This is a genomic window from Vibrio harveyi NBRC 15634 = ATCC 14126 = KCTC 12724, from assembly GCF_001591145.1.
Classification (GTDB): domain Bacteria; phylum Pseudomonadota; class Gammaproteobacteria; order Enterobacterales; family Vibrionaceae; genus Vibrio; species Vibrio harveyi.
The window spans coordinates 1-57,671 of the sequence record NZ_BCUF01000016.1 but is presented as its reverse complement, the minus strand read 5'-3'; the positions used below and the strand labels follow the sequence as shown (position 1 = coordinate 57,671).

Genomic DNA, 57,671 nt, shown 5'->3' with positions numbered 1-57,671 from the left:
TTGTCATGCTGCTTTCTCTGATGGCAACCAGCGACAAAGCGGGCAAAACATCATTGTTTTTTGTTATCAGTAATGTGTTAGGAGGACTACTCGCTTTCGCCGCTTTCGTTACCATTTCTCTGGTGCCAAATATGTACATCTACATGCTAGTGATGTTGGTGGTTATTACGTTACTTGGGACCAAGATTTACACCGAGCCCGCCAAAGCCCCAGTCTACGCCACTGCATTTACGGGCTTTATGGTGTTAATGGGTACCTCCATGAGCAGCGGTGCGCTAGACGATAAGTTTTACGTTCGGATATGGCAGTTAGTGTTGGTCGTTGCCTACATGGTATTTGTGACCTATTTCTTCGAATCTCGCGACAAGAAGACCGCGTAGTCGCATTAAGCTTGAGCACTTTATGCTGCTCAAGCTTTCATCACTATTGTCGCTAACTGGCAATGAATATTTCATCAAATTGGTAATCTCATACCTTCCATATTGTTATTCACTGAAGGATGGGAAATACGCCATGCTCGATTCACTCGCTCAAAAATTCATCCCACCAAAGCCTTACCTTGTGCTAGGCAACCGCATGTTTTTGCTTTCTATCGTGCTGCTTATCATCAGTGCGTATTTTTATGATGTCGGAGAAGCTTTTGTGGCGGTGGAAGTGGGAATCATCCACTACCTATACAATCTCAAATTCAGTACGACAAAAGACACCCTGCTAGGTAGCCTTCATCCTTTGGTCATGACATTAATTGCGGTACCACTTTCCATGGTGCCTATCACTTATGCGCCTTTTACTAGTGCGCTGTTTGCCTTCTTACTCGTCATAACAGAGCGCGATAAACACCACCAAGGAGTACCAAAGTACATTCTGCCGCTGACGTTTATGTTGTTATCGATGATGATGCCAGTAGATATCCCAGCCACAGAACTCATACTCCAACGCTCAGTATCGGTTGTACTTGGCATCACTGTGGCGATCATTGCTAGTACGCTGGTTTGGAAAAACGCCAACGCCCAGAATGGCTCGATGAACACGACACATAAAATTGGTCGTGTTGATCTCAAGTACTCCAGCCGCAAAGCGCTAGGAATCGGCTTGGTGCTGTCGTTAGGTATATGGGGTGGCACAGGAGCCGTTTTAGGTGCTTACCTATTTATGATGATCCACAGCCCGTTCAGCAAAGATTTAGCACCGAAAGCTTGGCAACGTTTGAACGGAACCTTGCTTGGCGCATTAGTTTATTTACCTGTGGGGTTGCTATTGGGCTCGTTCAACTCCGACATGGCAATGACAATAGCCATGTGGGTTTCGATCATCGCTTCGCTTTACGGCATCCTTGTGTATCTCGAACACAACTACACCATTGCCACGGCTTGTATCATGCTGCTTATTCTTACTGTATCGGTAGGTCCTTTTAATCCGGAAATGGCTGAATTGATCTTTTCGCAGCGAGTATTGTTCACCGTAATCGGTGGCGCTGCCATGGTGGCTCTTGGGGTTTTGATACCACTTAATGAGAAAGAGATAACTGCATAAAAAAGAAAAGCCTCCCAATTAAAGGGAGGCTTTCCATTGAATAGTTTGGTTTTAATTGGATGCAAATCAAACATACCGCTTCACAAAGTCAATAAAAGTTCGGTCGGCGATAGATAGATAGCCTTGTTTACGCCACGCAAGTGCAAGGTCGAGCTTAACGCTAGGTTCAAATGGAATACCCACTACACCTTGCTCATGTTGTGTCACCAATTCTAGGAGCGCAGTAATAGCAAATTCTTGTTTAACGATACTCAGAATGAGCGGCAGCAAGTTGGTTTCGAATGAGGACTTCATCGTAAAGCCATGCTCTTCACTGACGTGGTCTAAGAATTCTCGGTGGAAGTAGCCATGTTGGAACATCACCAAATCATGCTCGAAAAACTGATCAAATGTGATGGCATTACGCTGAGCTAAATCATGTTCCGGAGCCACAACGGCAACCATTTGGCTAGTAAACAGATGGTCAGTTTCTAAGTCCTCTGGTACATCGTCACAGCTGATCACGCCAATATCGAGCTGACCATTAAGTAACATTCGACGGATAGACTGAGTGCCCGCCTCCACCAGCGTCAGCTTTAAATCTGGATACTGGCTCTTAAACGCCATGACAATTCGAGGGAAAAAATAGCTGCCCATCATTGAAGGCGTACCAAGGCGCACCTCCCCTTTGGCTAAACCTTTGAGCTCATCAATCGCTAGCTGCGCATCGTGTAACTGCTGAATCACTCGCTTAGCGTGAACCAACAAGGTTTCCCCTTCTTTGGTTAAGCTGATTTTCTTTTCTTCTCGGCGAAACAGCATCACGCCAAGAGACTGTTCGAACTTCTTAATTGAAATGCTTAACGCTGGCTGAGCAATGTGCAAAGCCTTAGCTGCATGAGTAATGTTGCCGTGTTCCGCGACCGCCAAAAAGTGTTTGAGTTGTTTCGATTCCATTAGATCAAAAATATATACCAACCATATTTTTAATATATTTTTTCAATCCACAACTAACTGATAGATTGATCACAGTTTCTTTATATTTGCTCGCTCGCATTAGGCAGGACTCATGGTCAGTTTCGGCACTCCGGAATACAAACGCATTACGCTATCTCTGGCGCTCGGCTCATTTTTGGTTTTCTCGAACCTTTATCTCCTTCAGCCGATGCTGCCAAGCTTTGCGGCGCACTTCCAGATCTCGGAAACTCAGGTCAACTGGCTATTCGCCGCTACCACACTGGCTCTCTCCTTTAGCTTGGTCCCGATGGCTGTGCTCTCTGAATCGATTGGGCGCAAACCTGTAATGATGTTTGGTCTGTTTTCGATCCCTGCTATCTCCGCATTAATGCTGCTTGGCGATTCGTTTTTGTTCTTAGTCGTGTGCCGCGCTTTGATCGGTGTTGCGCTTGCAGCGTTTGCTGCTGTTGCCGTTGCTTATATGGCGGAAGAGCTAGATAAACACGCATTTTCAATGGCGATCGGTACTTATATCGCAGCCAATTCATTGGGAGGGATCGCAGGGCGTATCAGCGGAGGTTTGTTGGCAGACAACTTTAGCATCGATGTCGCCATCGAAGTTATGATGCTATTCACCCTTATCGGCGTGGTCAGCGTGCATTACTTGCTGCCAAAACAGAAAAACTTCACCCCTTCTTCGAGCAGTTTAAGGCATCACAATCGAGCTATTATCGGACACTTCAAAAATCAACGTGTGTGGTTTGCCATGCTGATTGGCGGGTTGAACTTTGCGTTGTTCGTTAATCTTTATTCGGTAATGGGATTCCGCTTAGTCAGTGCGCCACATAATGTGCCTGTCGGGTTAGCTTCTCTCATCTTTGTTTGCTACCTGGGTGGTACGTTTTCTTCCCGTTGTGCCGGACATTGGAGTAAACGCTTTTCACCGATACTTGGCATGTTTTTAGGCTCTATCGTCAGTATGGCTGGCATGTGGATTGCGGTGATTGAAAGCATACCTGCGATGCTGACAGGCTTGCTGTTGATCAGCTTCGGCGCCTTCTTCACTCACACACTTGCTTACGGCTGGGTTGGACAAAACGCGACACAAGCAAAAGCAACGGCGACCGCATTGTATCTCGTGCATTACTATATTGGCGGCAGTTTAGGTGGATTCCTATTGCTCTATTGCTGGCAAAACGGCGGTTGGTCGAGTGTACTCATCGGCGGTAGCACACTGTACATTGCCATGTTCGCTGCTATCGCATTCTTAAAACACATTACAGAGCGAATTGATGCTGGCGATAACGCAGATATAACTGCTTAGCAAGGCGTTAAGCCCTATTGATTTTATGTTGTGGCGTTGGTCTGCTATGCTTGCGCCACATTCATAAAAGCAAGAAAGTCGTATGCCAACGCGCTCAACACAAGAATCACCAAACACCGATATCAATACGATCACAGAGCAAGTCAATCAATGGCTCAATGATGTCGTGATCGGGTTAAATCTCTGCCCGTTCGCTGCTAAGCCACAGCGCAATAAACAAATCAAAATCTTCGTTAGTGAAGCCTCGCAAGAAGAAGCTCTACTTGAAGACATTTTGCTGCAACTGATCGAGCTCAGTAATACCGAGCCAGAAAAACTGGAGACAACCTTGGTTGTGGTTCCAAACATGCTGCAAGATTTCTGGGATTACAACTTCTTCATTGATTGGGTTGAAGGTTTGATCAAACAGCAAGATTGGGAAGGCATTTTCCAAGTTGCCACCTTCCATCCTGATTACTGCTTTGGCGGTGCAGAACCAGAAGATGATGAAAACCTGACGAATCGCTCTCCATACCCAGTGTTTCATTTGATCCGTGAGGAGAGCATGGAAAAGGTACTTAAGCACTACCCTGATCCAGAGTCCATTCCAGATACCAATATTGCACGTGTTTCAGCGCTTTCAGAGGAAGAACGTAAGAAGCTCTTCCCTTACCTATTTCGCTAAGACTCACTCCCCAAGAGACAGAATTCTAACCAGTTAGAATGGGATCGCTTGGGGATTAAAGTTCGGTTTGATATGATTGCGACTTCAATCGATTCAATGGACATTAGAATGCAACTGTCAAAGCTAACCCAAGAGATTTTTGATCACCTATACCGTGACATCACCGAGTTCCGTAGCACTTTCGACCTACCAGTGGCGGATGTTGCAAGCCTAGATGCACAAGCAGATACACTACACACTTCTCTTGCGATCGAAGAGCTTACTGAACTAGCGGAAGCGGATTGCAAAACCGAGCAAGCAGACGCAATCATTGACAGCGTTTACGTTCTAATGGGTCGTCTAGTACACCTTGGTGACAGCAAAGTTGAAGATAACCTAGCGATCAGCTACCTGATCGATCTACTGCTTAACGTAGCGGTGAACCGTGGTATCGACTTTATCCCTTGCTGGGACGAAGTGCACTCAAGCAACATGAGCAAAGTGTGCCGTAACGAGCAAGAATATGCAGAAACAGAAGCGTTCTACGCTGAACAAGGCATCAAGCTGATGGCGGTTCAAAAAGGCGAATACATCATTGCGAAATGCGCAGAAGATTTTGTATCTGAAGGCAAAACGGTACGTAAAGGTAAGGTTCTAAAATCGGTTTACTACCGCCCTGCAGACCTTAAGCCACTTACACAGTAAGTCGTCGATTAGGCACTACAGATAAAATTCAGCGCCCACAATACTCGATATTGTGGGCGCTTTTTATTCTGAGCGTTCTTGATAAACAATCAACTTTGCAAAGCCCTAGCATTGATGTGTTGACTCAACCGCTGATAAAGTGCGATGGCATCTATTTTGGACGCTATGTTGCCTATTGCACATTGGTAAGCAAGATCAATATCTTGATGTTGATTTGGGTAGTATTTTCTCGCTACTTCGACACATTCAGGCAAGTTGATGTACCAACTGCCGTCCTTCTCAGCGACAAAATAGTAGGCAGCTCTTATCAACTTCTTACCAATCACTTTTGCTACCGCTTTGTCACTCATTTGCGCAAAACGACCACTCATTTGCTCCAAAAAAACCGCGAGGTCACCATTGAGAGCTTCAGCGATTTCAAAGCTTGGTTTATGTGACACAAGCTCTTTTGATAAATCATTTCCCCAAATGCAGCAGCAACAGTGTTTGAGCCAAAATTGCCAATGGTATTTTTCTTTTGGGTCTAGAACACGATGACGCTCACCTGGGTCAATATCAAGTTTGCTTATTTGCGGATAAGCTTTGGGGATGCTTGAAGACAGTTTGTTGAATATGCCCAGTTCATTTTGACTCACCGGTGCGGTCAGTATTACGGAAACATCGAGATCTGAGTGCCCCAGCATTGCTGTGCCTCTGGGAACGCTGCCGTACAAGTAGATACCATCTATTTGTTTTGGAAGTTGCGTTATCAACTCACCAACAACGACCTCAACAACTGGTTGGAACTCTATTTGAATATTTTCTGGTGAACAGTCATTGCGGATAAAGCCCTGGGCATCGAGACCATTATCTCGCTTGTGCATGGCGAATCTCCATCATAAAAGGAATGCTAAATTCAAATACCAAGCTTTTCGACCAATTTGGCAAACGACGTTTCGATACTGTCTGCTGCCGTATCAATCTTGACGACTTCCGTCTTCCAAGCCTCGTAGTGACGAGCTTTTACTTGTTGCCAATTCGGTAGCTGCAGGTTCTCAACTTCATTCTTACGAGAATCAACACGTTGTTTATGCTCATTCTCATCCGAGCAACTTATCTCTATGTTAACAAAGTGAGCGGACATGCTTGTTGCCACTTGCTGCCATTCATGCCGTGTAAGCTCTATGGGGTTACAAGAGTCAGCGATACAACTCAACCCAAGTTCAAGGTTATCTCGGATGATCCGATAACTTAGCCGATAACCCTCACCTTCAACCTTGAAATGACACAAATCACGTAGACCTTGCTCTATAGTGTCGACGCGTACATACATCGCGCCAACTCTTGCGGCTAATAGCTTTGCTAACGTCGACTTACCAGACGCAGGAAGACCAGAAAAAATGTACAAGGTAGGAATCGTCAAATGAACTCCTTCTCTATTAAATGCCATAAGCTTGAAATACATGATTCAAAAGAATGATGCTAAAGAACATCAAAGCGACATGCCAAACATTCGTCACCATCAATGTACTCTGCGAACCAATAATGCCCATCTTCCAATTCTCGATAATTGACCAAAGTATATGATTTGGCAAACCGATATTGCAATACAATGAGCTTATTGCATTTTGGCGGCCAACTCGTTGTTTCAACAATTAAATTGTTGTTTTTCAGCTCAGATGTAAGGATCTCAGTTAGAAGGAGACTTTGGAACATACTATCGGTCCTCAAAAGAAGTGCTAGCTCTCCAACAAGAGAAGAAACTTACAGCTAAATTTACCCGCAAAATGCCCTACGATCAGGCTCTGAATCACATTTGCCCTCTTTGGCATAAAACACTTCCCATTTACTGCCTGAGTGGGCTAAACAGTATCTCTCATCCGCTATACCGTTTAGCGTGATAGAAGCCGTGTTGAGGTTAAGTACGTTGACGCGTTTTAAAAAACGAAGCTATCCGCGTTTAAGTAACACTACTCAACATTTGGTTCGGGTAAAACCGGTGGCGTACTATCCATGTAGGTTAAGAAGTTTTGCCAAATTTCGTGAGTTCTTTGTTGAGTTAATTGAGTTTCGCAGGAAATAGCCATCACGCCACGAATTGTCCCTTCACGCCACTGCGTATATACCGAATCACAATGCGACGTCACATACGCTTGCCAATCTTTTTGTGCAACTTGAATCGCTTTAATCAGCTCAGGATCATAAGAATTATGTTCGAAACTCGTTTCCAAATACTTATTTAGTTGCTTTTGAGCAGCCTCTAACTCAATGGCTGCACACTGATTAATCTCGAGGGTACTGACCGCGTTATTACAATCAATCGCTTCTTCTTGAGCAAATGCCATAGACGACAAACTCGTTAGAGCCACAATCACGTATTTTTTCATTCCTTTCTCCAAAAAAGAGCTCAAGCCGACGCCATTTGGGGTCATGGTTAAACGTTAGTGTCTTGAAGCGTCGCTTTAATATACGCCTCAATCAAAAATCAAATAGGGTCTATCTTCCAATACGACTTTACGAACTTGAGTTTGGAAAACTTCTGCCAAGCCCTCTTCCGTGAGTACTTCATCGGCATGACCTAATGAATGCAATACGCCGTTATTGAGCAGCAGTACCTTGTCAGCATGCCTTAACGTTCGATTTAAATCGTGGTTTGCGACCAACACCCCGATGCCTTGCGCTGCGACTGCATTAATGAGCTGATATAGCAGCCCTTCTTGGGCAATATCGAGCGGCGCTGCGGGTTCATCCAAAATCAATAGCTGAGAGTAAGGGTTAATTGTTCGCCACACTTGCAAGCACACCCCGGCTAGACGGACACGTTGCCATTCACCGCCGGATAATGTCTGAATGCTTCGATGAAGCTTGTCTTGCAGTTGCACCAGCGCAATAACGATATTGACTGCGTCTCGTACTTTCTCATCACCGATATTGGCACCCGTAGGCAATGAAAGTGCTAAGTATTGAAAGACATCGACATTGAATGCGGGCCTTGATTGCTGACACAGATACCCACGAATATGCGCTTGTTCTGAAAGTGGCATTGCTAGTAAGTTTTTATTGTCGACAAGTACTTCCCCACTCACGCCTTCACGCTGAGTTAAGGTACCAGATATCGCACCAAGTAATGTGCTTTTCCCGGAGCCGTTTGGACCCACGACATGGACAACCTCACCCGGCTTACATTCAAAGGAGAGCGGTAGCAGTCGACTTCCCACTGCGATGTGCTTAACGTGCATCATGACTTTTCACCAGCATCCAAATGAAGATAGGAGCACCGATAGAAGTGGTCATCACTCCAAGCGGCAACTCAGCGGAATCAAGTAACAAACGCGCGCCGATATCAGCAAACACCAATAAGGCTGCGCCAGATATTGCCGACAGAGGCAGCAGGTAGCGGTTTTCTGTACCAAACGCCAATCGAAGCAGATGCGGTACGACTAAGCCCACAAAGCTAATGATCCCCCCCAATGCAACGGAGCCACCAACGAGAATGGAAATTGCCAAAATGAGTTTCCAGCGCATCTGATGAACATCAATACCCAATTGAGTGGCATGGATTTCCCCTAACATCAACTTATCAAGCGGTTTGCCCTTGCAGCAGAGCCAAATCAGCACCGGTAGCATGACCAAAGTAACGGTGTGCTGATACCAACTTGCCCCACCAATGCTGCCCATTAGCCAGTACATTAACTGACGTAGGCTTAAGTCATCGCTAAAGTAGAATGCCCACGTCACAATGGCGCTCGACAAAATACCCAGTGCAACGCCGACGAGCAGCAGCCTTGCAGTAGTGAGATGCATTGCCCTTGCGATACCAACCAATATGACGGTAAACAGCATCGAACCGGCAATGGCAGCCAACATAAAGATCATCGGAGAAGGTAAAACTGGCAAGGCAAACATGACTAGCACCATTGCCAAGCTCGCGCCACCGGAGATCCCGAGAACGCCGGGTTCGGCTAATACGTTGCCAAGCAGAACTTGTAAGGTAGCACCAGAGACCGCCAGAGCAGCACCAATAATAGCGGCAGAAACCAAACGTGGCAGACGTAAATCCAACAAGAGTTTTTGTTCAAATGCAGAGAGAGACTGAAAAGGAGAAAGGAATACCTCTCCGACCATCAAGTGGATAGCAGAGAGCAGCACGAGAATCACTGACATGATCAAAAGATTGCGTTGCCAGCGTCGTTCCTTGTTCAGGATAAGTTGTTGAAAATCCATAGTAGCCGATAAATACAAACGAGGCTTAACCTTACAGTTAAGCCTCGGTAAATTGCAAATGTGTTCGCACGCTTTATTCGCCGAAATTAAAGCGATATGGCATTAATCGTAGACTAACTCGCCATCTTCGTAGCGCGTTTTCACTTCACACACCATTAATGCTGCGCGTTGACCAATCGCGACGTGGCGATTTGGGAAAACAACGGCTTCGTTATCGTTCTTCGCCATCAACGGTTTGTCACCATCGTGACCAAACACTTCGCCGTGAACGAATGATGTAAAGTTCTCGACGTTGTCATCAAACATGAAATCGAAATCTTCGTGCAAGCGCACAATCGTACGACTCACACGGTACTTGATACATGGCTTAGACAAGTGCTCAGCTTTCGCCTCTGCAATTAGGTTACGCAGTGACAAATCGAACGCAGTCAGTTTGTCTAAGTCGTTTTCACCAATGCGAGCCACACGACCCAGTTCCATCGTCAAAGCTTGAGCGCCATAGTTCTCTGCACTGAACCAACTGAATGTGCTGGTTGGTGAGTTAGACAGTAGCACGGCTTCAATATGTGCACTGTCGAGAAAATCAATCAAAGCTTTGCTACGAACAGGATGACGCGTTTTCGGACTCACCGCAAAGGTGTAGTGCTTTGAATCACGGATCGCACAGTGCAAATCTAAGTGCCAGCGTGTTTCCGCTGCCGTATCTTGATAGAAATCTCTGACTAACAATTTGAGAGTGTCAGCAATCGCAAGCTCTTTGGTTGGCTCGTGCTCTTTCTCATCAAACAGTCGATTAAGGTTTTCTTCTAAAAATCGCGTGTGCGCCAGAGTCGATTCTGGGTGAGCGATAATGAACAAGCATCGAGACTCGACTTTCTGGAAGCCGGATTCGATGTCTTTGATAATTGAATCCACCAGCTCCATCGGTGCGGTTTCATCCCCGTGGACACCACAAGAGATGATGACGTTCTTGGTTTCCTGAGTGTATTCGTCAGGAATCACTTCTAGCACACCACGCTGATAGAGTTTAAGTTTTACACCATTAGACAGCACCTGCTCCGCTGGCGCGACATCAATATGAACATCTAACGTGTCAGTTAAAAACGATTGGCGAAAGAGAGACTTCGTCATGCGTTACTCCTTAATAGCACGGCGGGTATGTTAATAAATTGTACAAAGGATTTTTGTTGTTGCGATCCCACTTATGAGTAGAAGCCACCAAATTTATTTAAAATCCCATACCTTTTCGCGCCATGCACTCAAATCAAGCATTGAGGCGTTTATTTTTTAAACAATTACAAAGTGTTAGGGCTGTGAACTTTACCACAGCCCTAAAGAAGATCATTATGATTTGATCAACTTTTAGCGTTTATTCACCACGTTGTGCGAGTAAACGTTCAAATTCGTCTACTTTGTCACGAACTAGCTCCACACTCTGCTGCCAGAATTCGGGTTGCGTTAGATCCATTGAAAGATGCTTCTCGACAACCTCTTCAGCCATCATGTTGCCAGTGTCACGTAATAGATCTACGTAATCGTCGTAGAAACGCTCCCCTTTAGCTTCACGTTGAGCGTAGATACCTTTACTGAACAAGAAGCCGAACAAATATGGGTAGTTGTAGAAGCTCACCCCAGAGATTGAGAAGTGCAGTTTGCTCGCCCAGAAATAAGGGTCAGCCTCGCTCATCACATCGCCATACCAATCTTTCCACGTTTCTGACATCAGCTCACAGAAGTCATCTGCTGTCAGTTCGCCCTCTTGGCGACGCTCGTAGAAGGCTTTTTCGAATTCGTAACGAACTGGAATATTGATCATCAGCGCTAACGCCGAAGAGAGCTCTTCCCACAGCATTTCGAGCTTGTCATCCACACTTTCTGCTTTTGAAATCAGATGATCGCGAACGATGTTTTCAGCGAAAATTGAAGCGGTTTCTGCCAACGTCATCGGGTAGTACGTTTGGCAAAGCGGCAAGTCACGAATCACCCAGTTGTGGAAGGCATGACCAAGCTCATGAGCAAGCGTCATCAGGTCTGAGCGGCTACCACTCCAAGTCATAAACACAAGCGGCGTACGCGTCGCCGGCAGCTTAGTACAGTATGCACCAAGGCGTTTATTGGCATTAGGCGCGGCATCAATCCAGCCGTTTTGTACCATCATGCGGACAAACTCCGACATATCTGGATTCACGGTTTCGAACGCTTCACAAATGACGTCGATTGCTTCATCAAATGGATAAACTTTCGCTTCGCCACTCAAAGCAGGCATCGCAGCAAGATGATTCCATGGTTTCATCTCATCCAGACCGTGGACCTTCGCCATTAGCAAACCGGCTTTTTGACCAATCTCACGGCTGTCTTTAGCGACTTTCATCATGGCATCCAACGTTTCCGCTTTAATTCGGCTGCCATGCAAGCTTGGATCAAGGAAATGAACATCACGTTTGGTAGAACGCTTTTTGTTCTCTGTTAAACGCCAACCTGAAAGCGCGTTAAGGATAGAAGCAAAAGACTCTTGATGTGTCGCCATCGCCCTCTGAACACCACGCCATGCAGCTTCTTGGCGATCAAATTCAGAGCCGTAAAGAATGCTTGCTGCTTGCGAGAAGCCAAGCTCTTCACTTTCACCATCAGCGTAGTCAAGCTTCACTTTCAAAGAGCCCGTGAGGTTGTTGTATAACTTACCCCACGCAGATTTTCCATCCACGCTCATTGCCGCTAATAGCTTTTCTTCCTCGGTGCTTAAGCGTGTGTCAGCCAGTTTGCGAGAGTTTAGGATTGAAAACGCCTGACCACTGATGTCTGGATTTTCATGCTCCAAAACGCGAGTAATGAACTCTTCATCAGCGTGAGTCAATTTAAGCTCAAACGCACTGTAAGCTTGAGAAAGCTCAGAGAAAATACGCGTCATACGACCCAGCAGTGCTTTCGCCTCTGCATTTGTCGCATCCACTGACGCGTAACAGTTTGCGAAGTTCGCAATCGTGCCAGCCAAACGGCTTGCCGCCTCACTGGTTAAGATTGCGTTTTGCATCACTTCAACAGAGTTACAATCGGCAGACTGTTTATTGAGTAGGTCAATGCATTGCTCTACAAGGGCAATGTCATCTTGAATTCGTGGGTCAGCGAGATCGTTATAAACGATGGATAAATCCCAGCTAGGAGCGGTCATTTATGGTTCCTTTTGATGTAATCGAGCCAGCCCTTTTCTCTCTTAAACTCGGTAGAGATCCAAGCGTTGGCTACTTCCGTGACTAATTTTCAAATAGTGGTACGCCTATCGAACGAACTGAGGCGTAAATCTGATCATCGATGGTAATTGTTATATGTGTTACTGACGCATTTCCTATCGCTAATGCCGAATACCATCGCGGATTGCGCCAATCTACACCCAATACATGGGCAAGAATCATTCTAATTACGCCACCATGCGTGACAATTAGCAAGTTGTCATTGATATCATTAATGATTTGAGACCAAGCACAAGTTACACGATGAGAGAAATCATCCAAGCTCTCAGCATTCGGTAAGGTGTGTTGTGCTGGTGCTTTCCAAAACGTATCGAGCTTATTCCAGTGCTCAGAAAGCATGTCAAATGGGATGCCGTCGAAATCACCAAAATCCAATTCTTGAAGTTGTGGCTCCATACTTAAAGGCAAAAGTTGCTGCTCAGCAAGTATCTCAGCAAGGTCGTGACAACGTGACAAAGGAGAGCTGATGATCCCTTCTACTTCTCGACCCGTTTGTTGCCAGGCTTGCGCAATTTTGTATTGCTCAGCTTCATCGACTTTTAAATCGGCTTGTCCGTGTAAACCTGGGGCTGCGTTCACTTTCCCGTGTCGCAGTAAGTAGATATTCAACGTTTTCATTTCTTCCCGTCCTATGGTTTGAGCTCAAGCGGCAAACCCGCAGCGACAAACGTGACTCGCTCACACACGGTCGCCAGTTTTTGATTCATCCGTCCCGCATTATCTACAAAGTAGCGACTGACAGCGCCGAGCGGCACAATGCCCATACCGACTTCGTTAGAGACAAAAATCAGCGTCGCTTCCGATTGTGCTATCGCATTTACCAACCGCTCAATTTTTTCTTCTAACCGCTCATTACAGCAGTCATCACCGAGTTCAAAGATCCAGTTGTTGAGCCAAAGCGTAAGGCAATCAACTAACACGACATCTTGAGACGAAAATTCACAAATGAGCTCAGGCAAGTTAAGCGGACATTCATGTTCAATCCACCCAGCCCCTCGTTGCTGTTTATGGTGAGCAATGCGTTGCTTCATTTCTTCATCAAAAGGCAATGCCGTCGCCACATAGTGAAGCGTTCCGTTTTTGTTTTGTGACGACTGTTGCGCCCTGCTCTCTGCTAAGCTCGATTTTCCCGAGCGTGCACCACCTAGAATAAGTTGCTTCATAATGAATGACTAAATGCGATAAGAGTGAGATAAACAAGCAACTCTGCAAGCTGCTGCGCGGCACCAAGGCAATCGCCAGTAAATCCGCCGATACGTTTGGTCAGCCAGCGTTTAAAGCTCACACGAAACAGTGCCAATACCAATACAATCACAGCTGCCTGAGTCATACCCAGTAACAACGCTACAACCCCACCAGTTAAGAGCAGTATCGCGACTTCTAAGCTCGATTGTTTGTTCGCTAACGGTTTACTTTTCGAGGTATCCGCGTCACTAACGTAGGGCATGTCATATATGAGAGTGGCAGCCAACGCTCGGCTCACGGTATACGCCACGACGATCATCAGCCAAAACTGAGGTTCATTGGCTAACTCGCTCCAAAATACAAACTTCGCCAGCAGCGCCATCATTAACGTTGCCGCTCCGTAAGTCCCGATGCGGCTGTCTTTCATGATGGTTAAGCGGCGCTCTAACGTCATACCACCGCCAATGCCATCCGCCATATCCGTTAAACCGTCCTCATGGAACGCGCCGGTAAGCAGCAAGCTAAAAGCCATGGTTAACACGATGGCAACTGAGTTTGGGAACAATAAACTTGCCAGTGAAAACACAGCTGCGCACAGTAGCCCAAGCAACACACCGACCAAAGCAAAGTATCGCCCTGCTTGGTTCATGCGCGTTTCACTATAAGGTAAATCTGCGGGCACAGGTATACGGCTAAAAAAGCTTATTGCGAGCAAGAAAAGCTCACTCTGATAGCGCAAAGAACGAGTCTCTGAAGTGTGGGTATTCTCAGATGCAGACACTAAACCGTCACTCCCGCACTCTCAAAGCTCGCCATGTTGTTGTAAAACTGAGCCGCCGCTTTTACCAGTGGCAAAGCAAGCGCCGCTCCGGTTCCTTCACCTAAACGCAAACCAAGATCCAAGAGAGGCTCCGCTTGTAGGCATTCCAACACAAACTTATGCCCATTCTCTTCTGAGTTATGAGCAAACAGCATGTAATCTCGCGTCTCTTCATCCAATAAAGTCGCGACATAAGCGGCTACAGAGACGATAAATCCGTCGACTAAAATAGGCGTTTTGTGGCGTTTCGCTTCTAAGAATGCGCCAACCATTTGCACGATTTCAAACCCACCGACTTGAGCCAACGCGCCTTTGGTATCAAGCTCACGGCAGCGATTCACACCTTGTGCGACTAGCTTGATTTTACGGTTGAGTTGCTCTTGAGTAATGCCAGTACCATAGCCAACACAATGGTCGACTTCCAATGGACTCAACGCTGTTAACAATGCCGATGCCGAACTGGTATTGCCAATCCCCATTTCACCAAACATCAACAAGTTCGAGCCATTAAGAATCGCCTGCTGCGCGACCTTTGCACCATATTCCAAACCTAGCGCGACTTGTTCTAGGGACATCGCCGTTTGTTTAGCAAAGTTTGCCGTACCATTTCCGAGACGTTTCTCAATCAAGTTGGGATGATTTTTAAAGTCAGGAACTAAGGTATCGATCGGTGACAACATGCCACAGTCAACAACCTTAAAGTCAATTTGGTTGAGATCGCAGAAACAATTAATAGCGGCGCCACCGGCGAGAAAATTCGCCACCATTTGTTGAGTCACAGCGCTGGGCGCAATACTCACCCCTTCTTCGGCGATGCCGTGATCACCAGCGAATACCAACATGGTTGGTTTGCGAATTTCTATTTTTTCAACCGCTTGAGGCTTATCTTGGCTTTGAATTAACGCCAGTTCTAGCGCCACTTTTTCGAGCAAACCAAGAGCGCCTAATGGTTTGGTTTTGTTATCAATGCGAGCTTGAATTTCTGAGGCAAAAGAGCGATCCATGATGATGATTCCTTATTCTTTATTTTGGACGAGCGACAGAAAAAGTTTTTTCTAACGTGGCGTATTCATTACCGCCTAACCGAGCTAATGGGTCTACAGCTAAGGCATCAACTTTTAAACGGTCACCCTCCATGGATATGACCCGCTCATCGACATAAATGTGTTCAATCTCTGCAAAGATTAAACTTTGCGGTGTCTCCCCCATCTCTATCACTTCATGCAACTTACAGCCGAATGCAATTGGCGCGCCCTCTAAGCGTGGTAATTCGAAACCTTGGAAATCAACCGTCTCAAGTTGAGTCGTCTCCAGTTCAGATTCCCCATGTTCTAATGTGGCAGAAGATAAAGTGACTTTATCCGCGAGATCGCTGGGTGCAATATGGATAACCAACTTACCAGTTTCTAATGCATTTCGCGTGGTGTCCTTGATGTCTCCATTGGGCTTTTTTCCCACAGAAATCATCAATAAAGGTGGACGGCTAGAAACCGCAGTAAAGTAGGAAAATGGCGCTAAGTTGAAGTTTTGCTCACCTGAGTCTGTGAGCACCCAAGCGATTGGGCGAGGAATGACAGTTTGAGTCATCAAATGGTACACCTGCGTTGGCGCAAGCGTACTGAGATCTATGTTCATACGACGTCCTTGGTCTTAGAAAACCGCGAGAGAGATAAGACTCCCGACAAATTGAGAGAACAAGTGTACCCCTCTCCCGTGCAATTTCATCTGATTTTCTCTTTTTGACAGCGCTTTTTGTCAATTCGACAGTCATATTGATAAAAATGTTATTTCAACAAGCTTGTTCCACTAAAGAAAGAATTCAACTTAAACCAACTCAGTCTCAGTCATTTATTTTTCAGCGCTCTAATTGATAACGTCTGATGGTCAATATCAGTCTAACCAAACAACTTAAGGCATTGATAAATAAAAACTATACAATAGCACGTCTAACAAAGATTAGGCGTAAATGAAACGAGAGCTGATTTCCTCATCGCCTGTATTCTGAAAGTTGGCACGTGTGATGCTTTAAAGAAATCGTCCCTAACACAAAAAGCGAGAAATTATGTTTGCCAATCAAAGTCGTCGCCCCGCTAAGAGAGGCAAGCCAAACCCACCACGCCAATCTCGGCGATCCATACCCTTATCATTCTCCTAGGAAAAAAGACCCGTTCGTCCCGCGGGTCTTTTTATTTGCGGGTATTTTATTTGCTTAGCTTTCTATACCTAAGTAACCTCGAGATGCTAGGTTCACTGAGTTCGATTGATTAAATGTCATACATTAGCTACCTGACTGCAGCTTCGTGGAAGAAATGCGCTACAATAGCCTAAGCACTTGTTCTTAAACAGGAAGGATACAATGGGCAACGATTCAAACGCATGTGTGATTATTGCAGGTGGTACAGGTCTTGTAGGGAAAGAAGTCATGGCTAAACTTGTCTCACAGCCTAGCATCGAAACGCTATATTCTCTCTCCCGCCGAACGATCACTGGTATCGAGGATCCAAATAACAAAATTGTCCCATTGTTAGACGCGGCGCTCACAATCCACGATTGGGACGATCAGCAACCGATTCCACGCGTCGGTTTTATTTGTCTCGGCACCACATTAAAACAAGCTGGCAGCAAAGATGCTCTGCGAAAAATCGACGCCGAATTGGTATGTAAAGTTGCTCAACAAATGAAGATGATCGGTGTAAAACGCATCGCTGTGGTTTCAAGTCTAGGCGCAAAAGCGTCTTCTTCATCCCATTATCTAGCTTGCAAAGGACATATGGAAAAAAATATCGAGAGGATGGGCTTTGAAGAAGTGGTGTTCGCAAGGCCCGGACCTCTGGTCGGACAGCGAGAAAATCCTCGTACGGATGAAAAGGTTGTTCAGACACTTTCTAAGGTAATTCGTCCGCTTATGCTTGGTAAATTGGCGAACTTTATACCCGTTCATGCTCAAGACGTAGCCAAAGCGATGATTTATCAAGTTTTCAGCTATCAAGAAGAAAAAGTCATTTATTTGCATAGAAAGGATATGCTTGATCTCATTAGGCACTATGATTGAAAAATTTCGCCTAAATATTACGCTAAATCAGTCATCAACGAGAGTCGAGTCGCATTTTTATATTCATTTTAGATCTATCTAATACCTGTTTATCATTTTTAAAGTTATATCCCACTCGGTATCTTACCCAACCAGTATATAGCTCCGTATAAAATTTAATCAGCACTTCTTATGCCGATTACTAAGGTAAGATTATGAATTTCGCAGTGGTTGCTTCTCTGGCGGTGTTTATCGCCATATTAATGTTCCTTTTTAACCAACAACAAAAACAAAACACACTCTCGCGTTTGGTTTTAATTGGCTTGGTTACGGGCTCTCTTTTCGGTCTTGGACTGCAACTTATTTATGGCGAAGGCAGCGATGTCATTGGACAAACACTTGAATGGGTCGGCATAGTCGGCAGCGGTTATGTTGGTCTGCTTAAAATGGTGATTATGCCTTTGGTATTGATTTCCATGATTTCCGCCGTTGTAAAGCTAGAGAAAGGCGGTTCGCTGGGTAAGATCTCTGGTCTAACGATTTCTGTTTTGCTGGTAACAACAGCCATTGCTGCCATGATCGGTATTCTTGTTACGACTACATTTGGTTTGTCTGCCGCTGGATTAACTGAAGGTGCACGTGAAACGGCTCGTATTGCCGTATTAGAGAGTCGAGTAGGATCAGTAAGCGACCTAACGATTCCTCAGATGTTAGTAAGCTTTATTCCAACTAACCCGTTTGCCGATCTTACAGGGGCTCGTTCTACATCGATCATTGCTGTGGTTATCTTTGGTGTTTTAGTAGGTATCGCTGCACGTAAAGTGATGGCAGAAAAAGAAGAGTTGGAATCTCCAATTCGTACTTTTGTGGAAGCGGCACAATCCGTGGTTATGCGCCTGGTTAAGATGATCATGGCATTAACGCCTTATGGTATTGCTGCCCTTATGGCGAAAGTGGTCGCAACATCAAGTGCTGCCGACATTTTTAATTTGCTTGGCTTTATTGTTGCATCTTACGTTGCAATTGCACTGATGTTCCTTGTCCATGGTCTACTTGTTTCTTTTGTCGGCGTTAGCCCTGCTGAGTACTTTAAAAAGATTTGGCCAGTACTGACATTTGCATTCACATCACGCAGTTCAGCGGCAACGATTCCACTTAACGTTGAAGCACAAATCACCAAGCTAAACGTACCACCAGCGATTGCGAACTTGTCAGCGTCTTTCGGTGCCACTATCGGTCAGAACGGCTGTGCAGGTATCTACCCAGCAATGCTTGCGGTAATGGTAGCGCCAACAATGGGTATCGATCCTCTAGACATCAACTTTATTCTGTCACTGATTGCCATCATCACGATTAGCTCATTTGGTATTGCCGGTGTCGGCGGCGGCGCAACCTTTGCAGCCCTGATTGTACTGCCTGCGATGGGCTTGCCTGTGACAATCGCAGCGCTACTGATCTCTATCGAGCCACTAATTGATATGGCGCGAACTGCACTTAATGTCTCTGGTGCAATGACTGCAGGTACCATTACCAGCCGATTGTTGAAATCCACCAACGACAATGGACAGTTAGAAGAACAAAAAGCGTAGCTGTTCTCAAAAAATAACTCTCAGTTTGAGCCGATGGTTTCTCCATCGGCTTTTTTGTATTTAAGCGCACCAAAGTGAAGAGTCATCCCCTTCCTATCTTCTCCAATTAATGCCTTACTCCCTACTCGCTAACTGTCTAAACTGATTTATTGAACAGTATTGTTATGATATAACATTTCACAAATATCAAAATGAACACAGATAACATCGGAGGTAATGTCATGAGTTCAACTTTAATCGAGTCCACTTCAACTGAGGCTCTTGAATGCACACTTCGAGCGCCGTGTTTCAGTTCAGGCGAAGAGCCAACTGTGTTAGCGAACATCTATCAAGAAGACATCAATATCGCAATCTGGCGGCGACAATTCGATCAACCGCTTGCCGATGCCACGAATCGGTTCATCACCTCCCACCCTAACTTCAATAAATCGCTGAATGTATCTCCTGAAAATGCTTATGAAGTACTGCAATACGCAACCGATGGGCAGGCGCCGGATGTATTGTTGAGAAATATCGTGGAGTTAGTCGACATGTTTTGCTATTTGTTTGAGTTAGAAGACGCAGGACTGCGCCTAGCGACACTCAATAGCGCGATGTGTCCCCGTTTTCACGTTGATCAAGTCCCCTGCCGCCTAGTCACTACCTACCAAGGCATTGCGACTCAATGGATTGCTAATGACGTACTTGATCGCTCAAAGCTCGGTCGCGGTAGTCATGGGCTTTCGGATGCAGAATCCGGCTTATACAGAGCAGAATCAGATATCAGGCACCTTTCTGTTGGTGACGTTGCACTGCTAAAAGGTGAGCGTTGGATCGGAAATGAAAACAAAGGGCTGGTTCATCGCTCGCCTAGTATCCAATCGAATCAAGCTCGTTTGTTGCTCACCCTTGATTTTGGCTAATAAAAATCAGCGATTGTCCAAGCATTAACCAAATAAAAAACTTCAAGCCGGAAGTGACACTTCGGCTTTTTCATTTTCACAACGTCACATTGCATCTTTCGTTGCGAGTCAAGGCGTTGAATGGTCTAATACTCCTATCGGTTCCGTAAACGGTAAGCAGAATGCACCAAGACAATCAGCCCACTTTTTTCTTTTTCGATTACGAGACTTGGGGAACAAGTCCAGCCAAAGACCGCCCAAGCCAGTTTGCAGGCGTTCGCACTGATGAAAACTTCAATATCATTGGTGAACCTTTGGTGATGTACTGTCGTCCACCTGCTGATTACCTTCCTTCGCCAGAAGCAGCTTTGATCACTGGTATTACACCACAAAAAGCAATGCAAGAAGGCTTACCTGAACCTGAGTTTATTGCCAAAATTCATGCTGAATTGTCTAAACCAAAGACGACTAGCCTTGGCTACAACAGCATACGTTTTGATGATGAAGTCACTCGTTACACTTGCTACCGAAACTTCATCGACCCATACGCATGGAGCTGGCAAAACGGCAACTCACGATGGGATTTGCTTGACGTGATGCGAGCATGTCACGCCCTGCGTCCTGAAGGCGTAGAATGGCCAGAGAACGATGAAGGCTTTACAAGCTTCAAGCTAGAGCATTTATCCGTAGCGAATGGCATTGAACACAGCAATGCTCACGATGCGATGGCCGACGTGATTGCCACGATTGAAATGGCGAAGAAAGTTAAAGCCGCCCAACCTAAGCTATTTGACTACTTTTTCTCGATGCGTAACAAGCGCAAACTCAATGAGCTGGTTGATATTGTCAATATGACTCCGTTGATGCATGTATCAGGCATGCTTGGGCGTGAATGCCAATACACAAGCTGGATTGTGCCTGTGGCTTGGCACCCAACCAACAACAACGCTGTTATCACGATTGATTTAGCCAAAGATCCTCAGCCGATCCTTGAACTTTCAGCGGAAGAACTGAAAGAACGCTTGTACACCAAGCGTGACGAATTGGGCGACTTACTGCCCGTACCAGTGAAGCTAGTGCATCTGAACAAGTGCCCTATTCTCGCTCCAGCAAAAACATTAACCGCGGAAAATGCGGAAGTCATTGGTATTGACCGCCAACAATGTTTAAACAATTTAGCGTTGTTGCGCCAACACCCAGAGATCCGAGAGAAGCTGATTAGTCTATTCTCTATAGAACGTGAATTCGAAAAGAGTAATGACGTTGATACGCAGCTTTACGATGGCTTTTTCTCGCCTGCTGATCGCGCTGCTATGGACATCATTCGTGAAACCGATCCGAATAACTTAGCCGCACTGGACATTGAATTCGATGATAAACGAATCAAGCCATTGCTTTTCCGTTACCGTGCTCGCCATTATGCAGGCACATTAGATGAACAAGAACAAAGACGCTGGGCACAACATTGTCGTGAAGTTTTCGAAAGTCAGATTGAAGAGTACATGATGAATTTAGAAAACTTAGTTCACGAACATGAAAGTGACGAAAAGAAGATAGCAATATTAAAATCCGTCTATCGTTATGTAGAGAGCCTAGCCTCCTAATTTCTTACCTTGTTCAAGCGCACCTTCGGGTGTGCTTGTTGTTTTATATGCTGTCAAAATGATAAAAGATCGATTACTACAGCTGATCCATTTGCTCATCTCCCTCGCACTCATCATGGGAGCACTTGGTATCGGCAACACCATTCAAAAATTCATTGGCATTTCTGTTCCAGGAAGTGTCATCGGGATGCTTGTGCTGTTTTTCTCAATGACCCTTGGCTTAGTCAAAGTGGAATGGGTTAAGCCAGGTGCAACCCTATTCATCCGCTATATGATCCTGCTATTCGTGCCTATCAGCGTGGGTCTGATGCAACACTTCGATATGCTACTGGCTAACGCACTGCCAATTATTGCGAGTGCAGTAGGCGGCTCACTGATCGTATTGGTCAGCTTGGCATGGTTCTTAGATTACTTACTGAAGGAGAAGCACTAGTATGTGGTTACTTGTCACTATTGTGGTTTTCCTTGCCGCACGCCAAATTGCAATCAAGGTGAACAATCCGATTGCTAACCCGCTTTTGATCAGTATCGCGGTATTAATCCCGTTGCTAACCTTTTTGAAAGTGCCATTTGAAACATACTACGCTGACAACGAATACATCAGCTTTTTACTTCAACCCGCCGTTGTTGCGCTGGCATATCCACTTTATGAACAACTGCCTCAAATCAAAGCCAATTGGCGCATTATCACTCTGGCTTGCACGTTAGGTAGTGTTATGTCCATGCTTACCGCTACGCTCATTGCGGTGGCATTTAAAGCTGACATTAGCTTAATAGCCAGCTTGGTTGGTAAGTCTGTGACGACCCCTATCGCGATGGAAATCTCTAGCCACTTAGGCGGAGAAGCAGCTGTTGCGGCAATCTTAGTGCTTATTGTGGGTTTGTTTGGTGCCATCCTCGCGTACCCGATCTTCAATATCATTGGTATTAAGCATCCAATTGCGCGCGGTCTAACAATGGGTACTGTTTCTCACGCTCTCGGCACCGCAACATGTGCTGAGAAACAACCGGGGGACGCGGCGTTCTCATCTCTTGCATTGGTGCTTTGTGGCATCATCACCTCGATTCTCGCGCCAAGCTTCTTTGCTTTGGCGGTTTGGTTATACCAATAATAACCTCAATGACCTGCTTTGCTATCAAGTGAGCAGGTCATAATCTCCTCTAGAAAATTCGCAGTATGAATATACGTTGATATAGTTATTAGTGGGACAGAGATAACGTTAAATCTTAGTGAAATCGAATACATGTGTGAGCTCACTCTAATTATGTAACGTAAATTATCATTACACACATTAACGTGATCTAAAGCACAGAACATTTCCACCTTTCACATAGAATAACTGTCCATGCAATAACAAGGATTCAACATGAAAAGTCGCATTGAACAGGCGCTAGCAAGCGCTCCTGAAGCACTTTCAACACCTCTTGCTCCTATCGTCCTTTCTGACGATTTTGATGCCACTATTTCTGAGCAACAGTTTGAAGCGCTACTGAACGCTACCAATCTTTCTGATAAAGAGCTTCGTGTTGCTCTACTTCCTTTTGCCGCTGCGTTTTCTTACGCACCGATTTCTGAATTCTATGTAGGCGCGATTGTTCGTGGTCTATCTGGTCGCCTTTACTTCGGTGCGAACATGGAGTTTTTTGGTGTTCAGTTAGGTCAAACTGTTCATGCTGAACAATGCGCGATTAGCCATGCTTGGATGAAAGGCGAACGTGGTGTTAAAGATATCACCATTAACTACAGCCCTTGTGGTCACTGTCGTCAGTTCATGAATGAGCTAACTACGGCGAAAGAATTAAAGATCCAATTGCCAGAGCGTGAAGAAAAATCGCTACACGACTATCTTCCTGAAGCATTCGGTCCTGCTGATCTTGGTATCCAATCAGGTCTAATGGCAGAAGTGAAACACGAGTTTGCTTGCGATGACAACGACACTCTGATCCAAAAAGCAGTTACTGCGATGAACATCAGTCACGCTCCATACACTAACAACTTAAGTGGCATCGCTCTTGAGATGAATAGTGGTCGTGTATTCCAAGGTGCTTACGCAGAAAACGCAGCGTTCAACCCTAGCCTTCCACCACTTCAGGTTGCCTTAATTCAAATCCTGATGGCAGGCGAGCAGTTTGAAGACATCAAAGCCGCAGCACTAGTCGAAAACTCACAGGGTAAGATCAGCCACCTAGCCGATACTCAATCAACACTAGAGGCACTGAACCCAGATATTCCAGTGAGTTTTGTTAACATTTAACTCACAATGCTCTTATGAGAGAGGCTCTGCATGACGCAGGGCCTTTTTTTATTGTTTAAAATCACACGCAAACGTTTGCTTCGTTCGCAAAAATCAGTATGATCCCCTGAAAATTCGCTTCCACCACTTTATTTTGTAAGGGAACACTATGTTTGGTACTGCTACTAGCACTCATGCTACCCGTGTATTACTTCTGGGCTCTGGCGAGCTTGGTAAAGAAGTAGCAATTGAATGTCAACGTCTTGGTTTAGAAGTGATCGCGTGTGACCGTTATGCTGACGCACCAGCAATGCAAGTCGCTCATCGCAGCTACGTCATCGATATGCTTGATGGCAAAGCATTAGAAGAAATCATCAAGAAAGAGCAACCTGCTTATGTGGTTCCGGAAATTGAAGCTATCGCAACAGACAAATTAGTTGAGCTAGAAGAAAAAGGCGTGAACGTCGTTCCGACAGCGAAAGCAACTAAGTTGACTATGAACCGCGAGGGCATCCGTCGTCTTGCAGCTGAAGAGCTAAACTTAACGACTTCTCCTTATCAGTTTGCAGATAACTTTGATAACTTTAAAGCGGCAGTTGAGCACGTTGGTATCCCTTGTGTAGTAAAACCTGTGATGAGTTCGTCTGGTAAAGGACAAAGCGTCATCAAAACAGAACAAGATGTGCAAGCAGCGTGGGAGTACGCGCAAGAAGGCGGTCGTACTGGTGCTGGTCGTGTGATCGTCGAAGGCTTTATTGACTTCGACTATGAAATTACGCTGCTGACAGTACGAGCGAAAGATGGCGTCCATTTCTGCGCACCAATTGGACATCGTCAAGAAGATGGTGACTACCGAGAGTCGTGGCAACCACAAGCAATGTCAGATACTGCGATTAAAGCAGCAGAATACACAGCGGAGAAAGTCGTAAATGCGCTCGGTGGTTACGGCATCTTCGGTGTAGAGCTGTTCGTGAAAGGTGATAAAGTAATTTTCAACGAAGTTTCACCTCGTCCACACGACACTGGCATGGTAACTATGATTTCTCAGGAAATGTCTGAGTTTGCTCTGCATGTTCGTGCGTTCACTGGCATGCCAATCAACAGTATCATTCAATACGGCCCGTCCGCGTCAGCTGTCATCCTAGGGCAAGGTACATCAACAGATATTCGCTTTGATAATCTTGCCAATGCTCTGGCTCAACCACAAACTCAAGTTCGTTTGTTTGGTAAGCCTGAAATCGATGGTCGCCGTCGTTTAGGCGTTGTTCTAACGCGTCGTAAGACTATCGAAGATTCGATTGAAGATGCAGTGAGCAGCGCTTCTAAAGTACAGATCGTTTACTGATTTCGCTAGTTCACTCAGAGAAACAAAAAGCGCAGCCCAATTGGCTGCGCTTTTTAATTTGTATAAACTCGATTACCCTATTCACTTTCAATTAAATACACTTCTTCAGAGAGGTGACTCAGACCCTTTTTGGCAATTTTAGGGTGATTATCATCGGCTTGATCTACGTTTAAGCATGTGATCTTATAACCGGAAAATAACTGTTCAATCTCTTCTACAGGAACACTAAAAGGAGGTCCTGCCATCTCTTCTTGCGGGTAGTTCAACGTGACCAACAAGATACGACCGCCAGGATTTAGCAATTGCTTAACACGAGCAGCATATTCTGCTCGCATCTCTTTAGGAAGAGCCACTAACGCAGCGCGATCGTAAATGATATCGGCTTTAGATACTGGGGCGGTAAAGAAATCACCCGTATAAATCGACAGCTCATCAAACTGATATAACTCGTGCATACCATTAACAGGCGTTACCGTTGGTGTGTAAAAATGCTCAGCAAAAAACGCTCTTACCGCAATTTGGCTTAGCTCAACGCCCTGAACTTCGTCGTGTTTGGTCGCTAACCAAATCAAATCCTCTGACTTACCACACAGAGGCACCAAAACTTTATCATCACGCTTTGCAGCCGTATGTTGCCAAAATGCAGGCAATAGTGGGTTCACGTCTTCTAGATGAAAACCAATTTGGTTACTGGCCCATTTATTGTGCCAAAATTCTTGATCTCTCATGATTCTTCTACTTGTCGGCTGATAGTGGATTCGAGCTTTGCGCTTCACTTTTGTGGGCTAAGACTAATGATTTTTTCAAATTTGTCTATGCCGTTCATCTTTGGTTAATACTGCAATGTTAGTATGGCTAACGTTCAAGAAGGAACCCTTCCTTGTTCTGATGGTCAGAATAAAGGAAAGCAAAATGGTGATCTAGAACACGATTCCACCATAAGGTTGAAAATCAACCTTGGAATCTATCGTAGAGACCCCATTAACTAGGTAGTACCTGATTTGCGAATCTTAGTGACCTTTTCGTTACCCATTTTCTAAGTGCAAGCAAGTTAAGGAGAGTGAATGAGCTTATTTCTACGTACTACGGCATTGATGCTATTAGTACTAAGCCGTGCGCCGGCTTTCGCCGCACTTCCAAATGTCCCGAGTAACGAGCAAGACCGTTCTGCTAGCCAAAACGAAGTTTGCTCAAAATTGTTTAAACATAGCCTTAGTGGTTTGTATGGCATTCAGTCAATCGACTCCAAACCAACACAGCCTTATTCAGATTTCGACGTACTTTACAGCAAAGCGCACCAAGCGCAGTTTGAGCTAGAAACCATCTGTAAGAGTACTGCCCTTCTCACTGACGCACAGCCTTATTTTGCTGGCGTTAAATCTCAGCACCGCGCCGAAGAGAAAATCGCCCACGAACTTGACGGTCAAGTAGAACGTATCACCGACTTAGCCCGTGCAACTATCGTTGCAAATGACGTAGCAAGCTTGGTGTCGGTATATGAAACGTTAGAGCGCGAAACAACCATTGTTAAAGTAAAAAACCGCTTTAAAAAACCAACGGCTTCTGGTTATCGTGATCTCAACTTGTTGGTCCGTTTACCAAAAACCAACCTAATTGCTGAAGTCCAATTGCATCTAAAAGCGATTGCTGATGTAAAAAGTGGTCCGGAGCATGATTTGTACGAGCAAATTCAGAAACTGGAACGTCAAGCTCTGGTTGAAGGTCGTAACCTAAATGATATCGAGATGGCATCAATTCGTAACATGCGTACTCAATCTAAAAACTTGTATCAAGAGGCTTGGCATCCTTACCTAACGACGCACCTAGAAGCAGCCTAAGCAAACAGTATTTTAGAAACTGATTCCCTGAATACTGAAAAACCACCGCAATTGCGGTGGTTTTTATTTGTTCTTTAGTCAGTAATGAAAGCCACAAACAAAAAGACCACGACAAAGCGTGGTCTCATTCCATGTTACATGGCTTACTGGTCGGTCTTTAGGTTCTCTACGCGAGCTTTCAACTTCTGACCCGGGCGGAACGTAACGACACGTCGAGCAGTAATAGGAATATCTTCGCCAGTTTTCGGGTTACGACCAGGTCGTTCATTCTTGTCACGAAGGTCAAAGTTACCAAAACCTGACAGTTTTACCTGTTCGCCACTTTCTAGTGCCTTACGAATCTCTTCAAAGAACACTTCCACCGTTTCCTTGGCGTCCCGTTTACTAAATCCCAATTTATCAAACAGGTTTTCTGCAAGTTCGGCTTTTGTGAGCGCCATAAAACTTTCCTCAAAGCTATGTTAAACAATGCTACCTTAGTGTAGCGCCAGAGCAGTTTTACCCTACCAATTCAACAACATATCGGGGTTACATCAGGAAGTGTATGCCAAGCTTATGATTTTCGCCAACTTTTTTCTTTGCTAATATACGGAATGTTGCACCACGCAGATAGTTTACCCACCACCATTTCCAGATTTTCCTTTAATTCCCTCTCCAACGGCAAAAATATCCAGTTCAAATTACTAGATTTAAAACTCAAAACAACATTAATCACTATTTAATAAAAATGTCAGATACTGGCTACTTTACAAACAATTGACACAAAACTTCTTACCTTTTCAGTAAGTTGAGTACGTTTGAAAATAGATCTGGTCGGTCCTATTTAGCAGACTTGTTATTCAGATATAGCGTGACACTAGGAGCATGAAAGCTTGAACAGCGACAAAATTCTATTGATTGCTCCATGACGGTTAACTGAAAGGTTGTTACTGTTTATCCCTGTTTTCACCACGCGAAAGAGCCGCCATGTTGCACCAAGTCATCAGTATCTTATTTCCCGTCTTTGTCTTGGTTTGCGTAGGTTACTTAGTTGGTCGATGCCTCAAGCCCGATTTTCGCCCAATCAATCGCATCAATATGGATGTGTTTACTCCGGCACTGGTATTTTCTTCTCTTGTCGGTATGCCACTCAGCATGGGGCAAGTCCCCTTGCTACTAGCCGCGCTTATTGCTGTCGTAGTACCTGGCATTGTGATGGTTCCCATCGCGAAGTTTTGCGGATTATCATTCAAAGCATGGGCTCCACCACACATGTTTCGAAACAGCGGTAACTTAGCGATACCGCTGTTTACTTACACCTTTGGGGAAATCGCCCTTCCCTCCGCAGTATTGCTTTTTGTCGTTTCAGCATGCCTACATATAAGCCTTGGCGTTATGCTACTGAGTAATGGCAATCCGCTTAAACAAATCGTCAAAATGCCGATCTTCTTATCCGCTTTGCTCGCGTTGCTTATCAACATTTCTGGTATTGGTATTTGGTCTCCTCTTTTTGAAGCGACCACATTACTTGGGCAGGCCGCCGTCCCAGTTATGTTGTTATCATTGGGAGCACAAATGCGCCATTTAAGATGGGATGGTCTTCGAGTGGGTCTTTGGTGCACACTTCAATCACTCGGTACCGGAGCACTCGCCTTTGCCTTAATCTATACCTTGATACCATTGCCAATCATGCAATTACAGATGATGGTGTTGTTTACCATGTTGCCACCAGCTGTAATGAACTACTTGTTTGCTGAACGACTCAATATCGAACCTCTGAACGTTGCTTCTATGGTCTTGTTTGGCAACTTTTTAAGCATTATTACTCTACCGCTGCTACTAACGTTCGCTTTATCACTTGCTTGAACCATGCCTCCACATAATCCATCAACATCAAGCAACGTTTAACAAATCACAACGTAACGCTTCAAATTTGAAATCTAATTTTTAACAATAAATTCACCTTATCTAGCCTTTATACCTCGCTTTTTGAGTGTTTTATCTATTAGCCTGAACCCTCCGCAAATTTACAAAGGAGTTGTAATTTTATGGATAAGACATGCCGTGTGATTTTTCTCGGTGGTGCTCATCACTTAGAGGAAATCACAACAACACTCAACACAATCAAATTTACACCAACAGTGTGCTTTGGCGATGACGAATACGTTCTACTCCCAAAAGGACTTGGTAATTCACCTAGAAACTTCATTTATGTGCACTCCACTTTGACAGATGAAGAACAAAATGAACTGATTCAATTAGTCGAAATTCCGATGAAAAATAAATAGAGGCTTAATGGAGGACAGATAATGTACGAAGTTATTTTTATTGGCGGTGAGAGCCATGGTGAAAATATTTCCCTCAACTCTCTACCCTTAACGGTAGATAAAAATGGAGATAAATATTCTTTATTTGGCTTAACAGACCCTAACTATGACAAACCTTACAAAATATACTGTACGAAGTATTCAATCGCAGAACGGTATATCCCTCAAATTGTTAAAGTCGAATTTATTGGTGGTCATTGGGATCGAGAATTTGAACACAGAATTCTGGGGTGGATACCTACAAGGGTGAACCGAACTCGTGAGGTCCTCGATAATCTAATAACCAATTCCTATGAATTAGTCACTCAGTTTTCCGACGGGAAGACCGTCCACGCATACGCCTCTGAAGATGTACCAGAAGTATTTTTAAATGAAAGAATGCAAGCATTGCTCAAAGGAGATTGAAGCAAACTTTATCGCTGACATTGTTTATTTAACAAATTCGCAATCTAAATTTTACGGCTAAATTAACCATGTCTCTTTTTTGAGTCTCGCTTTTTGAGCAATTTATCGATTAGCCTAAAATCTCTCAACACTTGCAACGGAGTTGTAATTATATGGATAAAGAGTGCCTTGTAATTTTTCTAGGTGGCTATGAACACTTAGCAAAAGTTGTAACTACGCTTGATGCCATCAAATTCTCTTCAACAATAAAATTTGGCAATGATGAATATACCCTCATGCCAAATGGATATGGAAATACACCTCGAATCTTCTTTTATGTACACACTGAACTGAGTGAAGACATCATTAGAGAAATGAAAAATATGGTGAAACTTTCTATTGATAAAAAATGGTTTGAAATTGGTGGCGAATAATGGCGTTAGAAGTATTTATTGATATTTGTGGAGTCTCAGCAACAACACGAGAGATAGACAGGGAATGGGTAACCGGACTCGTTAACAGAGCAAAAGACCGCAAATCTAAGGTATGGGTGTCTGTGATTGTCCGAGATTTGAAGCAAGATATTAACATTCGGCTTGCATGCGGTAATGCACCAAGAATAGCAACAACCACAAACAGCCCAAGACGAAAACCGCTAACCCAGCTCGAAAGTAAGCTGGCGGATCTCTGGTCTATGTTCCGGTGCGAAGGTGGGAACGTTAACGTTCAGGGCGTATGTGATTTTATCCGCTACCTCGAAGGGTGTCAGAGACGTGAGAGTGATGAAAAGCTAAAAAAGGATAAGCAGTGGCATTAATTATTTCCATTGATTGCTGTGGAGTAGTCATTGATTCATTAGAGAGCAACTCGAAAACCATAAACGCTATTGTGACGAAAGCTCAAGAACAAGGACAAAAAGTGTGGCTACGTATATGCCTAAAAGATGTATCGCAGAACATCGATATTGAACTTTGCTGTGGAGAACCGCCGTCTAACTCTGTGCCACCAGCAGCTAAAAGGGGCTCACTCATAGAGAAGAATATTAAAAAACTTTGGTTAGAACTTGGTTGCGCGGGTGAACAAGTGAATGCACAGAAGATCTCTGCATTTTTACTGTATTTTCAAAGCTATATTAATCAGTCCTAGAGAGTAGAACCTGCAAGCACGAACTACCTATCAAGTTAACGTTTAAGAAAGGCGCTGGTGTTCTTCAGTTATCGATTAAGCTGTGGCACTGCGCTTTTAAACAGATGACCTAGAGAAACCTTTTAATGGTAGAGGCATATCAAAAACAAAAGATTGAATGATAGACTAACGTCAAACAACTAACGTTTTTGCTTTGCAACTCTATGACATCAATTATTCAAATCAGCGACTGCCATTTAAGTGACGATTCAAGCTTTGAGAATCTACGTAGCGCGCTTCTTTATGCTCAAAAAGATTCATCATGCGATACCCTTTTGCTCACAGGCGATCTTTGTTGCAACCCCAAACCGGGTGATTACCGTGTACTACTAAGTTTCCTAGAAAAGCACATTCGCGATAAGAAAATATTCGCAATTGCAGGCAACCATGATGACACCAAATTGATGAAGCGGGAACTGGTCGGTAGCTCTATTAACGTAGTGAATAAAGCCAAAATTCATAACCGTGACATGCTGTTCTTAGATTCGAGTGCTAAACCTTTGGATAAGCACCACCCTTTAGGCTCTGGTCGTGTCGATAACCGTGGGCTAGCACGCTTCAATAAACAACTTCGCCATGCGATCAATCCGATTGTTGTTATCCATCACCCTATTATTCCCGTAGGCTCGGATTGGATACAAGCCATTTGCTTGGAAAACGATGCAAGCTTACATGCGCTTTTGGCTAAGTACCGGGTTCAAGATGTTATTTGCGGGCATGGTCATGATGCACTGACTGTAACGCGTCAAGAAGTCACTCAACATATGGCACCCGCTACTGCTTACGGTTTTGACCACAGTATTGACGAATACAACCGCAATACAAAGATTGGCGTGAATAAGATTCACCTCGAAGATGAGAGGATGAAGGTAGAGACAGTTTGGCTCTAGTTATTCCCTATTTCCTATCTCCTATCTCCTATCTCCTATCTCCTATCTCCTATCTCTCAAGATATAAAAAAACCCTGCCAAACTGGCAGGGTTTCCATTTCTTAAGAAGATACGTTACATGAGATTAGTCACGTAGAGACGCACCAAACTTCTCAGAAACGTGAGCAACGATAGCATCAACCGCACCAGCGATATCTGCATCTTCTAGAGTACGCTCAAGTGACTGTAGAGTCAGAGCGATTGCTAGGCTCTTCTTACCTTCTTCAACGCCTTTACCTACGTAAACGTCGAACAGCTTCGCATCTTTAAGGAACTCGCCACCTTGCTCTAGACAAGCGTTAACGATATCACCAGATGCAACAGCTTCATCCACGACTACCGCGATATCACGACGGTTTGAAGGGAATTTAGAAAGTGCTACCGCTTCTGGGATCACTTTACTGTTGATTGCAGCCCATTCGATTTCGAATACGATAGTACGACCATTTAGACCGAACTTACGCTCAAGTTCTGGGTGAACAGTACCGATCACACCCACTTCTTTACCATCTACGATGATTGCCGCAGATTGACCTGGGTGAAGTGCTGGGTGCTTAGCTGCAGCGAAAGAGTACGCTTTTTCGTTAGCAGATAGCTCTAGAATTGCTTCTAGATCGCCTTTAAGGTCGAAGAAATCAACAGTGTTAGTTTCGATATCCCAATGCTCTTCACCGCGAGTACCTGCGATAACACCGGCAAGCATTGGCTCTTGGCGCATACCGTTTTCTGCAGATTCACATGGGATGAAACGTAGACCATATTCAAATAGACGAACGCGTGGCTGTTGACGCTTTTGGTTGTGAACAACCGTGTTCAGCAGACCTTGGATAAGGCCAAGACGCATTGCTGACATGTCTGCAGAAATTGGGTTTGGAAGCACTAGAGGCTCAACACCAGGTACAACTAGCTCTTGTTGCTCAGGCTCAACGAAGCTGTATGTGATTGCTTCGTGGTAACCACGGTCAACAAGAAGATCACGAACGCGTTTCAGTGGAAGATCCGCTTCAACGTGGTTGTGCATCTTAAGTGCTGCTGCTGGGTGTTGGTTAGGAATGTTGTCGTAACCGTAGATACGACCAACTTCTTCAATCAAGTCTTGCTCGATAGCGATATCGAAACGCCATGTTGGTGCTACTGCCACCCAACCTTCTTCAGAAGCTTCAACTGTCAAACCTAGGCGCTCTAGGATTTCTACCACGTCAGCATCAGCGATGTGGTGACCTAATAGGTTGTCTAGCTTAGTACGACGTAGAGCAACTTTGTTTGGCTTAGGTAGGTCTGCTTCAGACTCTACAGCAACAACAGGTGCTACTTCACCGCCACAGATCTCAACAAGAAGCTGAGTTGCGCGCTCCATTGCGCTCACTTGTAGTGCGTAATCCACACCACGTTCAAAACGCATTGAAGAATCAGTGTGAAGACCGTAACTACGTGCGCGACCACGGATGTGGTCAGGTGCAAAGAATGCACACTCTAGTAGAACGTCTTTAGTTTCCGTTGTTACACCAGACTCTTCACCACCAAAGATACCTGCGATTGCAAGTGCTTTGTTGTGGTCAGCAACAACTAGTGTATCTGCGTTTAGTTCTGCTTCGCTACCGTCAAGAAGTGTTAGCTTCTCACCTTGCTCAGCCATACGAACTACGATGCCACCTTCGATCTTCGCTAGATCGAATGCGTGCATTGGTTGACCTTGCTCTAAAAGAACGTAGTTAGTGATGTCTACTACAGGGTCGATAGAACGAATACCACAACGACGCAGTTTCTCTTGCATCCATAGTGGCGTTTCTGCTTGAACGTTTACGTTCTTAACAACGCGACCTAGGTAACGTGGACACGCAGCTGGCGCTTTCACTTCGATAGACACTTTATCTTCGATTGAAGCTGCTACTGCTTCTACTGATGGCTCAGTTACGTCAGCGCGGTTTAGTACGCCAACTTCACGAGCTAGACCACGAATGCTGAAACAGTCAGCGCGGTTTGCCGTTAGGTCTACGTCTACTGTTACGTCATCTAGACCTAGGAATTCACGGAAATCGGTACCGATTACTGCGTCTTCTGCTAACTCCATGATGCCATCTGACTCAACATCGATACCTAGTTCAGTGAACGAACAAAGCATGCCGTGAGATGGTTGACCACGTAGTTTTGCTTTTTTGATTTTAAAATCGCCTGGAAGAACAGCACCAACCGTTGCTACTGCTACTTTCAGACCTTGGCGACAGTTGTGTGCGCCACAAACGATGTCTAGAAGCTCTTCTTCACCCACGTCTACTTTAGTAACGCGCAGTTTGTCTGCATCTGGGTGTTGACCACATTCAACAACGTGACCAACTTTAACGCCGTTGAACGAACCTGCTACAGGTAGCACGTCATCAACTTCTAGACCCGCCATTGTAATTTGGTGAGTTAGTTCGTCAGTGGTAATCGAAGGACTAACCCACTCACGAAGCCATGATTCGCTGAATTTCATAGTGATTTATCCCCTGGATTACTTGAACTGTTTTAGGAAACGAAGATCGTTCTCGAAGAACGCACGTAGGTCGTTTACGCCGTAACGAAGCATTGTTAGACGCTCAACACCCATACCGAATGCGAAACCAGAGTATTTTTCAGGATCAATGCCTACGCTACGTAGTACGTTCGGGTGAACCATACCGCAGCCTAGTACTTCTAGCCATTTACCGTTTTTACCTTTCACATCAACTTCAGCTGAAGGCTCAGTGAACGGGAAGTAAGATGGACGGAAACGTACTTCCACTTCCTCTTCGAAGAAGTTGCATAGGAAATCGTGCAGGATGCCTTTCAGCTGTGCGAAGTTTACGTTCTCATCAACCAGCATGCCTTCCACTTGGTGGAACATTGGCGTGTGCGTTTGGTCGTAGTCGTTACGGTATACACGACCAGGTGCGATGAAACGGAATGGTGGTTTGCCATTTTCCATCGTACGGATCTGTACGCCTGACGTGTGAGTACGAAGCATCAAATCTGGGTTGAAGAAGAAAGTATCATGGTCAGTACGCGCTGGGTGATCAGCTGCGATGTTTAGTGCATCAAAGTTGTGGAATGCATCTTCGATTTCTGGACCAGACTCAGTGTTAAAGCCAAGTTCACCAAAGAACTTCTCAATACGCTCTACAGTACGAGTAACTGGGTGTAGACCACCGTTCTCGATACGACGACCTGGTAATGTTACGTCGATCGTTTCTGCCGCTAGCTTCGCTTCAAGCTCTGCACGTTGTAGTGCGTCTTTACGAGCTGCGATAGCTTGCTGAACCACGCCTTTCGCTTTGTTGATCTCTTGACCCGCTTCACGGCGTTCTTCTGGTGGTAGTTTACCTAGGCTTTGAAGTTGAGCAGTTAGCTCACCTTTTTTACCTAGATACTGAACACGCACTTCATCAAGTACGACTAGCGATTCTGCAGCTTCAATTGCTGCACTCGCGTTAGCAATGATCTCTTCTAGATGTTGCATCGTTTCCTCATCTACCTATTGGTAGTATCCATAAGGGAGTGATTGGTTTTTTGATAGCTGTACATAGTAGCCAAACCCGCCACCAAGGCCAAATTGAATTATGAAAAGAAGAGGTTATTGAATAAAAAGAACACAAAAACGTAAAAAAAGCAGCGTTGTCTAGGAATAACGCCCATTTTATCGAGGTTGTTTTTGCATAAGAAGCCAAAGAAAGTCACTGGTTTTGTTCTTATCAAGCGAGAAGAGAAGACCGTTTTCTTTGGCGATTAAATATGAGAAGCAGTCTAGTTTAAAGGCGTCAGTTTTTGTACGGTTTGAACTCGGTTTTTACCGTTTTGTTTTGCCAAGTAAACGCTCTCATCGGCAACTCGAATTAAATCCGTGTAGGTTTCCATATTGTCTCGACGCTCTGCGACACCAACACTGATGCTCCCTCGCCAAGGTTCGAACGAAGTAGGAACAAGCATATGGGAAACCTGTTTTCTCACCGCCTCTGCCACATGCAAACCACCCTCTAATCCGGTATCTGGGCAAATTACGAAAAACTCATCGCCGCCTAAACGACACACAATGTCATCACTGCGGAAGTAGTGCTTCAATGCTTGCGCGAGTTCGGTTAGGACTAAGTCCCCTGCTTCATGGCCGCAGGTATCATTCACTTGTTTGAAGTAATCGGCATCGATCATGATACAAACCAAAGGCAGGTCTTTGGCGTCCTCATCCTTCCACAATTTCTTAAGCGTTTTTATCGCGCTTCTACGATTCGGTAACTGGGTTAATGAGTCGGTTAAGGACAAGGCTTCTAGCTGTTTATTTGCATTCGATAACTGCTTCGTCCTTTCATCCACCTTTTCCTCTAGAACTAGGTTCAGCTTGAGTAGCTCACGATTTCGCTCGGAGGCTTGCGAAAATAGCGCATTTAGCGCATCCAGCAATGGCGCAGTGGATGCGTTGGCTTGCTTTTCTTGTTCATCATACGCCGCCCTCGGTGACATCCCAGATTGAATGGCAGCCACTTGCTTAGACATATTTTGATCAATACCAAGAATGTGGTAAGCCAACCAATGAATGAGGAAATCCAATAACTGCTCAGCAGCGCGTTTATTGGCATCACTGATAAAGCTCTGCATACTGATGATGTCGCTCATAAATGCGCGGTGTACTTGGATATGTTTTTCTAGGTGCTCTGGGTGGATCTCGACCTCTCGCATCAAGTTCTCTTCTTCTTTGAAGTGGAACTCGGCATAGCGAGACAGTTCAAATAATGCTACTTGAATGTCCGTGAGAGTGATGCTGTTTTGCGCCAAAAGTTCGCCGTACTTGTTGATAAATCCAACAAGATATTGGTGCTGTTCATCGACTTCTTCGATGCCTGTTTCAAAATAAGTGTCCCAGCGAAATGAATTCAACGTTACTACCCCTAAGTAAAACCGGAGGGTTTTGTTAGTTGCTTATCGCATCGCTATCAAAACCACAACAAACATAAGGAATAGTAACGATAAATCTTCCTTACGGCTCTAGCAGCCAGTCAAAATAATGACATGGATCTCTTTGCCTTAGAATTTTCGATTTACTTATCTCCCGCACTAAAAATAGTACTGGATAGATAGCTCGATAAAATCATCGTCTCTTGCGAAATACAAGAGGTCCGTTGGCGTGTCATTTTTAAACAACCAAGCATCAATTTGCCACTTAAAATGATTTGAAATGCGGCTGGAAGCCTCAAGTTTTGCGTTGTACACATCGGTATTATCGAGATCTTGCGTGATACCAGTTAGGATTTCGGTGCCATCTTCATCATTAAACGCTAAGCGAACACCTGCAAAGACATCATTTTGACCAATGTTCTGCGCGTTGTTACCACGGCTATCATATAAATACTCACCGATAAGACCCACATCCCATACCGTTTCAAAAGCCCCCACTATCGTGTATTCAAATCCGGTAACAACACTAACATGATTATCAAAACTATCACGATAAACACTTTCAAGTTTCCATAACCAATCTCCCACGATTCCCTGCACATCCAGTCCAACATGGCTCATCAATGCGTAGTAAGGTTTTAGCTCGCCTTGCTCGAATCGAAAATACGGGTCACGGTTCGTTCCATAGACATAGCTCAAGCCGAGATCCCAATCGCCAAACATTTGTGCATACCGCAACGCGACATCTACATGCTTTTCTTCTCGACTCGATTCGTACAACGCATCATCGGAGACAACAGGATCGAACCTCAAACGCCCATCTTTACCCGCGAATATTCGTTCACGAAAATAAGGCAAGATCATCACATCCAGCGTTCCCCACTCTTTGATGGACGTAAAATGCACCATGGGTTGTCCCAATTTATCTTCGCCATCGACCGCTTCTACCGCATCAATTTGGTTTACAACATCCACTAAGTGCGCAGATTCTGTTACCCCCCAAAACACCTTGCTGATACCAACACGAAGTTCATAGTCATCCCAATAGGTTAAATACAAGGCTTCTCGAATATCAGCATGCGTACGTTCATCATCCATGCTGTCCCAACGATAAAAAGGCGTAAAGGTGAAACTCGCATCACCATCTTGAAGATCCCAGTAGAGCTCTGGTTGCAACACTAGCGATGTTTGCCCTTTGCTCTGCCCTTGAGCACCGGCAGAGAAAAATTGTCGATGCTCGAAGTTAACCTGACCTGCCAATTCAGCGCCAAGCAAAGACGAAGAACAAAGCACAGCCATAATGCTAGCCAAGACTCGGCCAGCAGCGATTGCCCTAGTCATTCAACCTCCCTACTTAACACGCTTGAGGATGTTTTTGTTGAAGTCGTTATCTTTAAGACCGGTCTGGAACGTCAATTCACTGGTTGTCAGTTCTGTACTCTTGCCCGTTTGGTGATTCATCATTGCCATAGTGTGGGCACGCCAGTATTGATTCAGATACTGTTTGTAATCAGAAAACTCTAACGTCTTTAACAACGCACCTTTGCGGTCATAAAATTCTACTTTCAGAGGACGATAATGTGCTTGATCTAGCCAAACCACTTGCTTGGTGTAACCGGAGTTTTTATCTGTCGGGATTTGCTCTAATACAAACGTCTCTTGGTCATTCATCGTTTCATCTTTAAGGTAATTGAAACGGTACTTTTCAATCTCGAATGAGCTCAGGTCTTCATAAGCAAACTCACTGCCCATAAATGGACCAGATTTATTGCGTGAAGCGATACGTTTTACGCGTTTGAGCGCGGGCAGATAGAGCCATTGGTCGTCAGCGCCCACCGTGTGTGAATGATTAAGAAATGCGGTTCCTTTAACATCTCGTGGTTCATCAAAGATAGTTAGCCCTTTATCGCCATCATCAGCGACCTCCAGTGATTTTAGGCGCATCAAGCGAGTACTACTTTCTCCTTGAGCATTGCGAAGTATCATTTGCATGGTGGCAACAGAATCTCCCCAGCCTTGGTCACGCGCTTTGCGCTCTTGTGCAATTTCCAACCCTTTAGCTTCGTCAGCCCAAGTGAGAGGAGCCATTAACAGAGAAATCGATAATGTAACGACATTCAGAGGTTTGCTAAATAACTTCATCATATAGTCCTTGTCTTGTTTTCCTTGAGGGCACTGTTCAATCACAACGATGCCGTAATGTTTTTCTTCGCTTGTGTTTCTGGCGTTTTAGTCTTTGTTTGCTCGACATATGCTGCTTTATCAAAACGCATGAGTAGCGTTGGCAAGAATAAAAAGTCCACGACCAAGGCGATAAAGATCACGATCGCACTAAGCTGCCCCATATCTGCATTTAAGCGAAAGCTCGACATAGCCAATACTGAGAAACCTGCTACCAATACGACGGTAGTGATCCACAGTGCACGACCAACAGTGTGGAAGGCATAACGAACGGCCTGTTCAGCATTTTGTCCTTCTTTTCGTGCTCTTTGATATTTCGAAAGGAAATGAACCGCGTCGTCGACCACAATGCCAAGCGTCAAGGTCACCACGACTGACAGTCCTAGATTGATTTCACCAGAGATCAGCGCCCAAAGACCGAAACCAAGCACGGCCGGGGCAATATTTGGAACCAAGCTGATGAGACCAAGCCTTAGCGAACGCAGCGCAAAGATGAGTAATGCAGAGATCAAAACTAATGTAATTGGTAACGTAGAGAGCATACTTGCCATATTGGTCTCACCAATGTGAGCAAACATCAATGATGGACTCGATGCGACCACATCATATTGCGGTGCATTGTCGGCAAACCACGCGTAGATTCGGTTCTCAAGGTCAACTAATTCAACACTCCCTAAATTATCGACGGTTAACACCATTTTGATCGAAGATTTATCAACATTAATCTGATTATTAAGATCTAAGCCGTACGGCAAAGACATCTCATAGAGTAGAAGGTATTGCGCCGCCAATTCTCTATCTTGTGGTAGTAAGTAGTAACGCTCATCATCAGCGTGCATGTTTTTATTGAGGCGTTTATATACATCCGCGAGCGTTGCAACATGATCTGTCTCAGGCTGTTCGCGAAGCCAATCGGTAAAGTTGCCTATAGCGGTAAGAAAAACAGGATCAGCAATCCCTTGCGACTCATTGGTTTTGATGGCAATGCTGAGATTGGTCATGCCGCTGATACGTGCTTCCATAAAATCGGCAGCTTGACGAAAATCACTGCGATTATCGAAATACTTTACGGATTCATCATTGACTCGATTTAACGGTATCAAGCTTGCACTCACTGCAATAACGATCACTGATATTGGCAGTAACACGTTACGACGTAAAACGACAAAATCTCCTAGCTTGTCCATGAAGTCGGTCCCGCTCTGTGAGGCAGGTTGCTTAACTGAGACTGGTAATAGTGTGAGTAACGCTGGAAGCAGCGTCACTGATAGAAAACAGGCAATCATCACCCCTAATGCCGATAAGTTACCAAAATCTCGCAGCACAGGAGAATCCGACATATTCATCATCAGAAATCCAATTGCGGTTGTAACTGACGTGATTAGGATGGGCATAAAGTTAAGAGAGATACTGCGCTCTATCGAATGTGCCTTACTAAAGCCGTTTTGCATCGACTGGCGCATAGTTGCAATAACATGCACGCAGTCCGCTACAGCCAATGTCATGACCAAGGTTGGCACATTAACCGTCGCAGTGCTTAAAAACATACCAGCCCAACCAGACAACCCCATCGTTGCTATCACCGAGCCAATAATCACAATAAGAGTCGCGACAACACTTAAGAATGAACGCAGCATGATGGTTAAGAACAACAAAATAACCAACAGCATCGTTGGTACTAAGGTAGCGCTATCCTCTTGTGCTGCGGTCATGAAGGCATAGTTCATGGCGATAATACCAGCTTTATGAAACTCAACATTTGGATAGTTTTGCTGATACTGCGCCAGCATCTGATTAATGTGAGCCATCACCTCTTGGACTTCCGCTGTTTTATCAACCTCCGGCAATTGAACGGTGATATTCACGACAGTGACATCGCCTTTTGCAGAGATCAACGCATTTTTTAACACTGGCTCTGTTAGTGCGATATTTTTTACTTTCGCAATTCGCTCTGGAGTCAACTCATGCTCTTCGTAAAGCAGGTCTTCGACCAAGAGATCATCTTCAACCGCTTCCGTGTGCTGGTAATTAGCCAGAGAGTCTACTCGGCTCGAATACGGCACTTGCCACGAATCCACTGTTAAGTTTTGTATGAGTTTCAGGATCTCAGGAGTAAACACCTCTCTGCTATCAGGAGCGATCACGATAGCAAGATTGTCTGTTTTGGCGAAGGTGGTTTGAATTTCGTCGAAAGCTAATAACTGCTTATTGCTGCCATCGAAAAAGATATTATAGTCGCCCCGAAAATAGAGATTCTTTGCTCCGATCGTTGCGATAATAACGAGTAATACTGTTGCCAGCAGAACCCAAAGACTGTACTTGGTTGGTATTTTCCCCCATTGACCGGGGCTTGCTTGTTGAGCTTGGTGGTGTTTCATCACACTCTCCCTTTGTGACGTTTCGTCAAAAAACGGAGTTAAAAAAGCAGCTTACGCTGTTCTCTAATTCCAGATGCGTTAATAACGCAGTTTTGGCACTCTAGGGATTAAAAATCCTGATACCAAAACAATCGTTATTGACGATCCGTCAAATAGTGTGACTTAAAAACCAATCGAATAACCGATTGGTTTATACCCTACTCAGCGATTGACTGAATCAAGGTAAGCAATTTCTTCGCTAAATAGTTCCTGCTCAACTCGACGCCAGGTTTTGCGGTAATCCCAATCTGTTGAGAGAGGTAACCACCCTAATCCATCAAGTAACATATTCGCATTGTGTAATACCGAAAACGGGTCTTGCAAACGCTGAATACATCGACTGTTAGATGCATTTTGCGCCAAAGCATTAGAACCAAACGCAATCGACCAATTGGCAAAAACAATCGCATCAGCACCAACAGCAGGAGAGAATTTTAAATCTCCAATTTCCACGGCGTGGTTTACTAATGCGTCCGCTCCAGATATTACTTCTTCTTCCAGCTTGTTCAATTCATTCAGTCGAGCGGGTGAAGCTTTCTCTATCACCCAAGGAGTTTTGGCGACAATAGCGCAAGTCGACAATACGGGTTCCATACGGGCGTAAATACGATACCCAACATGCATTGCAATGATCTTTTCACGCGTGTTGCCATCAAAATTTGCCGTACGCTCAAAAAACACCGCCTCACTTTTCAGTGAGTGTATACAAAGTGCAAGGATCACATCTTCTTTGCTGCAAAAATGGTTATAGATGGTCCCTTTTGAATACGGACTGGCAGCCGTTAGCTTATCCATGGTGAGATTAGCAAAGCCTTGTTCTTGCACTAAAGATTTAGCCAGTTGAACTAATTCGACCTCGCGATCAGCGATCGCCTGCTGTTTCTTAGTCAAACCAGAAGCAATTCGGCCTCCCTCTTGCTTGTCATCTTTGTTGCAACCAAAGTTAAACATACTTCCTCGTCCCGTATCCCTGTGTAACTCAAATGAATTGTAACACGAATATGGTTTGCAGAAACGCCACCACATTTCTGACGAATCGTCATAATTGACACTTCGTCATATTAGTTCATTAAATAAACATTTCAAGGGTGAATCTATAAATCACTAAAAATAACTAGAAGCTATATCGAAAGGCTTGGTTTATCCCCAGCCGAAGCGATAGCGTAGCGAATGTCATCAATGAAGTTGACTTCTGTTTGTACAATACCATCAGAAAACGTTACAGGCTGATGCGGACCTGCTATAAGCAAAACATTGGTAAAGTCTGACACATTAAAGTTCTCTGCAACGACGTTTTTAGAATGAAAATCTAACACGGTTTTCGCCATCTGCTCTTCTAAGATAAGTAGCTGTTCTTCCGTGATTTTCATTCGCGATAGCGCTACACGTACACACTTCTCATGTGTAGTCGTTTGTTCTTTAAGGATCTCGGTGTACTTCTCGTTAAGTTTAGAGTTTTCTGCATAGCTGTAATAAAGCGGACCGTGAAGCGTGATGTTGTTATCTTCGTCCACATAAACCAAATCAAGCAGCTCTAGAGCACCAAGGTAGTCAGACATGCTTTGCTTTGAGAGATCATACTTTTTCATAAGAATGGTGTAGCCATCCTTCCCCCTCAGCATTCGAAGTTCTCGATAAAAATCGTAAAGATGCGGAAACTGGAAAAAGACTTCATCCTGCGTACGACTGAAATAGTCCTGATCCTCAGCTTGTAGTTGATTTGCCAGCTTTTGAAGCTCATCGAGGGTACAATCCACAGCTCGACAATACTCAAGTAGCTTATCAAGACCTAGGTTAGTGCTAGTTAAATGACGTTTAAAAGTGGACAACGGCATGCCCATTTTCTCAGATAACTCTCGATATGTTAGCCCTTTGGTTTTGATCGCTTGTCGTAATGCGGCTAACAAGTACTCGGGAGTGAGTTCTCTCATCTACAATTCCTTATGGCAATGTTACAACTGAATGGTATTTGTAACAATTTAGAACCAATTGGCAAGCCATAAGTTCATATTTTTATAAGAAAACAGTGAATTAATATACCCAACATCACATTTAGATGAGCAATACCGCCACCAGAAATGCATTCAGTTTCATTATATCTAATCAATTAAACACATCATAAATACGGTATAACATCCATAGCCCGTCGCATTTCATGCTGATTTATGGAAACTACTCGAATACTTTCGACTTTGAAAGACGTTCATTTTTAGAATAATCACATTAAAACGCACACGCCAAAAAACTGCATATATATGCAACAAAATAGTTCTATTTCTTAAGGCTGAACTTTCTCTGCCACATTCTGTTCAGTGTCAACTATATGGGAGCGCAAAAAACGTAAATGGATAATAGAAATCCCAACGATGATGAGTGGAACATAGATACTCTTTATTGAGTTTGCGATGTAGATCAGAGTCATTTTAAGTTTACCGACAACGCCAACTGAATGAGACCAGCCCTCTGTATTCCCGTCTGAAAAAATACCAAAAGCAAGGTAATACAACATCAGATACAACAGAATAGATTCTTTCCATTGCCCTTCATTCAAATGCCCGACAGCACTCCAAGATACAAATAATGACAAGAATAAAAGAACAAGTAGACCTAAGAAGTCGATAGGAAAAGACAACATGGTCACGAGTAAATTACCTTTAGCTGCTAGCGTCGCTACCAGTAAGCACACGCAGAACGTCACAATTGCATTATTTAAAACTGTATCACGCATAAATTCGCCTCCTTTTTTAGGAGGCGAATTATGAGATAAAAACAGCCATTGACGCTTAGTTAAAAATGGAGAAACGAGCTACCTCTAACGATTTCATCTTTATTGCACATAAGTTTGCAACACGCTGTGCAAAATCATACTTTATTAAACGAGCTTTACTGCCGTACCAAAGGCAAGAATCTCTGATGAACCGTCCACAATCGAACTGGTGGTAAAACGAATACCGACAACAGCATCTGCTCCTAGGTTCGCGGCATCCTCTACCATTCGTTGAATAGCGATATTTCGGGCTTCAGTCATCATTTCGGTGTAGCCACGAATCTCACCACCAACAATGCTTTTTAAGCCAGCCATGAAATCACGCCCAATGTGCTTTGACTGAACCACATTGCCCGTCACGACCCCTTTTATCTCCGCAATTTCACGCCCTGGAATCGTCTCGGTTGTTGAATAAATCATGTTATACCTCAGCAAGATAATTAGATAACTCAATTAAGTTACCATCTGGGTCTCTAATGTAAACCGATAGGATGTTACCAATTGCACCTGTCCGTTGAACAGGACCATCAATAACCTCGACAGAATGGGAGTCTAAATGGGAGAGCACATTTGCAATTGGCGTATCACATACAAAACATAAATCAGCACTCCCAGAAGCTACTTGACTTGCCTTAGGTTCAAATTCATTGCCAAGCTGATGCAAATTGATCTTCTGCCTTCCATACACAAGTGCAACACGCCCCTCACCAAAGGTGATGCTTTCCATACCAAGCACTCGCTCATAAAAATCCACCGTGGTTGCAATGTCTTTTACTGTTAAAACCAAATGGTCTAATCGATTTATTTTCATCCCTACCTCTTATTACAACGCCTCGCTTGAGATTACTGCCTCTATTTCTATTGCCAAATCAGCATGGATCAAGGCACTTACTTCCACCAGCGAACACGCCGGCAAGTAGCCCTCATAGAAATCAAATAGTACTGAACGAATCGCCGCGAGTTGACTCATATCAGTAATAAATACCGTCAACTTCACCAGATCACGCTTCTCTCGTTGCTCTTCAGCCAGTATTTGCGATAGATAAGATAAAACTGTCTTTGTTTGATCTACTAGCCCCTCAGCTTGGCTCGAAGAGCCTAACGCAGTCAACCCTGAAACATATAAGGTCTCACAGTGTCTAGTAGCATGAACATAAGGACCTGAAACCTGTGGCAAAAATTCATAACTGATTCGTTGAACCATACATTCCTTCCCTAGCGGTTAAGTTTTCGTTTGTTCAGTTGCTCTTTCTAGTCGTGGAGCAACACCATAGTTCGCTTAATGATGTCCTCTAACGGCTGCGCCTTGGTGTCTTTCCTAGCTCTTTTGCTCGTTATGCCGATAAACCCTACCACAGATTAATAACAAAATGATTTAGCAAGCACTGAGATGGAAGTGAGAAGTGAGAAGTGAGAAGTGAGAAGTGAGAAGTGAGAAGTGAGAAGTGAGAAGTGAGAAAACTTACGGATAACAAAACAAAAAGCAATAAAAAAGGAGAGCTAATGCTCTCCTTCTCTTAATCCTAAACTGCTAATTAAAGAGCAGCTTTCGCTTTTTCAACTAGAACAGCAAATGCTGCTTTGTCGAATACTGCGATGTCCGCTAGGATCTTACGGTCGATCTCGATAGATGCTTTCTTAAGACCGTTGATGAAACGGCTGTAAGATAGACCATTTTGACGAGATGCCGCGTTGATACGTGCAATCCATAGTTGACGGAATTGACGTTTCTTAGCGCGACGGTCACGGTAAGCGTATTGACCAGCTTTAGTAACTGCTTGGAAAGCTACGCGGTAAACACGTGAACGTGCACCGTAGTAACCTTTAGCTTGTTTTAGAACTTTCTTATGACGTGCACGAGCTTGTACACCACGTTTTACGCGAGGCATTATGCTTCTCCTAAACTAAACGATTGATAACTAAAAAGAATTAAGCGTATGGCATCATACGAACAACTGCAGCCACTTCACAACGAGGAAGGATTGAGTTTGGACGTAGTTGACGCTTGTTCTTAGTAGTACGCTTAGTCAGGATGTGACGTTTTGTAGCGTGCTTGTACTTAATACCACCAGCAGTTTTCTTAAAACGCTTAGCAGCACCTTTGTTGGTTTTCATCTTAGGCATGATGAATAACTCCGCATTGAGTAGGTTTAATAAACAACGTAATTAGGGCGAACAAAACCCAGCCGCTATACCTTTTATTAGAAGGAAAGGCGGCTAGGTCTTAATTACTTGATGAGCCGTTAATTACTTCTTTTTAGGGGCAAGAACCATGATCATCTGACGGCCTTCGATCTTACTTGGGAAAGATTCCACTACAGCAAAGTCTACAGTGTCTTCTTTCAAGCGATGAAGAACGTCAACACCGATGTCTTGGTGTGCCATTTCTCGGCCACGGAAGCGAATTGTTACCTTCACTTTGTTGCCTTCTTCAAGGAAACGCGTCAGGTTGCGTAGTTTTACCTGATAGTCTCCAATATCAGTTCCAGGACGGAATTTTACTTCCTTAATCTGAACCTGTTTTTGCTTTTTCTTCTGCTCTTTAGCAGATTTGCTCTTTTCAAAGAGGAATTTGCCGTAGTCCATAACACGACAGACTGGCGGCTCAGCGTTAGGACTGATCTCCACAAGATCCATGCCTGCTTCTTCAGCAGCTGCGATCGCTTCTTGAATCGATACAACACCAACTGATTCACCGTCAGCGCCAGTTAGTCGAACTTCACGAACGCCACGAATTTCACCGTTCATACGGTGTGGGTTTTGTTTTACCGGCTGTTGGCCGCGTCTTCCGCCTTTAATAGCTTATTCCTCCAGATTGAGCTTACGGCTAGAGATCTCGTCTTGGATGTATGCGATAAAGTCATCCACTTTAAATTTACCGAGATCTTTACCTTTACGAGTACGTACTGCGATTTCGCCTGCTTCCATCTCTTGGTCACCGACAACAAGCATATACGGTACACGCTTCAAAGTGTGTTCGCGGATTTTAAAGCCAATCTTCTCATTTCTCAAGTCCGCTTTAGCTCTAATTCCACTTTTTTGTAGTTTTTGTACTACTTCCTGAACATAATCTGACTGTTTATCAGTAATGTTCATAAGAATTGCCTGTTCTGGCGCCAACCAAGTTGGGAAGAAACCAGCATATTCTTCGATAAGGATACCAATGAAACGCTCTAGTGAACCTAGAATTGCACGGTGAATCATTACCGGTACAAGACGTTCATTGTTTTCACCTACGTAAGTTGCACCTAGGCGACCTGGTAGGTTGAAGTCTAACTGAACAGTACCACACTGCCACGCACGGTCTAGACAGTCGTATAGCGTGAATTCAATCTTAGGACCGTAGAACGCACCCTCACCTTCTTGAATTTCGTATGGGATTTCCATCGATTCAAGAGACTGTTTCAATGCTTCTTCAGATTGATCCCAGATTTCGTCTGAACCTACACGTTTTTCTGGACGAGTAGACAGTTTCACTACGATGTTGTCGAAACCAAATGTTTGGTACGTATCGTACACCATCTTGATACAGTTTGTTACTTCTTCTTGAATTTGGCTCTCAGTACAGAAAATGTGAGCGTCATCCTGAGTAAAGCCACGTACACGCATAATACCGTGTAGTGCACCAGATGGTTCGTTACGGTGACATGAGCCGAACTCAGCCATACGTAGCGGTAGGTCACGGTACGATTTTAGACCTTGGTTAAAGATCTGTACGTGACCTGGACAGTTCATTGGCTTAATCGCGTATTCACGGTTTTCAGAAGAAGTTGTGAACATCGCATCAGCGTATTTGTCCCAGTGACCAGAGCGTTCCCAAAGAACTCGGTCCATCATTAGCGGACCTTTTACTTCTTGGTAACCGTACTCATCTAGCTTAGCGCGAATGAATACTTCTAGATCACGGAAGATAGACCAACCATTGTGATGCCAGAACACCATACCCGGTGCTTCTTGCTGCATGTGGAATAGGTCTAGTTGCTTACCAATCTTACGATGGTCGCGCTTCGCCGCTTCTTCTAGGCGAGTTAGGTGCGCTTTCAGAGCTTTCTTATCGTGGAAAGCTGTACCGTAGATACGTTGAAGCATTTTGTTGTCGCTGTTACCACGCCAGTATGCGCCTGCCACATTTAATAGTGTGAAATGTTGACAGAAGCTCATGTTAGGTACGTGTGGACCACGACACATGTCGATGTATTCTTCATGGTGGTAAAGACCTGGACGATCATCACGAGATACGTTTTCGTCTAGGATTTCCACTTTGTATGGTTCTTCACGTGATTCAAACGTATCACGTGCTTCCTGCCAGCTTACTTTTTTCTTAACCACTTCGTACTTGGTTTTCGCTAGCTCTTTCATACGCTTTTCAATCTTTTCAAGATCGTCTTGCGTTAGAGACTCGTCTAGGTCGATGTCGTAGTAGAAGCCGTTGTCGATTGTTGGACCAATCGCCATTTTAGCTTGAGGGTAAAGCTGCTTAAGAGCGTGACCAAGAAGGTGAGCACAAGAGTGACGAACGATTTCTAGACCGTCCACTTCATCTTTAACTGTGATGATCTCTAGGCTTGCGTCTTCTTCAATTAGGTCACACGCATCTACGCGGTTACCATTTACACGACCAGCGATAGTTGCTTTTGCAAGACCAGGACCGATCGATTGCGCAACTTCCATAGTAGAAACTGGGTTGTCAAATTGACGCTGACTGCCGTCAGGAAGAGTAATAATAGGCATGCTATGTCCTTTACAGTGGTGTTGCACACCAAGCAACACATGTTATTCAAATTAGAAGATATTTCGAAAGTTGATGACGGTCGCTCGGTAACACGAATACCGGACCTTCATCAGAACGAGGATTGTACCTAGCTCACATTTAGAATGCAAAGAGCGATTTCAAAATGTCATCTAAACTTCATTACTACCAATTCAACACTAAGCCCAAATTGTATAATTATTGCAATTGAACAGCATTCAAAACATGAAGACACTATAGTTAATTTATTGAGTAATCTCATTTTAGGCTTTCATCATGATGGATTTAAGATGGCAACCTACTCTTTTGAGTTGCGCCTTGTTTCTAAGTACCCCAGCGTTCAGCGCATCCGATTTGTATGGTCCACTGCGCTCTTATGCGCAATCTCCAATACAAGTGGTCAGTCATACTAACGTACTTCGCTCTGGGTATAGTCTTCCTTCCGGCTACGTTGAAGCATATGGTTCGGGCACCATCGCAAGTGTCTGGGCTCACACAAGCGATTATTCTCTCGATTACTATCACAACCAACTTGAACTCGGTGGAAAATGGCAAATCAATGACCAGTGGCAATGGGAACTGAACTATCGTTGGGTCTTTGCTGCAGACAACCATTTAGATGGACTGACCGAAAGCTTTCACGACCTATTTGGTATCGGACAAAATGGGCGAGATGAAGTCGACAAGAACCGCTTTTATATGTCGATGCCCGAGTACGACATTTTAATAGAGGATTTTGAAGGTGAAACACTGGCAAACAACCTCTCAACGTATATCCAATACCAAATAATACAAAATGAACATCATGGTTTATCTGTCGGTGGTAGTCTCTACTATAACGATGTCGCTCACGGCTCCTTTAAAGGAAGCAGTTTTGAGCAAGGAGTACAAATTAACTACAGCTACCGACTCAATGCAGCCAATGTATTCTATTCCATGGCGGGGATGACGTTTCGAAATAGTGATCGAGCGCTTGTTGACTTCCCATACCGGCACAACACGGCAGCGCTTGCTGGCGGATATCGTTATGCGTTAAGCAACAATCACCACTTTATCCTTGAATATCATTGGTATCAGGGCTCCACTGAAGGTCCAAGCGAGTTTGCTGACGCATCGAATGAGTTTGTTATTGGTTATCGCTATTTGATGGAGAACTCTGCCATTGAAATCATGGCGATTGAGAATGCGAGAAACATGGATAACAGTACCGATATCGCCTTCACTTTTGGATATCGGTACCTATTCGTTCCAGAAACGGAAAGTTAGATGTTTACAGATTCAATGTCGGCGCAACTGCTGCCGCAACTTCTGAATCAGAAGCTCCAATCGGTAACGAGAAGGAACGGTATTGATCGCCTGACATACTAAATGAACGGTCGATCTCTGCTAAACAGTGGATAATCCCACCATCTAGGATAAATGAGAGTTCGATCTCTTTAGTTGACACAAAACCGTTATTACGAAATTCCAGTTCTTGATAGATACCCGAGCGTGAAGAGAACGTATTGCCACGCAAGAAGCCTTTCTCGACATCTGCTTTCACCATAGTAAAACCCGCTTGTTCGATGGCTTGGATTACACGCGAAGCGACTGGTAACGGCTTAACCTCGATGTAATCTCTATCACGCGGGTCAATCGCAAAGCCAATATCTAGCGTAGTTTCTACCCAAACATGGCATTGATTTTTCTGTGCACTCACAGCTGTGATTGGTGTTTCGTCATGAAGTTTGAGCTCGAATGGCACTTGTTTTTCTTCATTCGGTTGAATGACAAACGGTTCGACCGCTTTAAGTTGGTCTATCGTGAAAGTTTGGTAACTGATACTGTCATCCACTTCCACTTTCATTTCGGTATTGAGCTTGATGGTAATGGCATCAATTTGTTGCTCTACGTCACCACCTTTGATTTGAACATGACCGCGCAGTGTTGCCCCTTGGTACACGCTCATTTCATCTAAGATCGTATCGACTTTAGCTGAGCCGATCCCAAGCGACGCTTTGAGTTTTTTAAACATGCGATTCCTTTGTGACTGTCTATTTTCATTGTTTTGATAAGTCTCTGTTTACACAACTGCAGAAACTCCTGCAAGTAATAGACGACAAGAATGCGGACTAATTCCTTTTATCACTGCACAAAATAGGTATGTTTGTTTGCAATTTGTCCATAGATTACGCACTATTTGTATAGTCAATTAAAAGGAAATCTTTATGTCTGCGCCACTCTACATGCAAATCAAGCAATTCATCCTCGATAAAATTGACTCGGGAGAGTGGATAGTTGGGCATCGTATTGCGACAGAGATCGAGTTGACTGAGCAGTTTGGTGTGAGTCGAATGACCGTCAACAAAGCCATTCGGGACTTAGTCAACGAGGGGAAACTGCAACGTCGCCCTCGCCTTGGGACTTTTGTTTGTGATCCGGCGGAGAAGTCAGAATCGCCCCTTTTAGACATTCGCAATATTGCCGATGAAATCAGTAATCGCGGACGAGAACACCGCAGCGCAGTGTTACAACAAATCGCTATAAAAGCCGATGACGCTATTGCAACCAAGCTTGGCGTGATGTTAGGCACAACAGTATTTTATAGTGAAATCATACACTTTGAAGATAACAACCCGATTCAACTTGAATTGCGTTGGGTCAACAGCCAATATGCGCCAAATTATCTACAACAAGACTTCACTTGTAAGACGCCAAACCAATACCTATCAGACAATTGTCCACTGAGCGCCATAGAGCATACGGTCGAAGCGATTATACCGGATGGACGCGTTAAGCAAGACCTGAAAATGCAAGCCAATGAACCGTGCTTACTCCTCAATCGCCGGACTTGGAGCCAAGATAAACTGGTCAGTACAGCCCTTCTGTATCACCCTGGTAACAAGTACAAATTAAGCTCTAAGATCCTGTTATAAACTGGACGTTACTTCTTCGTTTCGATCACATTTCCGCAACATTAGCCTTGTCAGTGATGCTTTTTTCTCCTATTTATTTGTATATACATTTAAAGAATACGAATTGAAAGGAACGACAAGAATGGATCTGTTGATTGAGAACGCCCGTTTAGTCACGATGCAAGAAGGAGAACATGGTTACCTGCCTTCTCCTCCTGCCCGCGTTGGCATTCGTTCGGGAAAAATCGTTGCCATCAGTACCACAGAAAAAGGCAAAGACAGTGCACAAACCGAATCCATTCTGAATCCAGATCATTACGAACAAACGCTTGACCTTCAAAACAGGTTGTTACTGCCAGGGTTAATAGATTGCCACACCCACCTCGTATACGCGGGTAATCGAGCCAACGAATTTGAAATGCGCCTCAATGATGTGCCTTACGAAACAATCGCCAAGCAAGGCGGCGGTATTCTCTCTACCGTTCATGCCACACGAACCGCAACTAAAGAACAACTAATTGAGCTCGCTTTGCCACGCCTTGACGGTTTGATTGCAAGCGGCGTCACGTCGATTGAAGTCAAATCCGGTTATGGATTAACTCTGGATGATGAAATAAAAATGCTACGTGCAGCCAAAGCCTTGGAACATGAACGTAAGGTTAAGATCACAACCACCTTACTCGCTGCTCATGCGCTTCCTCCAGAATATAAAGATTGCGCTGACGACTATATTCAGCATATTTGTGACGACATTATTCCTCTTGTCGCTCAAGAAAATCTCGCCACCAGCGTCGATGTGTTTTGCGAATCGATAGGCTTTAACTTAGAGCAAACCGAACGCGTCTTTCAATCGGCTACCCAACACGGGTTAAGAGTGAAAGGCCATACTGAGCAGCTTTCTATGCTTGGTGGTACCGCTTTAACCGCTCAATACAATGGTCTGTCTGCCGATCACATCGAATACCTAGATGAACAAGGCGTAATAGCTTTAGCCAACTCTCCAACGGTTGCGACGCTGCTCCCCGGCGCGTATTACTTCCTACGTGAAACCCAATTACCACCGATTGATTTACTCAGAGAACACAAGGTTCCAATGGCGATTGCAACAGACATCAACCCAGGAACATCCCCGTTTGCCGATTTAACCTTGATGATGAACATGGCATGCACACTTTTCCGTTTAACACCACAAGAGGCATTGCGTGGTGTTACGCAAAACGCTGCAAAAGCATTGGGTTACGGAGAATCTCGTGGCGTCATTGATATTGGCTGTGACGCCGATTTCTCCATCTGGGATATCGAGCATCCAGCAGACCTCAGCTATCAAGTCGGGGCAAAACGCTTAGTAGGTCGTATAGTGAATGGTGAATACGTTTCCCACGGAGGGCATTAAAATGTCTCAATCCGATGTAAATCACCCACCCTTTCACTGGCAAGGTCGTCACGATGCCGAAGATGGAGAACAAGGAAAGCGTGTCCACCACGTGATCAAAAATATCTCTACCGAAGAACTACCACATTTAAGCGAAGGCGTTTCAATACTTGGCTTTGCTACCGACGCAGGTGTGGCGCGTAACAAAGGTCGCATTGGTGCGAAGAAGTCACCAGATTTAATCCGTCGTGCCTTAGCCAATCTTGCATGGCATCAGGACGCGCCACTTTACGATATAGGAACCGTCGTTTGTGAAGACGATTTACTAGAGTCAATTCAGAATCTGTGCGCGCATACTATTGCTCAAGTCCTACCCTATAGCCCTGTCGTCGTCTTGGGTGGAGGGCACGAAATTGCGTGGGCTTCATTTTCTGGATTGGCCAAATACTTCAAAACCCATCACCCAGATAAGCAGCCAAAAATCGGTATCATCAATTTCGATGCACACTTTGACTTACGCGCTTTTGAAAGCCCCATTGCAGAGGTAAAGCCAAGTTCTGGTACACCATTCAATCAGATCCATCATTTTTGTCAGCGTAACGATTGGGCATTTCATTACGCCTGCATAGGTGTCAGCCGCAGCAGCAATACTCAGGCTCTTTTTCAAAAAGCAGATCAACTCAACGTCTGGTACGTGGAGGATAATCAGCTTTGTTACATGAACCACAGCTATCATTTAACCCAGCTCCAACACTTTATCGATGACTGTGATTATCTCTATCTGACGATTGATTTGGACGTATTTCCAGCGGCAACTGCACCTGGGGTAAGCGCGCCAGCAGCGAGAGGCGTAAGCTACGACATCCTTGCACCGTTTCTCGATCGAATACTGCATTACAAGAACAAACTCATGTTGGCAGACATTGCAGAGTACAACCCCACTTATGACGTCGATAGCCAAACGGCTCGATTGGCAGCACGTCTGTGCTGGGATATTGCCAATGCCATGGCAGAGAAAGACCATAAACCCAAATAACCGAATTCAATAACACTTAACTCGAATAATGGTTAGTTCTCATGCCAAGTTATTTGAGGAGAAGTAGCCAAGCAGAGACTTGGATATAAACGTGAAACTAAAGGAGTCTTAAAATGACACAGCGCCAGGGACAAGATCCACGACTTGATACAAGCAGAACAATTCGTGCTCCACACGGTACACAACTGCGCGCCAAATCTTGGCTAACGGAAGCGCCACTTCGTATGCTGATGAACAACCTTGATCCAGATGTAGCCGAGCACCCTCACTCGCTTGTCGTTTATGGTGGTATTGGTCGAGCAGCACGAAATTGGGAATGCTTCGATAAGATTGTTGAAGTGTTAGAAAGACTCGACGATGACCAAACTTTACTCGTCCAATCAGGCAAACCTGTCGGCGTTTTTCCGACGCATAAAAACGCGCCGCGCGTGCTGATTGCGAACTCAAACTTAGTGCCACATTGGGCGAATTGGGAACACTTCAATGAGCTCGATAAAGAAGGCTTGATGATGTACGGTCAAATGACCGCAGGCAGCTGGATTTACATTGGCTCACAAGGCATTGTTCAAGGTACTTATGAGACCTTTGTGTCTGTGGCGAAAAAGCACTTTAAGGGTGATGCCAAAGGTCGCTGGATCTTAACTGGGGGCCTTGGTGGCATGGGTGGTGCTCAACCTCTTGCTGGCACCATGGCTGGCTTTTCCATGATTGCGGTCGAGTGTGACGAATCACGCATCGATTACCGCCTACGTACCGGTTATGTTGACAAAAAAGCAACGTCTTTGGATGAGGCACTAGCGATGATCAAAGAATCTGACGCACCAATTTCAGTTGGTCTACTGGGCAATGCAGCAGATATCTTCCCAGAGCTTGTAGAACGTAACATCACACCAGACGTAGTAACAGACCAAACCTCTGCGCACGATCCATTGAATGGTTACTTACCTCAAGGTTGGAGCATGTCACATGCAGCAGACATGCGTTTACAAGATGAAGCGAGCGTAGTTAAAGCAGCCAAACAGTCGATGGCGATTCAAGTGAAAGCTATGTTGGAGCTTCAAAACCGAGGCGCGGCAACGCTCGATTACGGAAATAACATCCGTCAAATGGCTTTAGAAGAAGGCATTGAGAACGCGTTTGACTTCCCTGGCTTTGTACCGGCTTACATTCGCCCGTTATTCTGTGAAGGCATCGGACCGTTCCGCTGGGCAGCATTATCTGGAGACCCAGAGGACATCTACAAAACCGACCAAAAAGTGAAAGAGCTGATCCCGGATAACCCACATCTACATAACTGGCTAGACATGGCACGCGAACGCATTCAGTTCCAAGGTCTACCAGCACGTATCTGCTGGGTTGGTTTGAAAGATCGAGAACGTTTAGGTCAAGCCTTTAATGAAATGGTGAAAAACGGTGAGCTCAAAGCCCCTGTCGTCATTGGTCGTGACCATCTAGACTCAGGGTCTGTAGCAAGCCCGAACCGTGAAACCGAAGGCATGATGGATGGCTCAGACGCCGTTTCAGACTGGCCACTACTAAACGCATTGCTGAATACCGCAGGGGGTGCGACATGGGTATCTCTTCACCATGGTGGTGGCGTAGGTATGGGCTTCTCACAACACTCTGGCATGGTGATTTGTTGTGACGGCAGTGATGACGCGTCGGAGCGCATTGCACGTGTTCTACATAATGACCCAGCAACGGGGGTTATGCGTCACGCTGATGCAGGATACGACATCGCAAAACAATGTGCAGCTGAGCAAAAACTGGATTTGCCAATGCTCAATGAAGAACTGAAAAAGCTGAAGTAAGGATGAAAGACATGCTCAATTTAACGCTAAAGCCAGGTCATATTAGCTTAAACGAACTACGCCAAGTGAGCCGCTCACCCGTAAACCTTACTCTGGATCCAAACGCGATTCCAGCAATAGAAGAAAGCACTCAAGTGGTCGATCGAGTGATTGCAGAAGACCGGACGGTTTACGGCATTAACACCGGCTTCGGTTTGCTAGCAAATACACGCATTGCACCAGAAGATTTGGAAACACTGCAGCGCAGTATCGTGCTTTCTCATGCGGCTGGTATCGGCAAGTTCATGTCAGACGAAACCGTTCGTTTGATGATGGTATTAAAGATCAACAGCCTCGCCCGTGGCTTCTCTGGCTTACGTTTAAAAGTCATCAACATGTTGATTGATTTGGTGAATGCTCAGGTCTACCCATGCGTCCCTCAGAAGGGCTCTGTAGGCGCATCTGGTGACTTAGCACCATTAGCTCATATGAGTACGGTTCTTCTTGGTGAAGGTCAAGCTCGCCATAATGGCAAAGTGATTGCAGGTCTAGAAGCACTGCAAATCGCCGGTCTTGAGCCAATCACTCTTGCTCCAAAAGAAGGGTTAGCACTGCTTAATGGTACTCAAGCGTCAACAGCATTTGCACTAGAAGGTTTGTTCATTACCGAGGACCTGTTCTCATCAGCGACGGTTTGTGGTGCGATGTCAGTAGAAGCGGCTTTAGGCAGTCGTCGTCCGTTCGACCCACGTATCCATCGTGTTCGTGGTCATCGTAGCCAAATGGATGCCGCCTTGGCGTACCGCCACCTGTTAGAGGCGACCAGCGAGATTGGTGAATCTCATACCAACTGTGAGAAGGTACAAGATCCTTATTCACTGCGTTGCCAACCTCAAGTAATGGGAGCTTGTTTGCAGCAAATTCGCAATGCAGCAGACATTCTACAAGTGGAGGCCAACTCTGTGTCGGATAACCCGTTGGTCTTTGCGGAAGATGATGACATCATCTCCGGCGGTAACTTCCATGCAGAGCCAGTCGCTATGGCGGCGGATAACCTTGCACTTGCGATTGCTGAAATTGGTAGCCTGTCTGAGCGACGCATGGCACTACTTATAGATAGCGCTCTATCTAAGCTTCCTCCCTTCTTAGTCGACAATGGCGGCGTGAACTCCGGCTTTATGATTGCTCAGGTGACGTCGGCAGCATTGGCAAGTGAAAACAAAACATTGGCTCACCCAGCTTCTGTCGATAGTTTGCCAACATCCGCAAACCAAGAAGATCACGTTTCGATGGCTACTTTTGCTGCTCGTCGTTTAAAGGAAATGGGAGAGAATACACGTGGCATTTTGGCGGTTGAATACTTGTCAGCTGCTCAAGGGCTAGATTTCCGTGCACCAAACAAATCTTCAGAGCGTATCGAAATTGCCAAGCAAATGCTGCGTGAGAAAGTGTCGTTCTACGATAAAGACCGCTACTTCGCGCCAGATATCGAGCAAGCCAATGCACTACTCAAGCTCGCTCTGCACAACGCATTAATGCCAGAAAGCTTACTACCAAGCGTGCATTAATACATAATGAGTGATGACTTTAAAGGCTCCTGCGTGGAGCCTTTATTGTATTTATATATACCCAAGTAACC

60 protein-coding genes (1 of these 60 running past the window's edge) are annotated in these 57,671 nt (G+C 44.7%); 27 read left to right on the top strand and 33 right to left on the bottom strand.

Annotated features, from left to right (window positions below):
• Nucleotides 1-380, top strand: partial view of a DUF2955 domain-containing protein gene (locus VHA02S_RS10540; protein WP_038897587.1) — the end only. 622 nt of this gene lie to the left of the window's left edge; the window shows 380 of its 1,002 coding nt (coding positions 623-1,002); its start codon lies off the left edge, out of view; it ends in the stop codon at nucleotides 378-380.
• Nucleotides 381-513: 133 nt separating this feature from the next.
• Nucleotides 514-1,533, top strand: a complete 1,020-nt coding sequence (locus VHA02S_RS10535; protein ID WP_038897588.1) for an FUSC family protein — start codon at nucleotides 514-516, stop codon at nucleotides 1,531-1,533.
• 66 nt (nucleotides 1,534-1,599) lie between these two features.
• Here the strand turns inward: VHA02S_RS10535 and VHA02S_RS10530 are convergent, their stop codons facing one another.
• Nucleotides 1,600-2,469, bottom strand: a complete 870-nt coding sequence (locus VHA02S_RS10530) for a LysR family transcriptional regulator (RefSeq protein ID WP_038897589.1) — start codon at nucleotides 2,467-2,469, stop codon at nucleotides 1,600-1,602.
• Between the two features lie 112 nt (nucleotides 2,470-2,581).
• On the opposite strand from VHA02S_RS10530, the gene VHA02S_RS10525 reads away from it, so the two are divergent.
• The 3 genes from VHA02S_RS10525 (at nucleotide 2,582) to VHA02S_RS10515 (ending at nucleotide 5,141) form a co-directional block, all read left to right on the top strand.
• The gene (locus VHA02S_RS10525) at nucleotides 2,582-3,793 is read left to right on the top strand and encodes an MFS transporter (protein WP_017190306.1); all 1,212 of its coding nucleotides are present in this window, start codon (nucleotides 2,582-2,584) and stop codon (nucleotides 3,791-3,793) included.
• Nucleotides 3,794-3,875: 82 nt separating this feature from the next.
• A complete protein-coding gene (locus tag VHA02S_RS10520) occupies nucleotides 3,876-4,457 on the top strand; it encodes a DUF1415 domain-containing protein (RefSeq protein ID WP_038897590.1) in 582 nt (193 codons plus the stop codon).
• A gap of 108 nt (nucleotides 4,458-4,565) precedes the next feature.
• Nucleotides 4,566-5,141, top strand: coding sequence for a nucleoside triphosphate pyrophosphohydrolase family protein (locus tag VHA02S_RS10515; protein WP_005445519.1), 576 nt, complete (start codon nucleotides 4,566-4,568; stop codon nucleotides 5,139-5,141).
• 89 nt (nucleotides 5,142-5,230) lie between these two features.
• On the opposite strand, the gene VHA02S_RS10510 is transcribed toward VHA02S_RS10515, so the two are convergent.
• From VHA02S_RS10510 to VHA02S_RS10450, 13 genes are all read right to left on the bottom strand, one after another.
• A complete protein-coding gene (locus tag VHA02S_RS10510; protein WP_009701136.1) occupies nucleotides 5,231-6,004 on the bottom strand; it encodes a nucleotidyltransferase domain-containing protein in 774 nt (257 codons plus the stop codon).
• 32 nt (nucleotides 6,005-6,036) lie between these two features.
• Entirely contained in the window at nucleotides 6,037-6,543 is a 507-nt protein-coding gene (locus tag VHA02S_RS10505; RefSeq protein ID WP_009697382.1) for a P-loop nucleotide/nucleoside kinase family protein, read from the bottom strand.
• A gap of 59 nt (nucleotides 6,544-6,602) precedes the next feature.
• The gene (locus tag VHA02S_RS10500) at nucleotides 6,603-6,836 is read right to left on the bottom strand and encodes a hypothetical protein (RefSeq protein WP_038897592.1); all 234 of its coding nucleotides are present in this window, start codon (nucleotides 6,834-6,836) and stop codon (nucleotides 6,603-6,605) included.
• Between the two features lie 254 nt (nucleotides 6,837-7,090).
• Complete coding sequence (locus VHA02S_RS10495; protein ID WP_009697380.1) at nucleotides 7,091-7,507, bottom strand: lysozyme inhibitor LprI family protein; 417 nt, start codon at nucleotides 7,505-7,507, stop codon at nucleotides 7,091-7,093.
• 87 nt (nucleotides 7,508-7,594) lie between these two features.
• Complete coding sequence (btuD, locus tag VHA02S_RS10490; protein ID WP_080640342.1) at nucleotides 7,595-8,362, bottom strand: vitamin B12 ABC transporter ATP-binding protein BtuD; 768 nt, start codon at nucleotides 8,360-8,362, stop codon at nucleotides 7,595-7,597.
• On the bottom strand, nucleotides 8,349-9,344 hold the full coding sequence (btuC, locus tag VHA02S_RS10485) for a vitamin B12 ABC transporter permease BtuC (protein ID WP_009697375.1): 996 nt from the start codon (nucleotides 9,342-9,344) through the stop codon (nucleotides 8,349-8,351). Before btuC ends, btuD begins: the two co-directional genes overlap by 14 nt.
• A 102-nt stretch (nucleotides 9,345-9,446) precedes the next feature.
• Nucleotides 9,447-10,475 (bottom strand): succinylglutamate desuccinylase, encoded by a 1,029-nt coding sequence (locus VHA02S_RS10480; protein ID WP_038897593.1) that lies wholly within the window; start codon nucleotides 10,473-10,475, stop codon nucleotides 9,447-9,449.
• Between the two features lie 238 nt (nucleotides 10,476-10,713).
• Nucleotides 10,714-12,513: a M3 family oligoendopeptidase gene (locus tag VHA02S_RS10475; RefSeq protein ID WP_038897594.1), complete on the bottom strand. Its 1,800-nt coding sequence runs from the start codon at nucleotides 12,511-12,513 to the stop codon at nucleotides 10,714-10,716.
• An 82-nt stretch (nucleotides 12,514-12,595) separates the two neighbouring features.
• A complete protein-coding gene (gene cobC, locus VHA02S_RS10470) occupies nucleotides 12,596-13,210 on the bottom strand; it encodes an alpha-ribazole phosphatase family protein (protein WP_038897595.1) in 615 nt (204 codons plus the stop codon).
• A gap of 11 nt (nucleotides 13,211-13,221) precedes the next feature.
• Entirely contained in the window at nucleotides 13,222-13,755 is a 534-nt protein-coding gene (gene cobU / locus VHA02S_RS10465) for a bifunctional adenosylcobinamide kinase/adenosylcobinamide-phosphate guanylyltransferase (protein ID WP_038897596.1), read from the bottom strand.
• On the bottom strand, nucleotides 13,752-14,558 hold the full coding sequence (locus VHA02S_RS10460; RefSeq protein WP_026000344.1) for an adenosylcobinamide-GDP ribazoletransferase: 807 nt from the start codon (nucleotides 14,556-14,558) through the stop codon (nucleotides 13,752-13,754). Before VHA02S_RS10460 ends, cobU begins: the two co-directional genes overlap by 4 nt.
• A complete protein-coding gene (gene cobT / locus VHA02S_RS10455) occupies nucleotides 14,558-15,601 on the bottom strand; it encodes a nicotinate-nucleotide--dimethylbenzimidazole phosphoribosyltransferase (RefSeq protein ID WP_080640343.1) in 1,044 nt (347 codons plus the stop codon). Before cobT ends, VHA02S_RS10460 begins: the two co-directional genes overlap by 1 nt.
• A gap of 19 nt (nucleotides 15,602-15,620) precedes the next feature.
• Nucleotides 15,621-16,232, bottom strand: a complete 612-nt coding sequence (locus VHA02S_RS10450) for a flavin reductase family protein (RefSeq protein ID WP_017190319.1) — start codon at nucleotides 16,230-16,232, stop codon at nucleotides 15,621-15,623.
• A 721-nt stretch (nucleotides 16,233-16,953) separates the two neighbouring features.
• Here VHA02S_RS10450 and VHA02S_RS10445 point away from each other — a divergent pair.
• The 8 genes from VHA02S_RS10445 (at nucleotide 16,954) to purT (ending at nucleotide 25,281) form a co-directional block, all read left to right on the top strand.
• Nucleotides 16,954-17,649, top strand: coding sequence for an NAD(P)H-binding protein (locus tag VHA02S_RS10445; RefSeq protein ID WP_038897598.1), 696 nt, complete (start codon nucleotides 16,954-16,956; stop codon nucleotides 17,647-17,649).
• Nucleotides 17,650-17,843: 194 nt separating this feature from the next.
• Nucleotides 17,844-19,217, top strand: coding sequence for an L-cystine transporter (locus VHA02S_RS10440; protein ID WP_038897599.1), 1,374 nt, complete (start codon nucleotides 17,844-17,846; stop codon nucleotides 19,215-19,217).
• Between the two features lie 221 nt (nucleotides 19,218-19,438).
• Nucleotides 19,439-20,119, top strand: coding sequence for a DUF1826 domain-containing protein (locus VHA02S_RS10435; protein ID WP_005445535.1), 681 nt, complete (start codon nucleotides 19,439-19,441; stop codon nucleotides 20,117-20,119).
• 161 nt (nucleotides 20,120-20,280) lie between these two features.
• Complete coding sequence (sbcB, locus tag VHA02S_RS10430) at nucleotides 20,281-21,702, top strand: exodeoxyribonuclease I (protein ID WP_005445536.1); 1,422 nt, start codon at nucleotides 20,281-20,283, stop codon at nucleotides 21,700-21,702.
• Nucleotides 21,703-21,760: 58 nt separating this feature from the next.
• The gene (locus VHA02S_RS10425) at nucleotides 21,761-22,135 is read left to right on the top strand and encodes a CidA/LrgA family protein (RefSeq protein WP_005445537.1); all 375 of its coding nucleotides are present in this window, start codon (nucleotides 21,761-21,763) and stop codon (nucleotides 22,133-22,135) included.
• 1 nt (nucleotide 22,136) lies between these two features.
• A complete protein-coding gene (locus VHA02S_RS10420; protein ID WP_005445538.1) occupies nucleotides 22,137-22,814 on the top strand; it encodes an LrgB family protein in 678 nt (225 codons plus the stop codon).
• 255 nt (nucleotides 22,815-23,069) lie between these two features.
• The gene (cdd, locus tag VHA02S_RS10415) at nucleotides 23,070-23,957 is read left to right on the top strand and encodes a cytidine deaminase (RefSeq protein WP_005445539.1); all 888 of its coding nucleotides are present in this window, start codon (nucleotides 23,070-23,072) and stop codon (nucleotides 23,955-23,957) included.
• 148 nt (nucleotides 23,958-24,105) lie between these two features.
• Complete coding sequence (gene purT / locus VHA02S_RS10410; RefSeq protein ID WP_038897600.1) at nucleotides 24,106-25,281, top strand: formate-dependent phosphoribosylglycinamide formyltransferase; 1,176 nt, start codon at nucleotides 24,106-24,108, stop codon at nucleotides 25,279-25,281.
• A 77-nt stretch (nucleotides 25,282-25,358) separates the two neighbouring features.
• Here the strand turns inward: purT and VHA02S_RS10405 are convergent, their stop codons facing one another.
• Nucleotides 25,359-26,009, bottom strand: coding sequence for a thiopurine S-methyltransferase (locus VHA02S_RS10405; protein ID WP_038897602.1), 651 nt, complete (start codon nucleotides 26,007-26,009; stop codon nucleotides 25,359-25,361).
• 336 nt (nucleotides 26,010-26,345) lie between these two features.
• On the opposite strand from VHA02S_RS10405, the gene VHA02S_RS10400 reads away from it, so the two are divergent.
• On the top strand, nucleotides 26,346-27,119 hold the full coding sequence (locus VHA02S_RS10400) for a nucleotidyltransferase family protein (RefSeq protein WP_005445543.1): 774 nt from the start codon (nucleotides 26,346-26,348) through the stop codon (nucleotides 27,117-27,119).
• Between the two features lie 143 nt (nucleotides 27,120-27,262).
• On the opposite strand, the gene ihfA is transcribed toward VHA02S_RS10400, so the two are convergent.
• On the bottom strand, nucleotides 27,263-27,559 hold the full coding sequence (ihfA, locus tag VHA02S_RS10395) for an integration host factor subunit alpha (RefSeq protein WP_005445544.1): 297 nt from the start codon (nucleotides 27,557-27,559) through the stop codon (nucleotides 27,263-27,265).
• A 526-nt stretch (nucleotides 27,560-28,085) separates the two neighbouring features.
• Between ihfA and VHA02S_RS10390 the strand changes: the two genes are divergently transcribed.
• The 7 genes from VHA02S_RS10390 (at nucleotide 28,086) to VHA02S_RS10360 (ending at nucleotide 31,884) form a co-directional block, all read left to right on the top strand.
• On the top strand, nucleotides 28,086-28,964 hold the full coding sequence (locus VHA02S_RS10390) for an AEC family transporter (protein ID WP_009701053.1): 879 nt from the start codon (nucleotides 28,086-28,088) through the stop codon (nucleotides 28,962-28,964).
• Nucleotides 28,965-29,146: 182 nt separating this feature from the next.
• A complete protein-coding gene (locus VHA02S_RS10385) occupies nucleotides 29,147-29,386 on the top strand; it encodes a hypothetical protein (RefSeq protein WP_038897603.1) in 240 nt (79 codons plus the stop codon).
• A 21-nt stretch (nucleotides 29,387-29,407) separates the two neighbouring features.
• Nucleotides 29,408-29,830: a hypothetical protein gene (locus VHA02S_RS10380; protein WP_038897604.1), complete on the top strand. Its 423-nt coding sequence runs from the start codon at nucleotides 29,408-29,410 to the stop codon at nucleotides 29,828-29,830.
• 152 nt (nucleotides 29,831-29,982) lie between these two features.
• The gene (locus VHA02S_RS10375) at nucleotides 29,983-30,243 is read left to right on the top strand and encodes a hypothetical protein (protein WP_005445548.1); all 261 of its coding nucleotides are present in this window, start codon (nucleotides 29,983-29,985) and stop codon (nucleotides 30,241-30,243) included.
• Nucleotides 30,243-30,626, top strand: a complete 384-nt coding sequence (locus VHA02S_RS10370; protein ID WP_005445549.1) for a hypothetical protein — start codon at nucleotides 30,243-30,245, stop codon at nucleotides 30,624-30,626. Before VHA02S_RS10375 ends, VHA02S_RS10370 begins: the two co-directional genes overlap by 1 nt.
• Nucleotides 30,617-30,955 (top strand): hypothetical protein, encoded by a 339-nt coding sequence (locus tag VHA02S_RS10365; protein WP_029791121.1) that lies wholly within the window; start codon nucleotides 30,617-30,619, stop codon nucleotides 30,953-30,955. Before VHA02S_RS10370 ends, VHA02S_RS10365 begins: the two co-directional genes overlap by 10 nt.
• 203 nt (nucleotides 30,956-31,158) lie before the next feature.
• Nucleotides 31,159-31,884, top strand: a complete 726-nt coding sequence (locus VHA02S_RS10360) for a metallophosphoesterase family protein (protein ID WP_038897605.1) — start codon at nucleotides 31,159-31,161, stop codon at nucleotides 31,882-31,884.
• A gap of 124 nt (nucleotides 31,885-32,008) precedes the next feature.
• Here VHA02S_RS10360 and pheT read toward each other — a convergent pair whose 3' ends face one another.
• From pheT to thrS, 16 genes are all read right to left on the bottom strand, one after another.
• Entirely contained in the window at nucleotides 32,009-34,396 is a 2,388-nt protein-coding gene (pheT, locus tag VHA02S_RS10355; RefSeq protein WP_038897606.1) for a phenylalanine--tRNA ligase subunit beta, read from the bottom strand.
• A gap of 18 nt (nucleotides 34,397-34,414) precedes the next feature.
• Nucleotides 34,415-35,398, bottom strand: coding sequence for a phenylalanine--tRNA ligase subunit alpha (gene pheS, locus VHA02S_RS10350; protein WP_005439802.1), 984 nt, complete (start codon nucleotides 35,396-35,398; stop codon nucleotides 34,415-34,417).
• Between the two features lie 284 nt (nucleotides 35,399-35,682).
• Nucleotides 35,683-36,807 (bottom strand): GGDEF domain-containing protein, encoded by a 1,125-nt coding sequence (locus VHA02S_RS10345; protein WP_038897607.1) that lies wholly within the window; start codon nucleotides 36,805-36,807, stop codon nucleotides 35,683-35,685.
• A 177-nt stretch (nucleotides 36,808-36,984) separates the two neighbouring features.
• Nucleotides 36,985-38,166: a hypothetical protein gene (locus tag VHA02S_RS10340; RefSeq protein ID WP_038897608.1), complete on the bottom strand. Its 1,182-nt coding sequence runs from the start codon at nucleotides 38,164-38,166 to the stop codon at nucleotides 36,985-36,987.
• 9 nt (nucleotides 38,167-38,175) lie between these two features.
• Entirely contained in the window at nucleotides 38,176-38,967 is a 792-nt protein-coding gene (locus tag VHA02S_RS10335; RefSeq protein WP_026000346.1) for an outer membrane lipoprotein-sorting protein, read from the bottom strand.
• 41 nt (nucleotides 38,968-39,008) lie between these two features.
• Nucleotides 39,009-41,384: an efflux RND transporter permease subunit gene (locus tag VHA02S_RS10330; RefSeq protein WP_038897609.1), complete on the bottom strand. Its 2,376-nt coding sequence runs from the start codon at nucleotides 41,382-41,384 to the stop codon at nucleotides 39,009-39,011.
• A 201-nt stretch (nucleotides 41,385-41,585) separates the two neighbouring features.
• Entirely contained in the window at nucleotides 41,586-42,374 is a 789-nt protein-coding gene (locus VHA02S_RS10325) for a TetR/AcrR family transcriptional regulator (RefSeq protein ID WP_009697355.1), read from the bottom strand.
• Nucleotides 42,375-42,544: 170 nt separating this feature from the next.
• Nucleotides 42,545-43,354 carry a helix-turn-helix domain-containing protein gene (locus VHA02S_RS10320; protein WP_005445576.1) on the bottom strand — a complete coding sequence of 270 codons (810 nt, stop codon included), beginning with the start codon at nucleotides 43,352-43,354 and terminating at the stop codon, nucleotides 42,545-42,547.
• A 347-nt stretch (nucleotides 43,355-43,701) separates the two neighbouring features.
• Entirely contained in the window at nucleotides 43,702-44,151 is a 450-nt protein-coding gene (locus VHA02S_RS10315; protein ID WP_038897610.1) for a hypothetical protein, read from the bottom strand.
• A gap of 144 nt (nucleotides 44,152-44,295) precedes the next feature.
• Entirely contained in the window at nucleotides 44,296-44,610 is a 315-nt protein-coding gene (locus VHA02S_RS10310; RefSeq protein WP_005443150.1) for a heavy metal-binding domain-containing protein, read from the bottom strand.
• A gap of 1 nt (nucleotide 44,611) precedes the next feature.
• Complete coding sequence (locus tag VHA02S_RS10305; protein WP_009697353.1) at nucleotides 44,612-45,001, bottom strand: VOC family protein; 390 nt, start codon at nucleotides 44,999-45,001, stop codon at nucleotides 44,612-44,614.
• 12 nt (nucleotides 45,002-45,013) lie between these two features.
• Entirely contained in the window at nucleotides 45,014-45,394 is a 381-nt protein-coding gene (locus VHA02S_RS10300) for a RidA family protein (protein WP_017190336.1), read from the bottom strand.
• 331 nt (nucleotides 45,395-45,725) lie between these two features.
• Nucleotides 45,726-46,079: a 50S ribosomal protein L20 gene (gene rplT, locus VHA02S_RS10295; RefSeq protein ID WP_004727974.1), complete on the bottom strand. Its 354-nt coding sequence runs from the start codon at nucleotides 46,077-46,079 to the stop codon at nucleotides 45,726-45,728.
• 40 nt (nucleotides 46,080-46,119) lie between these two features.
• The gene (gene rpmI, locus VHA02S_RS10290; protein WP_005445589.1) at nucleotides 46,120-46,314 is read right to left on the bottom strand and encodes a 50S ribosomal protein L35; all 195 of its coding nucleotides are present in this window, start codon (nucleotides 46,312-46,314) and stop codon (nucleotides 46,120-46,122) included.
• Nucleotides 46,315-46,437: 123 nt separating this feature from the next.
• Nucleotides 46,438-46,989 carry a translation initiation factor IF-3 gene (gene infC / locus VHA02S_RS10285; RefSeq protein WP_074050532.1) on the bottom strand — a complete coding sequence of 184 codons (552 nt, stop codon included), beginning with the start codon at nucleotides 46,987-46,989 and terminating at the stop codon, nucleotides 46,438-46,440.
• Between the two features lie 3 nt (nucleotides 46,990-46,992).
• Entirely contained in the window at nucleotides 46,993-48,921 is a 1,929-nt protein-coding gene (thrS, locus tag VHA02S_RS10280) for a threonine--tRNA ligase (protein WP_005445593.1), read from the bottom strand.
• A gap of 295 nt (nucleotides 48,922-49,216) precedes the next feature.
• On the opposite strand from thrS, the gene VHA02S_RS10275 reads away from it, so the two are divergent.
• Nucleotides 49,217-50,206, top strand: coding sequence for a DUF3187 family protein (locus VHA02S_RS10275; protein WP_038897611.1), 990 nt, complete (start codon nucleotides 49,217-49,219; stop codon nucleotides 50,204-50,206).
• Between the two features lie 4 nt (nucleotides 50,207-50,210).
• Here the strand turns inward: VHA02S_RS10275 and VHA02S_RS10270 are convergent, their stop codons facing one another.
• Complete coding sequence (locus VHA02S_RS10270) at nucleotides 50,211-50,954, bottom strand: sporulation protein (RefSeq protein WP_009697351.1); 744 nt, start codon at nucleotides 50,952-50,954, stop codon at nucleotides 50,211-50,213.
• A gap of 193 nt (nucleotides 50,955-51,147) precedes the next feature.
• Here VHA02S_RS10270 and hutC point away from each other — a divergent pair, with 193 nt between their 5' ends.
• From hutC to hutH, 5 genes are all read left to right on the top strand, one after another.
• Nucleotides 51,148-51,855 carry a histidine utilization transcriptional repressor HutC gene (gene hutC / locus VHA02S_RS10265; protein WP_005445599.1) on the top strand — a complete coding sequence of 236 codons (708 nt, stop codon included), beginning with the start codon at nucleotides 51,148-51,150 and terminating at the stop codon, nucleotides 51,853-51,855.
• 121 nt (nucleotides 51,856-51,976) lie between these two features.
• A complete protein-coding gene (gene hutI, locus VHA02S_RS10260; protein ID WP_038897613.1) occupies nucleotides 51,977-53,227 on the top strand; it encodes an imidazolonepropionase in 1,251 nt (416 codons plus the stop codon).
• Between the two features lies 1 nt (nucleotide 53,228).
• Nucleotides 53,229-54,242 (top strand): formimidoylglutamase, encoded by a 1,014-nt coding sequence (gene hutG, locus VHA02S_RS10255; protein ID WP_038897614.1) that lies wholly within the window; start codon nucleotides 53,229-53,231, stop codon nucleotides 54,240-54,242.
• A gap of 113 nt (nucleotides 54,243-54,355) precedes the next feature.
• Nucleotides 54,356-56,053, top strand: a complete 1,698-nt coding sequence (gene hutU / locus VHA02S_RS10250) for a urocanate hydratase (RefSeq protein ID WP_009700165.1) — start codon at nucleotides 54,356-54,358, stop codon at nucleotides 56,051-56,053.
• A gap of 11 nt (nucleotides 56,054-56,064) precedes the next feature.
• On the top strand, nucleotides 56,065-57,600 hold the full coding sequence (hutH, locus tag VHA02S_RS10245) for a histidine ammonia-lyase (protein ID WP_038897631.1): 1,536 nt from the start codon (nucleotides 56,065-56,067) through the stop codon (nucleotides 57,598-57,600).
• Nucleotides 57,601-57,671: the final 71 nt, after the last annotated feature.

Coding starts and splice junctions, on each gene's coding strand:
- VHA02S_RS10535 (WP_038897588.1), top strand. CDS start 514: ATGCTCGATTCACTCGCTCAAAAATTCATCCCACCAAAGCCTTACCTT.
- VHA02S_RS10530 (WP_038897589.1), bottom strand. CDS start 2,469: ATGGAATCGAAACAACTCAAACACTTTTTGGCGGTCGCGGAACACGGC.
- VHA02S_RS10525 (WP_017190306.1), top strand. CDS start 2,582: ATGGTCAGTTTCGGCACTCCGGAATACAAACGCATTACGCTATCTCTG.
- VHA02S_RS10520 (WP_038897590.1), top strand. CDS start 3,876: ATGCCAACGCGCTCAACACAAGAATCACCAAACACCGATATCAATACG.
- VHA02S_RS10515 (WP_005445519.1), top strand. CDS start 4,566: ATGCAACTGTCAAAGCTAACCCAAGAGATTTTTGATCACCTATACCGT.
- VHA02S_RS10510 (WP_009701136.1), bottom strand. CDS start 6,004: ATGCACAAGCGAGATAATGGTCTCGATGCCCAGGGCTTTATCCGCAAT.
- VHA02S_RS10500 (WP_038897592.1), bottom strand. CDS start 6,836: ATGTTCCAAAGTCTCCTTCTAACTGAGATCCTTACATCTGAGCTGAAA.
- VHA02S_RS10495 (WP_009697380.1), bottom strand. CDS start 7,507: ATGAAAAAATACGTGATTGTGGCTCTAACGAGTTTGTCGTCTATGGCA.
- btuD (WP_080640342.1), bottom strand. CDS start 8,362: ATGATGCACGTTAAGCACATCGCAGTGGGAAGTCGACTGCTACCGCTC.
- btuC (WP_009697375.1), bottom strand. CDS start 9,344: ATGGATTTTCAACAACTTATCCTGAACAAGGAACGACGCTGGCAACGC.
- VHA02S_RS10480 (WP_038897593.1), bottom strand. CDS start 10,475: ATGACGAAGTCTCTCTTTCGCCAATCGTTTTTAACTGACACGTTAGAT.
- VHA02S_RS10475 (WP_038897594.1), bottom strand. CDS start 12,513: ATGACCGCTCCTAGCTGGGATTTATCCATCGTTTATAACGATCTCGCT.
- cobC (WP_038897595.1), bottom strand. CDS start 13,210: ATGAAAACGTTGAATATCTACTTACTGCGACACGGGAAAGTGAACGCA.
- cobU (WP_038897596.1), bottom strand. CDS start 13,755: ATGAAGCAACTTATTCTAGGTGGTGCACGCTCGGGAAAATCGAGCTTA.
- cobT (WP_080640343.1), bottom strand. CDS start 15,601: ATGGATCGCTCTTTTGCCTCAGAAATTCAAGCTCGCATTGATAACAAA.
- VHA02S_RS10450 (WP_017190319.1), bottom strand. CDS start 16,232: ATGAACATAGATCTCAGTACGCTTGCGCCAACGCAGGTGTACCATTTG.
- VHA02S_RS10445 (WP_038897598.1), top strand. CDS start 16,954: ATGGGCAACGATTCAAACGCATGTGTGATTATTGCAGGTGGTACAGGT.
- VHA02S_RS10440 (WP_038897599.1), top strand. CDS start 17,844: ATGAATTTCGCAGTGGTTGCTTCTCTGGCGGTGTTTATCGCCATATTA.
- VHA02S_RS10435 (WP_005445535.1), top strand. CDS start 19,439: ATGAGTTCAACTTTAATCGAGTCCACTTCAACTGAGGCTCTTGAATGC.
- sbcB (WP_005445536.1), top strand. CDS start 20,281: ATGCACCAAGACAATCAGCCCACTTTTTTCTTTTTCGATTACGAGACT.
- VHA02S_RS10425 (WP_005445537.1), top strand. CDS start 21,761: ATGATAAAAGATCGATTACTACAGCTGATCCATTTGCTCATCTCCCTC.
- VHA02S_RS10420 (WP_005445538.1), top strand. CDS start 22,137: ATGTGGTTACTTGTCACTATTGTGGTTTTCCTTGCCGCACGCCAAATT.
- cdd (WP_005445539.1), top strand. CDS start 23,070: ATGAAAAGTCGCATTGAACAGGCGCTAGCAAGCGCTCCTGAAGCACTT.
- purT (WP_038897600.1), top strand. CDS start 24,106: ATGTTTGGTACTGCTACTAGCACTCATGCTACCCGTGTATTACTTCTG.
- VHA02S_RS10405 (WP_038897602.1), bottom strand. CDS start 26,009: ATGAGAGATCAAGAATTTTGGCACAATAAATGGGCCAGTAACCAAATT.
- VHA02S_RS10400 (WP_005445543.1), top strand. CDS start 26,346: ATGAGCTTATTTCTACGTACTACGGCATTGATGCTATTAGTACTAAGC.
- ihfA (WP_005445544.1), bottom strand. CDS start 27,559: ATGGCGCTCACAAAAGCCGAACTTGCAGAAAACCTGTTTGATAAATTG.
- VHA02S_RS10390 (WP_009701053.1), top strand. CDS start 28,086: ATGTTGCACCAAGTCATCAGTATCTTATTTCCCGTCTTTGTCTTGGTT.
- VHA02S_RS10385 (WP_038897603.1), top strand. CDS start 29,147: ATGGATAAGACATGCCGTGTGATTTTTCTCGGTGGTGCTCATCACTTA.
- VHA02S_RS10380 (WP_038897604.1), top strand. CDS start 29,408: ATGTACGAAGTTATTTTTATTGGCGGTGAGAGCCATGGTGAAAATATT.
- VHA02S_RS10375 (WP_005445548.1), top strand. CDS start 29,983: ATGGATAAAGAGTGCCTTGTAATTTTTCTAGGTGGCTATGAACACTTA.
- VHA02S_RS10370 (WP_005445549.1), top strand. CDS start 30,243: ATGGCGTTAGAAGTATTTATTGATATTTGTGGAGTCTCAGCAACAACA.
- VHA02S_RS10360 (WP_038897605.1), top strand. CDS start 31,159: ATGACATCAATTATTCAAATCAGCGACTGCCATTTAAGTGACGATTCA.
- pheT (WP_038897606.1), bottom strand. CDS start 34,396: ATGAAATTCAGCGAATCATGGCTTCGTGAGTGGGTTAGTCCTTCGATT.
- pheS (WP_005439802.1), bottom strand. CDS start 35,398: ATGCAACATCTAGAAGAGATCATTGCTAACGCGAGTGCAGCAATTGAA.
- VHA02S_RS10340 (WP_038897608.1), bottom strand. CDS start 38,166: ATGACTAGGGCAATCGCTGCTGGCCGAGTCTTGGCTAGCATTATGGCT.
- VHA02S_RS10335 (WP_026000346.1), bottom strand. CDS start 38,967: ATGAAGTTATTTAGCAAACCTCTGAATGTCGTTACATTATCGATTTCT.
- VHA02S_RS10330 (WP_038897609.1), bottom strand. CDS start 41,384: ATGAAACACCACCAAGCTCAACAAGCAAGCCCCGGTCAATGGGGGAAA.
- VHA02S_RS10325 (WP_009697355.1), bottom strand. CDS start 42,374: ATGTTTAACTTTGGTTGCAACAAAGATGACAAGCAAGAGGGAGGCCGA.
- VHA02S_RS10320 (WP_005445576.1), bottom strand. CDS start 43,354: ATGAGAGAACTCACTCCCGAGTACTTGTTAGCCGCATTACGACAAGCG.
- VHA02S_RS10315 (WP_038897610.1), bottom strand. CDS start 44,151: ATGCGTGATACAGTTTTAAATAATGCAATTGTGACGTTCTGCGTGTGC.
- VHA02S_RS10310 (WP_005443150.1), bottom strand. CDS start 44,610: ATGATTTATTCAACAACCGAGACGATTCCAGGGCGTGAAATTGCGGAG.
- VHA02S_RS10305 (WP_009697353.1), bottom strand. CDS start 45,001: ATGAAAATAAATCGATTAGACCATTTGGTTTTAACAGTAAAAGACATT.
- VHA02S_RS10300 (WP_017190336.1), bottom strand. CDS start 45,394: ATGGTTCAACGAATCAGTTATGAATTTTTGCCACAGGTTTCAGGTCCT.
- rplT (WP_004727974.1), bottom strand. CDS start 46,079: ATGCCTCGCGTAAAACGTGGTGTACAAGCTCGTGCACGTCATAAGAAA.
- rpmI (WP_005445589.1), bottom strand. CDS start 46,314: ATGCCTAAGATGAAAACCAACAAAGGTGCTGCTAAGCGTTTTAAGAAA.
- thrS (WP_005445593.1), bottom strand. CDS start 48,921: ATGCCTATTATTACTCTTCCTGACGGCAGTCAGCGTCAATTTGACAAC.
- VHA02S_RS10275 (WP_038897611.1), top strand. CDS start 49,217: ATGATGGATTTAAGATGGCAACCTACTCTTTTGAGTTGCGCCTTGTTT.
- VHA02S_RS10270 (WP_009697351.1), bottom strand. CDS start 50,954: ATGTTTAAAAAACTCAAAGCGTCGCTTGGGATCGGCTCAGCTAAAGTC.
- hutC (WP_005445599.1), top strand. CDS start 51,148: ATGTCTGCGCCACTCTACATGCAAATCAAGCAATTCATCCTCGATAAA.
- hutI (WP_038897613.1), top strand. CDS start 51,977: ATGGATCTGTTGATTGAGAACGCCCGTTTAGTCACGATGCAAGAAGGA.
- hutG (WP_038897614.1), top strand. CDS start 53,229: ATGTCTCAATCCGATGTAAATCACCCACCCTTTCACTGGCAAGGTCGT.
- hutU (WP_009700165.1), top strand. CDS start 54,356: ATGACACAGCGCCAGGGACAAGATCCACGACTTGATACAAGCAGAACA.
- hutH (WP_038897631.1), top strand. CDS start 56,065: ATGCTCAATTTAACGCTAAAGCCAGGTCATATTAGCTTAAACGAACTA.